50 protein-coding genes and 2 pseudogenes (2 of these 52 cut by a window edge) are annotated in these 56,526 nt (G+C 72.7%); 23 read left to right on the plus strand and 29 right to left on the minus strand.

Annotation, left to right across the window (positions count from 1 at the left end; genetic code table 11):
- Positions 1-165, minus strand: partial view of a phosphotransferase gene (locus tag OHB41_RS34735; protein WP_266702598.1) — the start only. It extends 699 nt beyond the left edge of the window; the window shows 165 of its 864 coding nt (coding positions 1-165); the start codon lies at positions 163-165; the stop codon falls past the left edge of the window.
- A 232-nt stretch (positions 166-397) separates the two neighbouring features.
- On the opposite strand from OHB41_RS34735, the gene OHB41_RS34740 reads away from it, so the two are divergent.
- From OHB41_RS34740 to mgt, 4 genes are all read left to right on the plus strand, one after another.
- On the plus strand, positions 398-1,333 hold the full coding sequence (locus OHB41_RS34740) for a carbohydrate ABC transporter permease (protein WP_266702600.1): 936 nt from the start codon (positions 398-400) through the stop codon (positions 1,331-1,333).
- The gene (locus tag OHB41_RS34745; RefSeq protein WP_266702602.1) at positions 1,330-2,163 is read left to right on the plus strand and encodes a carbohydrate ABC transporter permease; all 834 of its coding nucleotides are present in this window, start codon (positions 1,330-1,332) and stop codon (positions 2,161-2,163) included. Before OHB41_RS34740 ends, OHB41_RS34745 begins: the two co-directional genes overlap by 4 nt.
- Positions 2,163-3,443 (plus strand): ABC transporter substrate-binding protein, encoded by a 1,281-nt coding sequence (locus OHB41_RS34750; protein ID WP_266702604.1) that lies wholly within the window; start codon positions 2,163-2,165, stop codon positions 3,441-3,443. Before OHB41_RS34745 ends, OHB41_RS34750 begins: the two co-directional genes overlap by 1 nt.
- 117 nt (positions 3,444-3,560) lie before the next feature.
- Positions 3,561-4,817, plus strand: a complete 1,257-nt coding sequence (mgt, locus tag OHB41_RS34755) for a macrolide-inactivating glycosyltransferase (RefSeq protein WP_266702606.1) — start codon at positions 3,561-3,563, stop codon at positions 4,815-4,817.
- On the opposite strand, the gene OHB41_RS34760 is transcribed toward mgt, so the two are convergent.
- A complete protein-coding gene (locus OHB41_RS34760; RefSeq protein WP_266702608.1) occupies positions 4,814-5,185 on the minus strand; it encodes a VOC family protein in 372 nt (123 codons plus the stop codon). The genes mgt and OHB41_RS34760 overlap by 4 nt on opposite strands.
- A 167-nt stretch (positions 5,186-5,352) precedes the next feature.
- Positions 5,353-7,623 carry an MMPL family transporter gene (locus OHB41_RS34765; RefSeq protein ID WP_266702610.1) on the minus strand — a complete coding sequence of 757 codons (2,271 nt, stop codon included), beginning with the start codon at positions 7,621-7,623 and terminating at the stop codon, positions 5,353-5,355.
- Positions 7,624-7,875: 252 nt separating this feature from the next.
- On the opposite strand from OHB41_RS34765, the gene OHB41_RS34770 reads away from it, so the two are divergent.
- Together OHB41_RS34770 and OHB41_RS34775 are read left to right on the plus strand one after the other, a co-directional pair.
- Complete coding sequence (locus OHB41_RS34770; protein WP_266702612.1) at positions 7,876-8,424, plus strand: DUF1697 domain-containing protein; 549 nt, start codon at positions 7,876-7,878, stop codon at positions 8,422-8,424.
- The gene (locus OHB41_RS34775) at positions 8,417-8,824 is read left to right on the plus strand and encodes a nuclear transport factor 2 family protein (RefSeq protein ID WP_266702614.1); all 408 of its coding nucleotides are present in this window, start codon (positions 8,417-8,419) and stop codon (positions 8,822-8,824) included. The genes OHB41_RS34770 and OHB41_RS34775 overlap by 8 nt, the downstream gene beginning before the upstream one ends.
- Here the strand turns inward: OHB41_RS34775 and OHB41_RS34780 are convergent.
- Complete coding sequence (locus OHB41_RS34780; protein ID WP_266702616.1) at positions 8,775-9,659, minus strand: transglutaminase-like domain-containing protein; 885 nt, start codon at positions 9,657-9,659, stop codon at positions 8,775-8,777. The genes OHB41_RS34775 and OHB41_RS34780 overlap by 50 nt on opposite strands.
- A gap of 33 nt (positions 9,660-9,692) precedes the next feature.
- Positions 9,693-10,523: an aldo/keto reductase gene (locus OHB41_RS34785; RefSeq protein WP_266702618.1), complete on the minus strand. Its 831-nt coding sequence runs from the start codon at positions 10,521-10,523 to the stop codon at positions 9,693-9,695.
- A gap of 52 nt (positions 10,524-10,575) precedes the next feature.
- Between OHB41_RS34785 and OHB41_RS34790 the strand changes: the two genes are divergently transcribed.
- Both OHB41_RS34790 and OHB41_RS34795 read left to right on the plus strand, forming a co-directional pair.
- Complete coding sequence (locus tag OHB41_RS34790) at positions 10,576-11,613, plus strand: ketopantoate reductase family protein (RefSeq protein ID WP_266702620.1); 1,038 nt, start codon at positions 10,576-10,578, stop codon at positions 11,611-11,613.
- 307 nt (positions 11,614-11,920) lie between these two features.
- Complete coding sequence (locus OHB41_RS34795) at positions 11,921-12,550, plus strand: mycothiol-dependent nitroreductase Rv2466c family protein (RefSeq protein WP_266702622.1); 630 nt, start codon at positions 11,921-11,923, stop codon at positions 12,548-12,550.
- Between the two features lie 99 nt (positions 12,551-12,649).
- Here the strand turns inward: OHB41_RS34795 and OHB41_RS34800 are convergent, their stop codons facing one another.
- The 15 genes from OHB41_RS34800 to OHB41_RS34865 all read right to left on the minus strand — a co-directional run bounded on the left by OHB41_RS34800 (position 12,650) and on the right by OHB41_RS34865 (position 27,715).
- Positions 12,650-13,387 carry a sirohydrochlorin chelatase gene (locus OHB41_RS34800; protein ID WP_266702624.1) on the minus strand — a complete coding sequence of 246 codons (738 nt, stop codon included), beginning with the start codon at positions 13,385-13,387 and terminating at the stop codon, positions 12,650-12,652.
- A 7-nt stretch (positions 13,388-13,394) separates the two neighbouring features.
- Positions 13,395-14,288 carry an ABC transporter permease gene (locus OHB41_RS34805; protein WP_266702626.1) on the minus strand — a complete coding sequence of 298 codons (894 nt, stop codon included), beginning with the start codon at positions 14,286-14,288 and terminating at the stop codon, positions 13,395-13,397.
- On the minus strand, positions 14,275-15,063 hold the full coding sequence (locus tag OHB41_RS34810) for an ABC transporter ATP-binding protein (RefSeq protein WP_266702628.1): 789 nt from the start codon (positions 15,061-15,063) through the stop codon (positions 14,275-14,277). Before OHB41_RS34810 ends, OHB41_RS34805 begins: the two co-directional genes overlap by 14 nt.
- 36 nt (positions 15,064-15,099) lie before the next feature.
- A complete protein-coding gene (locus OHB41_RS34815; RefSeq protein ID WP_266702630.1) occupies positions 15,100-16,212 on the minus strand; it encodes an aliphatic sulfonate ABC transporter substrate-binding protein in 1,113 nt (370 codons plus the stop codon).
- A 223-nt stretch (positions 16,213-16,435) separates the two neighbouring features.
- Positions 16,436-17,791, minus strand: a complete 1,356-nt coding sequence (gene cysN / locus OHB41_RS34820) for a sulfate adenylyltransferase subunit CysN (protein ID WP_266702632.1) — start codon at positions 17,789-17,791, stop codon at positions 16,436-16,438.
- Positions 17,792-17,793: 2 nt separating this feature from the next.
- Positions 17,794-18,744 carry a sulfate adenylyltransferase subunit CysD gene (gene cysD / locus OHB41_RS34825; RefSeq protein ID WP_266702635.1) on the minus strand — a complete coding sequence of 317 codons (951 nt, stop codon included), beginning with the start codon at positions 18,742-18,744 and terminating at the stop codon, positions 17,794-17,796.
- Positions 18,741-19,307, minus strand: coding sequence for an adenylyl-sulfate kinase (cysC, locus tag OHB41_RS34830; RefSeq protein ID WP_266702637.1), 567 nt, complete (start codon positions 19,305-19,307; stop codon positions 18,741-18,743). Before cysC ends, cysD begins: the two co-directional genes overlap by 4 nt.
- Positions 19,308-19,309: 2 nt before the next feature.
- Complete coding sequence (locus OHB41_RS34835) at positions 19,310-20,029, minus strand: phosphoadenylyl-sulfate reductase (RefSeq protein ID WP_266702639.1); 720 nt, start codon at positions 20,027-20,029, stop codon at positions 19,310-19,312.
- The gene (locus tag OHB41_RS34840) at positions 20,026-20,232 is read right to left on the minus strand and encodes a hypothetical protein (protein ID WP_266702641.1); all 207 of its coding nucleotides are present in this window, start codon (positions 20,230-20,232) and stop codon (positions 20,026-20,028) included. Before OHB41_RS34840 ends, OHB41_RS34835 begins: the two co-directional genes overlap by 4 nt.
- Positions 20,229-21,923 carry a nitrite/sulfite reductase gene (locus tag OHB41_RS34845; protein WP_266702643.1) on the minus strand — a complete coding sequence of 565 codons (1,695 nt, stop codon included), beginning with the start codon at positions 21,921-21,923 and terminating at the stop codon, positions 20,229-20,231. The genes OHB41_RS34840 and OHB41_RS34845 overlap by 4 nt, the downstream gene beginning before the upstream one ends.
- A 133-nt stretch (positions 21,924-22,056) precedes the next feature.
- Complete coding sequence (locus OHB41_RS52065; protein ID WP_309474722.1) at positions 22,057-22,140, minus strand: putative leader peptide; 84 nt, start codon at positions 22,138-22,140, stop codon at positions 22,057-22,059.
- Between the two features lie 130 nt (positions 22,141-22,270).
- A complete protein-coding gene (locus OHB41_RS34850) occupies positions 22,271-22,843 on the minus strand; it encodes a GNAT family N-acetyltransferase (protein ID WP_266702645.1) in 573 nt (190 codons plus the stop codon).
- A 95-nt stretch (positions 22,844-22,938) separates the two neighbouring features.
- Entirely contained in the window at positions 22,939-24,315 is a 1,377-nt protein-coding gene (locus OHB41_RS34855) for a hypothetical protein (protein WP_266702647.1), read from the minus strand.
- Positions 24,316-24,396: 81 nt separating this feature from the next.
- The gene (locus OHB41_RS34860; RefSeq protein WP_266702649.1) at positions 24,397-25,782 is read right to left on the minus strand and encodes a helix-turn-helix domain-containing protein; all 1,386 of its coding nucleotides are present in this window, start codon (positions 25,780-25,782) and stop codon (positions 24,397-24,399) included.
- A 298-nt stretch (positions 25,783-26,080) separates the two neighbouring features.
- A complete protein-coding gene (locus OHB41_RS34865; protein ID WP_266702651.1) occupies positions 26,081-27,715 on the minus strand; it encodes an acyl-CoA dehydrogenase family protein in 1,635 nt (544 codons plus the stop codon).
- Positions 27,716-27,732: 17 nt separating this feature from the next.
- Between OHB41_RS34865 and OHB41_RS34870 the strand changes: the two genes are divergently transcribed.
- Positions 27,733-28,899: a YihY/virulence factor BrkB family protein gene (locus OHB41_RS34870; RefSeq protein ID WP_266702654.1), complete on the plus strand. Its 1,167-nt coding sequence runs from the start codon at positions 27,733-27,735 to the stop codon at positions 28,897-28,899.
- A 276-nt stretch (positions 28,900-29,175) separates the two neighbouring features.
- Here the strand turns inward: OHB41_RS34870 and OHB41_RS34875 are convergent.
- A pseudogene (locus OHB41_RS34875) lies at positions 29,176-30,033 on the minus strand (NAD(P)H-binding protein); the annotation flags it as partial.
- Positions 30,034-30,136: 103 nt separating this feature from the next.
- Between OHB41_RS34875 and OHB41_RS34880 the strand changes: the two are divergent.
- Together OHB41_RS34880 and OHB41_RS34885 are read left to right on the plus strand one after the other, a co-directional pair.
- Positions 30,137-31,071 (plus strand): annotated as a pseudogene (locus OHB41_RS34880) (AraC family transcriptional regulator).
- Between the two features lie 10 nt (positions 31,072-31,081).
- Entirely contained in the window at positions 31,082-31,774 is a 693-nt protein-coding gene (locus OHB41_RS34885) for a helix-turn-helix domain-containing protein (protein ID WP_266702656.1), read from the plus strand.
- A gap of 40 nt (positions 31,775-31,814) precedes the next feature.
- Here OHB41_RS34885 and OHB41_RS34890 read toward each other — a convergent pair whose 3' ends face one another.
- Entirely contained in the window at positions 31,815-32,216 is a 402-nt protein-coding gene (locus OHB41_RS34890; protein WP_266702658.1) for a VOC family protein, read from the minus strand.
- 89 nt (positions 32,217-32,305) lie between these two features.
- Here OHB41_RS34890 and OHB41_RS34895 point away from each other — a divergent pair, with 89 nt between their 5' ends.
- Both OHB41_RS34895 and OHB41_RS34900 read left to right on the plus strand, forming a co-directional pair.
- Complete coding sequence (locus tag OHB41_RS34895) at positions 32,306-33,010, plus strand: ThuA domain-containing protein (protein ID WP_266702660.1); 705 nt, start codon at positions 32,306-32,308, stop codon at positions 33,008-33,010.
- A gap of 141 nt (positions 33,011-33,151) precedes the next feature.
- Positions 33,152-34,774: a carboxylesterase/lipase family protein gene (locus OHB41_RS34900; RefSeq protein ID WP_266702667.1), complete on the plus strand. Its 1,623-nt coding sequence runs from the start codon at positions 33,152-33,154 to the stop codon at positions 34,772-34,774.
- Positions 34,775-34,901: 127 nt separating this feature from the next.
- Here the strand turns inward: OHB41_RS34900 and mmuM are convergent, their stop codons facing one another.
- Positions 34,902-35,846, minus strand: a complete 945-nt coding sequence (gene mmuM / locus OHB41_RS34905) for a homocysteine S-methyltransferase (protein WP_266702669.1) — start codon at positions 35,844-35,846, stop codon at positions 34,902-34,904.
- 123 nt (positions 35,847-35,969) lie between these two features.
- On the opposite strand from mmuM, the gene OHB41_RS34910 reads away from it, so the two are divergent.
- A complete protein-coding gene (locus tag OHB41_RS34910) occupies positions 35,970-37,805 on the plus strand; it encodes a DUF2264 domain-containing protein (RefSeq protein ID WP_266702671.1) in 1,836 nt (611 codons plus the stop codon).
- Positions 37,806-37,968: 163 nt separating this feature from the next.
- The gene (locus OHB41_RS34915) at positions 37,969-38,754 is read left to right on the plus strand and encodes an isocitrate lyase/PEP mutase family protein (protein ID WP_266706364.1); all 786 of its coding nucleotides are present in this window, start codon (positions 37,969-37,971) and stop codon (positions 38,752-38,754) included.
- Here the strand turns inward: OHB41_RS34915 and OHB41_RS34920 are convergent.
- Together OHB41_RS34920 and OHB41_RS34925 are read right to left on the minus strand one after the other, a co-directional pair.
- On the minus strand, positions 38,751-39,548 hold the full coding sequence (locus OHB41_RS34920; RefSeq protein WP_266702673.1) for an alpha/beta fold hydrolase: 798 nt from the start codon (positions 39,546-39,548) through the stop codon (positions 38,751-38,753). The two genes, OHB41_RS34915 and OHB41_RS34920, sit on opposite strands and share 4 nt — an antisense overlap.
- Positions 39,549-39,771: 223 nt before the next feature.
- On the minus strand, positions 39,772-40,482 hold the full coding sequence (locus tag OHB41_RS34925; RefSeq protein ID WP_266702675.1) for a TetR/AcrR family transcriptional regulator: 711 nt from the start codon (positions 40,480-40,482) through the stop codon (positions 39,772-39,774).
- Between the two features lie 90 nt (positions 40,483-40,572).
- Between OHB41_RS34925 and OHB41_RS34930 the strand changes: the two genes are divergently transcribed.
- Complete coding sequence (locus tag OHB41_RS34930) at positions 40,573-41,436, plus strand: NmrA family NAD(P)-binding protein (RefSeq protein ID WP_266702677.1); 864 nt, start codon at positions 40,573-40,575, stop codon at positions 41,434-41,436.
- 67 nt (positions 41,437-41,503) lie between these two features.
- Here the strand turns inward: OHB41_RS34930 and OHB41_RS34935 are convergent, their stop codons facing one another.
- The 3 genes from OHB41_RS34935 to OHB41_RS34945 form a co-directional block, all read right to left on the minus strand.
- Positions 41,504-44,416, minus strand: coding sequence for a glycoside hydrolase family 2 TIM barrel-domain containing protein (locus tag OHB41_RS34935; RefSeq protein ID WP_266702679.1), 2,913 nt, complete (start codon positions 44,414-44,416; stop codon positions 41,504-41,506).
- Positions 44,417-44,615: 199 nt separating this feature from the next.
- Positions 44,616-45,854, minus strand: a complete 1,239-nt coding sequence (locus OHB41_RS34940; RefSeq protein WP_266702681.1) for an ROK family transcriptional regulator — start codon at positions 45,852-45,854, stop codon at positions 44,616-44,618.
- A gap of 153 nt (positions 45,855-46,007) precedes the next feature.
- On the minus strand, positions 46,008-47,258 hold the full coding sequence (locus tag OHB41_RS34945) for an FAD-binding protein (protein ID WP_266702683.1): 1,251 nt from the start codon (positions 47,256-47,258) through the stop codon (positions 46,008-46,010).
- A 179-nt stretch (positions 47,259-47,437) separates the two neighbouring features.
- Here OHB41_RS34945 and OHB41_RS34950 point away from each other — a divergent pair, with 179 nt between their 5' ends.
- The 6 genes from OHB41_RS34950 to OHB41_RS34975 all read left to right on the plus strand — a co-directional run bounded on the left by OHB41_RS34950 (position 47,438) and on the right by OHB41_RS34975 (position 55,588).
- The gene (locus OHB41_RS34950) at positions 47,438-48,445 is read left to right on the plus strand and encodes a hydroxyacid dehydrogenase (protein WP_266702685.1); all 1,008 of its coding nucleotides are present in this window, start codon (positions 47,438-47,440) and stop codon (positions 48,443-48,445) included.
- 144 nt (positions 48,446-48,589) lie between these two features.
- Complete coding sequence (locus OHB41_RS34955; RefSeq protein ID WP_266702687.1) at positions 48,590-49,252, plus strand: pyridoxamine 5'-phosphate oxidase family protein; 663 nt, start codon at positions 48,590-48,592, stop codon at positions 49,250-49,252.
- 72 nt (positions 49,253-49,324) lie between these two features.
- Entirely contained in the window at positions 49,325-50,680 is a 1,356-nt protein-coding gene (locus OHB41_RS34960) for a radical SAM protein (RefSeq protein WP_266702689.1), read from the plus strand.
- Between the two features lie 283 nt (positions 50,681-50,963).
- Positions 50,964-52,463 (plus strand): cellulose-binding domain-containing protein, encoded by a 1,500-nt coding sequence (locus OHB41_RS34965; protein ID WP_266702691.1) that lies wholly within the window; start codon positions 50,964-50,966, stop codon positions 52,461-52,463.
- Positions 52,464-52,751: 288 nt separating this feature from the next.
- The gene (gene rsgA / locus OHB41_RS34970; RefSeq protein WP_266702693.1) at positions 52,752-53,843 is read left to right on the plus strand and encodes a ribosome small subunit-dependent GTPase A; all 1,092 of its coding nucleotides are present in this window, start codon (positions 52,752-52,754) and stop codon (positions 53,841-53,843) included.
- A gap of 338 nt (positions 53,844-54,181) precedes the next feature.
- Positions 54,182-55,588 (plus strand): DNA-3-methyladenine glycosylase 2 family protein, encoded by a 1,407-nt coding sequence (locus OHB41_RS34975; RefSeq protein WP_266706366.1) that lies wholly within the window; start codon positions 54,182-54,184, stop codon positions 55,586-55,588.
- Positions 55,589-55,592: 4 nt separating this feature from the next.
- Here the strand turns inward: OHB41_RS34975 and OHB41_RS34980 are convergent, their stop codons facing one another.
- Positions 55,593-55,961 (minus strand): PPOX class F420-dependent oxidoreductase, encoded by a 369-nt coding sequence (locus tag OHB41_RS34980; RefSeq protein ID WP_266702695.1) that lies wholly within the window; start codon positions 55,959-55,961, stop codon positions 55,593-55,595.
- Between the two features lie 162 nt (positions 55,962-56,123).
- On the opposite strand from OHB41_RS34980, the gene OHB41_RS34985 reads away from it, so the two are divergent.
- Positions 56,124-56,526, plus strand: the beginning of a protein-coding gene (locus OHB41_RS34985; protein WP_266702697.1) for an SGNH/GDSL hydrolase family protein. The gene runs 842 nt beyond the window's last position; only the first 403 of its 1,245 coding nucleotides appear in the window; the start codon lies at positions 56,124-56,126; its stop codon lies beyond the right edge, outside the window.

Raw genomic sequence — 56,526 nt, forward strand, 5'->3', positions numbered from 1 at the left:
CCGCCGGGCACGGTCGAGGAGTTCGGCGTCCCGCCCCACCTTGACCACCAGGTCACCGGCGGCGAACACCGCGTTCTCGCCCAGAGCGAGGAGGGCGGCCTCCCCGGCCGGCCCCGGCAGTACGTCCGCCGCGGCCAGTACGTCCCGCGCCCGTGCCTCGTCCATCCGTCGTCTCCGTCTCCTCGCGCGGTGCCCGCGCGGTCCTCGCGTCCGCGTGGCGCGGTCCGCATCCGGCCCTCGCGCACGGCGTCGCGTTCACGCCATCCGTCGCCAGTCTCGCATTCGCACAGGTCGGGCCGCGTGCACGGTGTCTTGACGGTGCCCGCCGCCTTCACGACCATGACGGGGGCCGCCGGGACGGCCGGATCCGCACGACCCGCCCGAAGGAGCCGTGTCCATGACCTTGGCGAGCGCGACGAGTCGGCCGGCCGGGCACGCGCCCCGCCGCGGCGGGGACGGCCGCCCCCTCGACCACGGGGCCTGGTTCCTGGTACTGCCCGCGCTGATCCCGATCCTGGTGCTCAGCGTCGGACCGCTGCTGTACGGGATCGCGCTGGCGTTCACCGACTCCCAGTCGGGCCGCACCGCCCCCACCCGGTGGATCGGGGGCCTCAACTTCCAGGACCTGCTGCACGACACCCTGTTCTGGGACTCGTTCCGGATCGGTCTGCTGTGGGCGGTCGGGGTGACCGTGCCGCAGTTCCTCCTCGCGCTCGGACTCGCCCTCCTGCTCCACCAGGAACTCCGCTTCCGGTGGCTCGCCCGCGCCCTGGCGATCGTCCCGTGGGCGATGCCCGAGGTGGTCGTCGGCATCATCTGGCGGCTCGTCTACAACCCGGACGCGGGCGTCCTCAACGAGACGCTGCGCGACGTCGGCCTCGGCGACGGCCGGGACTGGCTCAGCGGCCTCGGCACCGCGCTGCCCGCGGTGATCGTCGTCGGTGTCTGGGCCGGTATGCCGCAGACCACGGTCGCGCTGCTCGCCGGACTGCAGAACACCCCGCGCGAACTCCACGAGGCGGCCGCGATGGACGGCGCGAGTGCCTGGCGCCGCTTCCTGACCGTCACCTGGCCCGCCCTCAGACCGGTCGCGCTCGCCATCACGGCCCTCAACCTGATCTGGAACTTCAACTCCTTCGCCCTGGTCTATGTGCTGACCAACGGCGGCCCCGGCGGCCGTACCCGGCTGCCGATGCTCTTCGCGTACGAAGAGGCCTTCCGCTACGGGCAGTTCGGCTACGCGGCGGCGATGGGCTGTGTGATGGTCGCGGCGATCTCGGTGATCCTCGCGATCCGGCTGGCGGTCCGGCTGGGCGGAGGTGAGGAGGCGTGAGGACCGGCAAGGGGGCCCGCGCGGGCCAGTACCTCGCCCTGCTGGGCTACCTCGTCTTCCTGGGCTTCCCCTTCCTGTGGCTGATCTCCACCGCGTTCAAACCGGCCCGCGAGCTGGCCGACCTGCACCCCACCTGGATCCCCCGGCACCCCACCCTCGCCAACTTCCGGCAGGCCTTCGACGAGCAGCCCCTGCTGCACGCCGCGCTCAACTCCCTGCTCGCCGCGCTCGGCGCGGCGGTGATCGCCGTCCTGATCGCGACCCCGATGGCCTACGTCATGGCCCGCGGACGCACCGCGCTCGCGAGGGCCGCCACGGGCTGGGTCGTGGTCAGCCAGGCGTTCCCGTTCGTCCTAGTGATCATTCCACTGTTCCTGATCCTCAAGGACCTCCACCTGATCGACTCCCGCGCCGGGCTGGTCATGGTGTACGTCGTGTGGGCGCTGCCGTTCGCGCTGTGGATGCTGGTGGGCCACGTACGGGCGGTGCCCGCCGAGCTGGAGGAGGCCGCGGCGGTCGACGGGGCGGGACGGCTGCGCACGCTGGTCTCCGTCACCGCGCCCCTGCTCGCCCCCGGCATCGTGGCGACGGCGCTGTTCGCCTTCGTCAGCGCGTGGAACGAGTTCTTCTTCGCGCTCGTCCTGCTCAAGACACCGCAGAAGCAGACGCTGCCGGTCGTCCTGACGCACTTCATCGGGGCGGAAGGGGTCGCGGACCTCGGGCCCCTCGCCGCGGCGTCCTTCCTCGCGACCCTGCCGTCGCTGGTCGTCTTCGCGGTCATACAGAAGCGGATCACGGGCGGCATGTTCGCCGGGGCGGTGAAGAGCTGATGCGGACGAGAACGCTCGTGGTCCTGGCCGTCCTCGGCCTGCTGCTCACCTCGTGCACGGACGGCGGGGGCGGACCGAGAGGAGTGATCACCCTCCGTTTCCAGTCCCTCGCCTGGCAGCAGGAGTCCGTCGCCGCCAACAAGGAACTGGTGAAGGAGTGGAACGCCGCCCATCCGGACGTCAAGGTCGAGTACGTGCAGGGGAGTTGGGACAGCGTCCACGATCAGCTGCTCACCTCCTTCGAGGGCGGCGAGGCGCCGGACATCATCCACGACGCCTCGGACGACCTCGCGGACTTCGCCTACGGCGGTTATCTCGCCGACCTGCGCGGTCTGCTGTCCGAGCGGCTCACGTCCGACATCCCGCGGCGGAGCTGGGAGGCGGCGACCTTCGGGGGAGGCGTCTACGGCGTGCCGTTCCTCCAGGAGCCGCGCGTCCTGATCGCCGACGCCGAGCGGCTGAAGAAGTCGGGCGTCCGCATCCCGACCCCCGAAAGGCCGTGGAGCTGGGGCGAGTTCCGCACGATCGCGAAGCGGCTGAGCGGCAAGGGCACCTACGGTGTCGCATGGCCGCTCAAGGAGCCGGTCTCCGCGACGCTCAACCTCTCCCTCTCCGCGGGCGGCCGGCTGTTCCACCGGGGCCCGGACGGCAAGGTGACCGTGCGCTTCGGCGCGGCCGACGCCGTGGTGCCGAAGACCGTGCACGACGAGGTGAACACGGACGGGAGCGCGTCGGGCGCGACGCTCGGCATGGGCGGCTCGGACACGCTGCCCGGGTTCTTCGGCGGCAGGTACGCGATGGTGCCGCTCGGGTTCTCCTACCGCCAGCAGATCGCGCAGCAGGCCCCCAAGGGCTTCCGCTGGCAGGTGCTGCCCGCCCCGGCCGGCGCGGACGGCCTCACCCAGGGGGTGAGTCCGCAGACCCTGTCCGTCGCGGCGGACAGCCCGCACAAGAAGGAGGCCGCCGCGTTCATCGACTTCCTGCTGCGCCCGAAGAACATGGTCCGGCTCGCGCTCGGGGACTGGATGCTGCCCACGGGGACGCAGGCTCTGCGGGACCCCGCCCTGCACACCGCCAAGGACGGCTGGGCGACGGGCACCGCACTCGCCTCGCACCTCCGCCCGGCGCCCGCCCAGTCCGTGCGCGGCTACCCCGAGTGGAAGGACAAGGTCGCGACCCCCGCCTTCCAGGAGTACTACAGCGGGGCGATCGGCCTGGCCGAACTCCGCAGACGACTGGTCAGGGACGGCAACCTGGTGCTGGCCCGCTACCAGCGCTGAGCTGCGTACCGAGCTGCGTACCCGATCGACGTACCGATCGACGTACCGACGCGGGGCGTCCGGCGCCGCGGGTGATTGAGCTTGCACGAGACGTCTCGTCTCGTCTACGGTCGGGGCATGACCGCTCGACGCGCCCACATCGCCATGTTCTCCATCGCTGCCCACGGACATGTGAACCCGAGCATCGAAGTGATCCGGGAGCTCGTCGCGCGCGGGCACCGGGTCACGTACGCCGTACCGCCCGCCTTCGCCGAGAAGGTCGCCGCGACGGGGGCGGAGCCGAGGACATGGCACTCGACGCTGCCGACCGACGACGACCCGGACGCGTGGGGGACCGAGACGATCGACCACGTCGAACCGTTCCTGACAGATGCTCTGCAGGCCGAGCCGCAGCTCGCGGCGGCCTACGAGGGTGACGAGCCGGACCTCGTGCTGTACGACATCACGGCCTACCCGGCCCGGGTCCTCGCCCACCGCTGGGGTGTCCCGATCGTGCAGCTCTCCCCGAACATGGTCGCCTGGGAGGGGTACGAGGAGGAGGTCGGCAAGGCCGTCTTCGAACCGCTCAAACGGACACCGCGCGGCCGGGCCTTCTACGAGACCTTCGCCCGCTGGATCGCCGGGAACGGCATGGACCTGAGCGTCGAGGACTTCATGGGCCGCCCCGACCGCTGTCTGGTCCTCATCCCCCGGGCCCTGCAGCCGAACGCCGACCGTGTCGACGAGGGGCGCTACACCTTCGTCGGCGGCTGCCAGGGCGACCGTGCCTCGCAGGGCGACTGGCAGCGGCCCGCGGGCGCCGGGAAGGTGCTGCTTGTCTCGCTGGGCTCCAGCTTCACCAAGCAACCCGGGTTCTACCGCGAGTGCGTGAAGGCCTTCGGTGATCTGCCGGGCTGGCACGTCGTGCTGCAGATCGGCAGGTTCGTCGACCCCGCGGAGCTGGGGGAGGTGCCGGGCAACGTGGAAGTGCACCAGTGGGTACCGCAGTTGGCGATCCTGCGCCAGGCCGACGCCTTCGTCACGCACGCCGGTGCGGGCGGCAGCCAGGAAGGGCTGGCCACCGGCACACCGATGGTCGCCGTACCGCAGGCCGTCGACCAGTTCGGCACCGCCGACATGCTCCAGGCGCTCGGAGTCGCCCGGCATGTACCGATGGCGGAGGCGACGGCCGGCGTACTGCGCGAGGCGGTCCTCTCCCTCACCGGCGACCCCGAGGTGGCGCGCCGGCTGCGGGACATCCGCGCACGGATGGCGAAGGAGGGCGGAACACACCGGGCGGCCGACCTCATCGAGGCCGAACTGCCCACGCCCGCGCAGGACGAAGGGATCCCGCACCGGACGGTCGGCAGGAGGACCGGATCGCCTCGGCCCTAGTCGACGAGGGTCTTCTTCGGGCGGACCACGCAGAACTCGTTGCCCTCCGGATCGCAGAGCACGGTCCACGACTCGCTGCCGCTCTGTCCGACGTCCGCCCTGCGTGCGCCGAGGGCGAGGATGCGCTCGATCTCGGCCTCCCGGTCCTCCGCGGCGGTCGTCAGATCAAGATGCAGGCGGTTCTTGACGACCTTGCGGTCCGTCACCGGCATGAAGCAGATGCCCACCGGCGCGGTCTCGTCCGGCCCGATCACGACCTCCCGCTCCCGCTCGGAGAGGATCCGCCAGCCCAGCACCCCGGCCCAGAACCGGGCCAGGGCGGGCAGGTCATGGGCGTCGACGACGAGGTGATGCAGCGAGAGAGGCATGTCGGCCAGTGTGCCCGTCGTCGGCGGGGTCCTGCACGGCGTGGACCGCGTGCCGCACGACGATCCGCCCGGATCACCCGGGCCGCCCGTCCGTTCGGGGCCGCCGCACGCGAAGGGCCCGTCGGTCCCTCCCCGGTGGGGACCGACGGGCCCTGTTCGTGCGGGAGTTACACCCCGGCCCGCTCGTCCTGCCTGGCGGGCGGCAGCGTGGCCTCCGGTGATTCGTCGTGGGTGAGGTCCGGCAGGCGGTTCAGCCACTTGGGCAGGTACCAGTTGCGCTCGCCGAGCAGTGCCATCACGGCCGGCAGCAGCACCCCGCGGATGATCGTCGCGTCGATGAGCACCGCGGCCGCCAGGCCCACGCCCATCTGCTTCATGGACTGCATGGACAGCGTCCCGAAGATCGCGAAGACCGCGACCATGATGACGGCGGCGCTGGTGACGACACCGGCCGTGGTGACCACCCCGTGCCGGATCGCGTCCTTGGTGTCACGCCCCCGCAGCCGCGCCTCACGGATCCGCGAGACGACGAACACGTGGTAGTCCATCGACAGTCCGAAGAGGATCACGAAGAGGAACAGCGGCAGCCAGGTGACGATGGCACCCACACCCTCCGCGCCCACCAGCGAGGCGCCCCAGCCGTGCTGGAAGACGGCGACCAGGATGCCGTAGGCGGCCGCGACCGACAGGAGGTTGAGCACGATCGAGGTGATCGCGATCGTCAGCGAGCGGAACGAGAGGAGCATCAGCAGGAAGGCGAAGACGACCACGAACGCGAAGACCGGGGTCACCGAGCCCACCAACTGGTCGTTGAAGTCGCGTGATCCGGCGACCTGTCCGGTGATCGGCGCCTGCACTCCGTCCACCTTGCCGAGCGTGGCGGGCCGCACCGTCTCGCGCAGCAGCTCCAGGCTCTTCTCCGCCCTGTCCTGGTCGGAGCCGCCCACGAGCGGGACATACACGAAGGCGACGTTCTGCGCCGCGTGCACCTTGATGTCGACGGGGCCGCGGGAGGCACCCGAGGCGATCGCCCGGGTACGGAAGTCGGCGAGCGCGGACCGTACGTCGGCGGCGTCGATGTCGTGCGCCCTGACGACCACCTCGGCCGGCTCGGAACCGCCCGGGAAGGCGTCGTTGACCCGGTTGTACGTTCCGACGATGGGCAACGAGTCGCCGAACTCCTTGTCCAGCGTGAGCTGCTGGGTCTTCATGCCGAGCGCGGGGGAGGCGATGGCGAGCAGCACCCCGGCCGCCACGACCAGGGAGAGCCCGGGCCTGGCGAGCACGACCCGCAGCACGGCGCCCCAGAAACGGCTGCCCTCCTGCCCTGGCCGGCGGTTGCCACCGCGACCGCCCGTGCCCCGCTTGTCCGGGTGCAGGAACGGGATGCGGCCCTTCTCCACCCGCTCCCCGAGCAGCGACAGCAGCGCGGGCAGCACGGTGACCGAACCGACCATGGCGACCGCCACGACCATCAGCGAGGCCAGCCCCATCGCCTCGAACTCGGCGAGTCCGGTGAAGAGCATGCCGGCCATCGCCACGCAGACCGTGACACCGGAGACGACGATGGCCCGGCCGCTGGTCGCGGCGGCGATCCGCAGCGCGGTCTGCGCGTCCCGGCCGGCCTCGCGCTCCTCACGCTCACGGCGCAGATAGAACAGGCAGTAGTCGACCCCGACGGCCAGACCCACCAGCAGCATCACGGAGTTGGCGGTGTCGCTCATCGGCTGCAGATGGCTGACGATGCCCATCAGGCCCATCGTCGCCATGATCGCGGTGACCGCGAGCGCCACCGGGAGCAGCGCGGCCACCAGCGCGCCGAAGGCGATCAGCAGGATGCCGAGAGCGACGGGCACGGCGGAGAGCTCGGCCTTCTGGAAGTCGTCGCCGAACGCGTCGTCGAAGGTCTTCTGCATGCTGGCGCCGCCGATCTCCTCGATCCGCAGCCCCGTGTGCTCCTTCTGCACCCCCTTGACGGCGTCCAGCACCGGCGCGACGCGGTCGCCCGCGGTCTCCGGGTCGCCCCGCATGGCGAACTGCACGAGGGCGCTGTGGCCGCCCTTCGAGATCGTCTTCGTGTCGTACGGCGAGGTCACGTCCGTGACCTCGCCGGTCGCGCCGACGGCCTCGACGACGGCGGAGACGGCGCCGCGGAACTCGGCGTCCGTGGAGGTGACGCTCGCGTCCTTCGCCTGGATCAGGACGCTCTCACTGGAGGGTTCCTTGATCCCGGAGTCCTCGACGATCTTCGCGGCGGTGTGCGTCTCGCCCTTGAGCTGATCGCTCTCGTTGACGTCCACCCGGCCCGCCGCCGAGCCGAGCCCCATCGCCAGTACGACGAACAGCACCCAGATTCCGACGGCGGCCCATCGGTGCCGGGCGCTCCAGCCGCCTGCCCGCGCGGCGATGCCCCGCACCCGTATGTCTCCGTTCGCCATGACGGGCCATCCCCCTCGTGCGCGGTGACAGCCCCCTGCCGTCACCTTTCGTTATGAAGGTATGGCCCGGACAGGACCGTCTCCTCGTACTGCCCGGTGAACCGTCCGGTCCCCGGCTCCTCCCCGCGGACCCCGCGGTCTCCGCACTGGGGAGGATAGAAGCCCCTTACATACAAGGACGGTTCTCGGGGATCCGGGTCAGGGTGCGGGTGTTGGTGCGGATGCGCCGGACGGCCGTCCTATGGTGAACGGATGACGACGACGTACGCGGCGTTGCTGCGCGGGATCAATGTGGGCGGCAACAAGAAGGTGCCGATGGCCGAGCTCCGTACCCTCCTGCAGGGGCTCGGCCACGACGGTGTGGGCACCTATCTCCAGAGCGGGAACGCCGTCTTCTCCACCGACCGGGGCGACGAGGACTCGCTCGCCGCGGAGTTGGCCGACGCCGTCGAGAAGCACTTCGGCTTCACCGTCGACGTGCTGGTCCGCGACCACGCCTACCTGAGGGCCGTCCGGGAGGCGTGCCCGTTCCCGGCCGCCGAACTGGAGGCCAAGCAGGTGCACGTCACCTACTTCTCCGCCCCCGTCGATCCCGGGCGTTTCGCGCCGGTCGACCCGGCGGCCTTCCTGCCGGAGGAGTTCCGGCTCGGCGACCGCGCCCTGTACCTGTACGCCCCCGACGGCCTCGGACGCTCCAAGCTGGGCGAGATCCTGGCCAGGCCCAGGTTCCTCAAGGGCGTCGTCGCCACCACCCGCAACTGGAACACCGTCGTCAAACTTGAGGAGCTGACAGGTGCCTGACCACAATCCCGCCGTGGAGGCGGCCATCGAGGGCGAGCTGAGCCTGCTCGACGCGGAGGTCCGCCGCTCGCCGGAGCGGCTGGGCGCACTGCTGCACCCCGCCTTCCGCGAGTTCGGCTCCTCGGGCCGGCTGTGGGACCGCGCCTCGATGCTCGCGCATCTGACCTCGACGACACGGCCGGGGTCACGGCCCATCACCGCCTCCCGGATGAAGGGCGTCCAGCTGGCACCGGACCTGGTCCACATCACCTTCGACACGGAGGGGGACAACGGGCGTCTGGTGCACCGGAGTTCGCTGTGGCGGCGGACGGCCGACGGCTGGCGGCTGTACTTCCACCAGGGCACCCCGTTCAGCGGCGAGCCCTCGGAGTTCGGCGCGGAGCCCTCGGACGCAGAGTGACCTTCCGTACCCCCTGGTAGGTGGTGTACGAGACGATCTCGTCCGGGACGGTGAGGCGCGGGTCGCGGTACAGGCGTTGCGACTCCCCCTCGGAGCCGGCCGCAGTGACCGTGTCGATCAGGGCGATGTCGTCCTCCGTGAGCGCCGCGTCGTCGAGGATCCCGGGGCCCCAGCCGTCCCAGGGCAGCACCTCGACCCCGTTGCGGGCGGCGAGGTCGCGCAGCACGGCCGAGCGCACGAACCACAGGCCGGTGAGCCCGTCGAGATGACCCACCCCGAAACGCCCCGGTGTCGCCTGCCCGGCCCGGCAGGCCCGCCAGGCGTCGCCCGCCACCAGGAACCGGTCCCTCGGTACGTCCAGCGGGTCGAACGGCACGTCGTACGACGGGTCGAGGATCTGCGCGTCGACGAGCCGGGCGCCACCGTCCGGGAGGCGGTACTCGGTGACCCAGTGGTCGTCGTGGAAGCCCTCCTCGAAGTACGTGGCGAAGCCGCAGCGCACCCGGGCCGGCGTCCCGGTGGCCCGCAGCAGCGAACAGAGCAGCAGGGCGAAGTCCCTGCAGGTCCCGACGAACCGTTCCGCGGGCGTCCGCCGAACGGTCAGCGGGGCGTCCCGGCGTGCCCGCAGCACCCGCAGCAGCTCCGTCACGTACCGTGCCTCGGCGTCCTCGTGCAGCCGCTCCTCGGGGATCACGTAGGCGAAGCGCTCACCCTCCAGACGGTGAATGATCACGTCGCGTACCAGCGAGGCCAGCCGGCCGGGGTCCCGTGGAAGCCCACCGACGTCCAGGTCACCGGGGTCGCTGTACGCGCTCTGCGTCAGGTCGAAGTCCATGTCCACAGGATTCGCCCTGCTCCAGGGGCAAGGTCAACCCAGCGCGCGCATGTCCTCGTCGGTCAGCCGCACCGCGGCCGCGTCGAGGTTCTCCTCCAGGTGGACGAGCGACCCCGTGCCCGGCGTCGGGCAGAGCACCGGGGAACGGTGCAGCAGCCAGGCGAGCGCGATCTGACCCGGCGTCGCCCCGTGCGCGGCGGCGATCTCCGCGTGGACGTGTCCGACGGTGAGTGAGCCGTTGCCGAGGGGGAACCACGGCAGAAAGGCGATTCCGTGCGCCTCGCACAGCTCCAGCAGCGGATCCGAGGCGCGGTCGAGCAGGTTGTAGCGGTTCTGGACCGCGGCGATGCCGGTCAACTCCAGTGCCGCTTCCAACTGTTCGGCGGTCACTGTGTCGAGCCCGATGTGCCGGATCTTGCCCTCGGCGCGCAACTCGTCGAGCGCGCCCAGCTGTTCGGCCATCGGCACCTGCGGGTCCAGACGGTGCAGCTGGTACAGGCCGATCGTGTCGAGCCGCAGCCGCCGCAGACTCTCCTCGCACATCGCCCGCAGCGTCTCCGGTCGCCCGGACACGTGCCACGCGCTGGCACCGGTGCGGACGACGCCGCCCTTGGTGGCGATCAGCAGATCCGCGGGGTAGGGACGGAGGGCCTCGGCGACCAGCTCCTCCGCCACCGACGGGCCGTAGTTGTCGGCGGTGTCGACCAGCGTGACCCCGCGCTCGACGGCCCGCCGCAGTACCGCCACCGCGTCCCGGGCGTCCCCGCGCGGGCCCCAGTAGCCCGGTCCCGTCAGCTGCGCGGTGCCGTAACCGAGCCTTCGTACCGGCAGCTCCCCGCCGAGCGTGAATCGTTGCGAGACCATCCGACGCAGGGTACCTGCGCCGACGCGGGGCGACTGTGCGAGGCTCGTCCCCATGCGTTACGTCATCATCGGAGCGGGAGCCGTCGGCGGGGCCATCGGCGGCCGGCTCGCCGAGGCGGGACACGACGTGGTCCTGGTCGCGCGGGGCGCGCACTACGAGGCGCTCCGCGCAGGCGGACTGCGGCTCATGACCTCGGAGGGCGTCCGCACGCACCGGCTGCCCACGGTCGACGGGCCCGCGGCACTCGGCGCACTGCGTGCCGACGACGTCCTGCTGCTCGCCGTCAAGACGCAGGACAGCGAGGCGGCGCTGGCGTCCTGGGGCCCGGCCCCCGTGGCGGGCGGTGGCACGGCCGCCGAGCGACTGCCCCTGGTCTGCGCGCAGAACGGTGTGGAGAGCCAGCGCCTGGCGCTGCGCAGGTTCCGGCGGGTGTACGGGGTCTGTGTCTGGCTGCCCGCCACCTTCGTCGAGCCCGGCGCCGTGGCGGCGGCCGGCACCCCCCTCACCGGCATCCTGCACCTCGGCCGGTATCCGCACGGCACGGACGAGACGGCCCGCCGGATCGCCGCCGACCTGGAGAGGTCCCGATTCGAGGCGCCGGTCGTGCCGGACGTGGCGCGCTGGCAGTACGCCAAGCTGCTCGGCAACCTCGCGAACGCGATCGAGGCGGTCAGCGGCCCGCTGACCGGCGAGGAGGGCCTGGAGCTCGTCGCACGGGTGCGGGCGGAGGGCGAGGCGGCGCTCGCCGCCGCCGGGATCGCGTACGCGAGCGAGGAGGAACAGCAGCGGGTCCGCGGCGACAGGATCAGCCTCCGGCCCTTCGACGGCGCCCCACGGCGCGGGGGTTCCTCCTGGCAGTCCCTCGACCGCGCCACCGGCACCATCGAGGCCGACTACCTCAACGGCGAGATCGCCCTCCTGGGCCGGCTGCACGGCGTGGCGACCCCGCTCAACGACCTGCTCCAGCGACTCGCGAACGCCTTCGCGCGCGAGCGCAGGGCGGCGGGTTCGATGCCGGTCGCCGAGCTGGCGCGACGGGCCGCGGAGGCTGTCGCGTCCGTACCGCAGGAGCGGCCGCCGCGTCCCTAGCGTGGACGGCCGGACACGCGTACCGGCCGGACGCCGTCGAGCGTCGTCGAGACGCACGGCGACCTCTACGGCAGCACGGTGACGGCTACGGCCGTACGGCGACCTCTGCCGGCCGTACGACGACCTCTACCGGCGGTACGGCGGGTTCCCCGACCCCGTGGCCGTCCCGCCGACGCGCCCGTCGTCACCCGCGCGCCGGCGGCGAGCGGCCGGGATCCGCGACAGCGGGACACCGGCGCGGTGGACCACGGAAAGAGCGTCGAATTGGGCCGGGACCGCGCGCCACCGGACGGCTAGCGTTCCCGGCATGACCCACGAACAGCCCGTCGGACCACCGGTCCGCGTCGACTTCTACTTCGACCCCGCCTGCCCCTTCGCCTGGATCACCTCCCGCTGGCTGCTGGAGGTCGAGCGTGCCCGCCCGCTCGACCTCCGCTTCCATGTCATGAGTCTTCACCTGCACAACCTGGGCAACGAACTTCCCGACTGGTATCGGACGTTGGTCGACCGGTCCGTCGGACCCGTACGGGTCGCGGTGGCCGCCGCCGAGCGGCACGGCGAGAAGGTGCTGCGCGAGCTCTACACGGCTCTCGGCACCCGCATCCACGAGCGCGGCGCGGACGACTTCGACGCCGTGGTGACCGAGTCCCTCGCCGAGACCGGGCTCCCGGCCGAGCTGGCCGACGCGGCCCACGACCCCTCGTACGACGAGGCGGTGCGCCGCAGTCACGACTCGGGCAAGGAACCGGAGTCCGACGGATACGTGGGCACACCCACCCTGCACGTCGACGGGACGGTGTGGTTCGGCCCGGTGCTGCGCGCCGTTCCGCGAGGACAGCGGGCGGCCGAACTCTTCGACAGCTTCCGCGTCCTGGCCGCCGACCCGGACCTCTTCGAACTCAAGCGGACGAGGACGGGAGGACTGTCGTTCGCCTGAACTCGGGCACCGCGCAAGGCCGTTGTTCGTCCGATGTCACCACTCCGCGCCATCCACGTGTCGCCCACGGGGAGCGTCCGCGCGCACGGCGGTCAGGGACTACGCGCCGACCGCGGCCAGCGCAGGCATCCGGGCCTGGTCGTAGCGCTCCAGCAGTACTCGTGCCACCTCCGGCGCCGGGCCCAGCACGTCCGCCAGTACGTCGGCACCGGCCGCGCCCCGGGCGATCCGGTCCGGCAGGAAGCCCGGAGCCAGGACATAGGGCGCGACGGCCACCCGGGCACAGCCGAGAGCGCGCAGCTCGCGCACCGCGTCCTCCGTGCGGGGGAGGGAGGCGGAGGCGAACGCGGGCCGCACGGCGCACCAGCCGGTGCGCCGCCACTCCCGCGCGATGTCCGCGATCACCGCGATCGCCTCCGGGTCCGTGGACCCCGCCGAGGCCAGTACGACCCCGGTCGAGGACTTGTCGGCGGCGGTCAGCCCCGCCTCGTACAGACGCCGCTCGAGCGCGTCCGTCAGCAGCGGTGACGGGCCGAGCACCGCCGCCTGGCGGATGCGCAGCCGCGCCGGGGCCTGCCGCAGCACCGCCGGGATGTCCGACTTCGCGTGGAAGGCGCGGGTGAGCAGGAGTGGCAGCGCCACCACGTCCCGTACGCCCTCCGCCGCCAGCGACTCCAGCGCCCCGTTCACCGACGGGACGTTGAAGTCCAGGAAGCCGGTCTCCACGCGCAGGCCGGGCCGCCGCGCCCGGACCCGCCGGACGAGGGCGTGGACCGTCGCGGCATGCCGCGGGTCGCGGCTGCCGTGGGCGATGACGAGGAGGACCGGGCGGTGCATGAGGGCCTCAGCTCTTCACGAGGAGACCGCGACCGCGCAGCACCCGCCGTTCCAGGGGGCTGAAGACGAGCAGGTCGATCGCGATACCGACGAACAGGATGAGGAAGATGGCGAGGAACACCATCGACATGGAACTGGCGTTGCGGCCGTTCTCCAGCAACTGGCCGAGTCCGACGCCCAGATCGGGCGAGGACGCGATGATCTCGGCGGCCATCAGCGAGCGCCAGGAGAACGCCCAGCCCTGCTTCAGACCGGCCAGATAGCCCGGCAGCGCCGCGGGCATGACGATGTGCCAGGTGCCGCGCAGCCCGGTGGCACCGAGCGTCCGCCCCGCCCGCAGGAACAACGGGGACACCTGGTCGACGCCCGAGACCAGGCCGTTGGCGATCGAGGGGACGGCGCCGAGCAGGATCACGGCGTACATCATCGAGTTGTTCAGGCCCAGCCAGATCACGGCCGGCGGCACCCAGGCCACCGAGGGCAGGGACTGCAGGCCGGACAGGACCGGACCGATCGCGGCGCGTACGAACCTCACCCGGGCCACCAGCAGACCCAGCGGCGTGCCGATCACCAGCGCCAGGAGGAAGCCGAGCAGGCCCCGGGACACGCTGGTCCAGATGTAGTCGAGCAGTGTTCCCTGCAGCCAGGCGTTCTTCGCCTCGTCCCAGACGGCCGAGGGCGGGGGCAGCTTGCTGGGGTCGGTGACGATGTCGAACGAGACCAGCGACTGCCAGACCACCAGCACCAGCGCGACGGCGACGAGGGGCGGCAGGACCTTCGCGACGAAGGTCTGCCGCACGGAGGCCCGGTCCGTGTGGACCGCGGTCTCCAGGGCGTCGAGGCCCGCCAGGTCGTTGTCCTCCCTGACGGCCGCGTCGTCCTTGGTCTCAGTGCTGGCCATGACGGCGGATCTCCCCACGCAGTTGTTCGGTGATCTCGACGGACAGCTCCGCCACGGCCGTGTCCTCGATCCGGCGCGGCTGCGGAATGTCCACGGTCCACTCGTGCGCGACCCGTCCGGGGCGCGAGGAGAGGAGGACGACACGCTGCGCGAGCCGTACCGCCTCGCGCACGTTGTGCGTGACGAAGAGGACCGACAGCCGTGTCTCCCGCCAGATCCGGGTCAGCTCGTCGTGCAGGACGTCCCGCGTGATGGCGTCGAGCGCCGCGAACGGCTCGTCCATCAGCAGGAGCTGGCTGTCCTGGGCGAGCGCGCGGGCCATCGCGACGCGCTGGCGCATCCCGCCGGACAACTCGTGCACCCGCTTGCCGTACGCGCCCTTCAGCCGTACGAGTTCGAGCAGCTCCTCCGCCCTCTCGCGGCGCTCGGACTTCGCGACGCCCCGCAGACGCAGGGCGAGTTCGATGTTCTTGCCCGCGGTCAGCCACGGGAAGAGGGCGTGCTCCTGGAACATCAGGGCCGGGCGCCCGTCGGTCGTGATGCTGCCCGCGGTCGGGGCGTCGAGCCCCGCCACCAGATTGAGCAGCGTCGACTTCCCGCACCCCGAGGCCCCCAGGAGGGTGACGAACTCGCCCGGTGCGACGTCGAGGGTGATGTCGTCGAGAACGAGCTGGGGCCCCGCCGGTCCGGCGAAGGACTTCGAGACGTGCTCGATCCTGGCGGCGTGGTCGACTGCTACGGCGCTGTCCGTTTCCTTGGCGAAGGTCGTGGCCATGGTCGTCACCTCCTGGGAACTCATCGGGATCCGGGCCTACTTGACGCCGAGACCGGCGTCGTCGACGGTGCTCTGCCCCTCGGCCTTGAGGACCTTGTTCAGCAGGGTGAGGTCGTAGATGCCCGTGAGGGTGGGCTTCTCCAGCAGACCGGCCTTCACCGCGTGGTCCGCCTCGGTGTTGAGGGTGGACGCCAGCGGGTCGTCGGTGACCTGGATGGACTTCCAGGCCGGGTCGAGCACATCGGCCGGCAGCGCCTTGCCGGAGTCGGCCTCCAGCTGCTTGTTCGCCGCCGCCTTCGCCTCGTCCGGGTTGGCGTTGATCCACTTGTTGGTGTCGACCGAGGCCTTCAGCACGGCCTCGACGGCCTTCGGGTGCTCCTTGAGGAACTTCTGCGACACGATGATGTTCGTGATCACGAACTTCTTGTCGGGCCACAGGTCCCGCTCGTCGAGCAGCACCTTGCCGCCCTCGGCGACCAGCTTTGACGCGGTCGGCTCCGGCACCCAGGCGCCGTCGATGGAGCCGGACTTGTAGGCGTCCGGGGTGATCTTGTTGTCCGTGCGGACCACCGAGACGTCGCCCTTGCCGCTCTGCGGGTCGACCTTCCAGCCCTGCTCCGCGGCCCAGTTGAGGAACGCGACGTCCTGCGTGTTGCCGAGCTGCGGGGTCGCGATCTTCTTGCCCTTGACGTCCTTCAGGGACTTGATCTTCTTCGGGTCGACCACGAGCTTCACGCCACCGGACGCCGAACCGCCGATGATGCGCAGGTTCTTCCCGGCGGACTTGGTGTAGCCGTTGATGGCCGGCGAGGGACCGATCCAGCCGATGTCGATCGAGCCCGAGTTCAGCGCCTCGATCTCGCTGGGACCGGCATTGAAGATCTGGTACTTGGCCTGCGTGGCGCCGAGCTCCTTCTGGAAGTAGCCCTTCTGGTTGGCCACGAGCGCGGTCGCGTGCGTCAGGTTGCCGAAGTAGCCGATCTTCACGGAGTCGAGGCCGTCGATCTTCTTGGACCCGGCGGCGACCTTCGCCTTCGAGCTGTCGTCCTTGGACTCGGAGCCGTAGCTGCACGCGGCGAGGGCGAGCAGCGGGAGTGCGACGGCGGCGGCTGTGCCACGGCGTGCGAGGGTGGAGCGGATGGCAGGCACGGGAGGCTTTCCTCTCGTTGGCCCGGCGGTCACGGTTTCAGTTCGTGGCCGGGAGGTCGGCAGGTCTTCGGACGCTCAGGCTGTGGGGGGACGGGGCGCGCAGGCAGTGCGCGTACGTCACTTCGCACATCGCGCCACCCCGCCCTGCCCGCTGCCGAGGGCGCCGCTGCCGACGCGGCCGCCCTCCTTGGCGAACGTCGAGTAGAAGTCGGTGGATGTCATGTCAGAAGTCCCACCCGTCGTCGTCGCCCTCGTCCTTGACCGGCTGCGGCGCGGCGAAGGACTCGCCGACCATGCCCGCGGTGAGCGTGGTGCCGTCCGCGGGGTCGATCAGGATGAACGCGCCGGTGCGCCGGGAGTCCGCGTACGAGTCGAGCGGAAGCGGCTCGGCGGTACGGATCTTGACGCGGCCGATGTCGTTGGCGACGAGCCGGCCCGGGTGCGGATGCAGCGAGAGGTCGTCCAGCGTCAGCCGGGACGGGATGTCCTTGACGATCGCCTTGACCGTGCGGGTGCCGTGCTTGAGCAGGACCCGGTGGCCGACCGTGAGCGGCTGGTCCGCCACGTGGCACACCGTCGCCTCGACGTCCTGGGTGGTCGGGGGCGCGTCCTTGCTCGGTACGAGCAGGTCACCGCGCGAGATGTCGATGTCGTCCGCCAGCAGCAGGGTCACCGACTGCGGGGTCCACGCGATGTCGACCGGTGTGCCCAGCAGATCGATTCCGGCGACCTTCGAGGTGCGCCCGGAGGGCAGCACGGTCACGCTCTCCCCGACGCGGAAGGTACCGGCCGCGATCTGACCGGCGTACCCCCGGTAGTCGGGGTGCTCGGCGCTCTGCGGGCGGATCACGTACTGCACGGGCAGCCGTGCGTGGCAGTGCGCCAGGTCGTGGCTCACCGGGACCGTCTCCAGGTGCTCCAGGACCGTCGGGCCGCCGTACCAGTCCATGTTCGCGGACGGTTCCACCACGTTGTCGCCGGCGAGCGCCGAGATCGGGATCGCGGTGATCTCCGGAACGCCCAGCTCGGAGGCGTACGCCGTGAACTCCTCGGCGATCGCCGCGAAGACGGACTCCTGGTAGGCGACGAGGTCCATCTTGTTGACGGCGAGGACGACGTGCGGGACGCGCAGGAGCGCGGCGACGGCGGCATGGCGCCGGGTCTGCTCGATGACGCCGTTGCGGGCGTCGACCAGGACGACGGCCAGGTCGGCGGTCGAGGCGCCGGTGACCATGTTCCGGGTGTACTGCACATGGCCCGGGGTGTCGGCCAGGATGAACCGGCGGCGCGCGGTGGCGAAGTACCGGTAGGCGACGTCGATCGTGATGCCCTGCTCCCGCTCGGCGCGCAGGCCGTCGGTGAGCAGCGCGAGGTCGGGGGCGTCCTGGCCGCGGTCGGCCGATACCCGCTCCACGGCCTCCAGTTGGTCCGTCAGAATCGACTTGGAGTCGTGCAGCAGACGGCCCACGAGGGTGGACTTGCCGTCGTCGACGGAGCCCGCGGTGGCGAAGCGCAGCAGCGTGGTCGCCGACAACTGCTCGACCGACAACGGCTCGGTGGGTTCGGTGGCGCTCGTCATGACTAGAAGTACCCCTCGCGCTTGCGGTCTTCCATCGCCGCTTCGGACATCTTGTCGTCGGCGCGGGTGGCGCCCCGCTCGGTGAGCCGGGAGGCGGCGATCTCGGCGATCACGGCGTCCAGCGTGGTCGCGTCGGAGTCGACGGCGCCCGTGCAGGACATGTCGCCGACGGTGCGGTAGCGGACCTGCCGCTTCTCGACCGTCTCGCTCTCCTTCGGGCCGCCCCACTCGCCGGCGGTCAGCCACATGCCGGCGCGCTGGAAGACCTCGCGCTCGTGCGCGAAGTAGATCTCGGGGAGTTCGATGTGCTCGCGGGCTATGTACTGCCAGACGTCCAGCTCGGTCCAGTTGGAGAGGGGGAAGACGCGGACGTGTTCGCCGGGTGCGTGGCGGCCGTTGTAGAGCTGCCACAGCTCGGGACGCTGACGGCGCGGGTCCCACTGGGAGAACTCGTCGCGCAGGGAGAAGACGCGTTCCTTGGCGCGGGCCTTCTCCTCGTCGCGGCGTCCGCCGCCGAACACGGCGTCGAAGCGCTCCGTCTGGATCTTCTCGGTCAGCGGCACGGTCTGCAGGGGGTTGCGGGTGCCGTCCGGACGCTCCTTGAGGACGCCGCGGTCGATGTAGTCCTGTACGGAGGCGACGTGCAGGCGCAGGCCGTGGGCGGCCACCGTGCGGTCGCGGTACTCCAGGACCTCCGGGAAGTTGTGTCCGGTGTCGACGTGCAGCAGGGAGAAGGGGACGGGCGCGGGGGCGAAGGCCTTCAGCGCCAGGTGCAGCATGACGATGGAGTCCTTGCCGCCGGAGAAGAGGACCACCGGCCGCTCGAACTCGCCCGCGACCTCGCGGAAGATGTGCACCGCCTCGGACTCCAGCGCGTCCAGGTGGGACAGCGCGTACGGGCCGGCGTCCTCCGAGTCGCCGGCCGCCTCGGACACAGTGGCTGCGGTCGTCATGCGAGACCCCTTTCGGTGAGCAGCGCATGCAGCGCGGCCGCGGACTCCTGCACGGACTGGGTGTGCGACTCGATGCGCAGATCGGGCGACTCGGGCTCCTCGTAGGGATCGTCGACGCCGGTCAGCCCCGAGATCTCGCCCGCGGCCTGCTTGGCGTACAGCCCCTTCACATCACGTACCGAACAGACCTCGACCGGGGTCGCCACATGGACCTCCAGATACGTGGTGCCACCGGCCCGGTGCCGCCCCCGCACCGCCTCACGGCTGTCCGCGTACGGCGCGATCACCGGCACCAGCGCCTTGACGCCGTTGCGCGAGAGGAGTTCGGCGAGGAAACCGATGCGCCGTACGTTGGTGTCGCGGTCGGCGCGCGAGAAGCCGAGGCCCGACGAGAGGAACTCGCGGATCTCGTCCCCGTCGAGCACCTCGACGCGGTGGCCCTCCTCGCGCAGCCGGCCGGCCAGCTCGTACGCGATGGTGGTCTTGCCGGCACTCGGCAGACCCGTGAGCCAGATCGTGGCTCCGGTCACTTGGTTCTCCTGGTTCTCCGCGATCTCGGTCATGGTCAGCCGTGCAACCCGCATTCGGTCTTGGAACGTCCCGCCCAGCGGCCGGCGCGCGCGTCCTCGCCCTCCAGAACACGGCGGGTGCAGGGCGCGCAGCCGACGGAGGCGTAACCGTCGGTCAGCAGCGGGTTCGTGAGCACGCCGTGCTCGGCGACGTAGGCGTCCACGTCGTCCTGCGTCCAGCGGGCGATCGGTGAGATCTTGACCTTCTGCCGCTTCTCGTCCCAGCCCACGACCGGGGTGTTCGCCCGGGTGGGGGACTCGTCCCGGCGCAGCCCCGTGGCCCAGGCGTCGTACGACGTCAGGCCCTCTTCGAGGGGCTTGACCTTGCGCAGGGCGCAGCACAGGTCCGGGTCGCGGTCGTGCAGCGCGGGCCCGTACTCGGCGTCCTGTTCGGCGACCGTCCGCCGGGGGGTGAGGGTGATGACGTTGACGTCCATCACCGCCTCGACCGCGTCCCGGGTGCCGATGGTCTCGGGGAAGTGGTAACCGGTGTCGAGGAAGACCACGTCGACCGGACCGCCGTCGGGCCTGGCGCGGGAGGCGAGATGGGCGACGACCGCGTCCTCCATGGAGGAGGTCACGCAGAACTTCCCGCCGAAGGTGTCCACCGCCCACTGGAGGATCTCCAGGGCCGACGCGTCCTCGAGGTCGCGCCCGGCCTGTTCGGCGATGCTCCTCAAGTCCTCGGTGCCGCGGTCTTCCTGAACGGTCGTCATATCTCGTCCCCTCCGCCTTCGTCGCGCCGGGCGTTCCCCGTCCGGGAGGCGCGGTTCACGCCTTGGGCCAGCAGCCCGAGGAACTTCAGCTGGAAGGCTCGGTTGCACGCCGCGCATTCCCACGCGCCGTGGCCCTGTTCGCTGGGGCGCAGGTCCTCGTCCCCGCAGTACGGGCAGTAGAACGGCGCGGCGCGCTCGCTCATGACAGGTCCTCCTCGGAGGCCCGGGAAGCCCAGGTGGCGAAGCGCTCGCCGTCCGCGCGCTGCGCCTGGAAGCGCTTGAGGACCCGCTCGACGTAGTCGGGTAGCTCGTCCGAGGTGACCTTGAGGCCGCGGACCTTGCGGCCGAAGCCGGCCTCCAGGCCGAGCGCGCCGCCCAGGTGCACCTGGAAGCCCTCGACCTGCTCGCCCCGGTCGTCGAGGACCAGCTGGCCCTTGAGACCGATGTCCGCGACCTGGATGCGCGCGCAGGCGTTCGGGCAGCCGTTGACGTTGATGGTGATCGGCTCTTCGAACTCGGGGAGACGGCGTTCGAGCTCGTCGATCAGGGAGGCACCGCGCGCCTTGGTCTCGACGATCGCGAGCTTGCAGTACTCGATACCGGTGCAGGCCATCGTGCCGCGCCGGAAGGGGGAGGGCCGGGCGGTCAGGCCGAGGGCTTCGAGACCCTCCACCAGCGACTCGACCCGGCTCTCCTCGACGTCGAGCACGATCATCTTCTGCTCGACGGTGGTGCGCAGCCGGCCGGAGCCGTGGGCCCCCGCCAGCTCGGCGATCTTGGTGAGGGTGGTGCCGTCCACCCGGCCGACGCGCGGGGCGAAGCCGACGTAGAAGTTGCCGTCCTGCTGCCGGTGCACGCCGACGTGGTCGCGCCAGCGGGCGACGGGCTGCTCGGGCGCGGGGCCGTCGACCAGCTTGCGCTCCAGGTACTCGTCCTCCAGGATCTGCCGGAACTTCTCCACGCCCCAGTCGGCGACCAGGAACTTCAGGCGGGCGCGGGTGCGCAGCCGGCGGTAGCCGTAGTCGCGGAAGATCGAGATGACGCCCTCGTAGACGTCCGGGACCTCGTCCAGCGGGACCCAGGCGCCGAGGCGCTGTCCGATCTTCGGGTTGGTCGAGAGACCGCCGCCGACCCAGAGGTCGAAGCCGGGGCCGTGCTCGGGGTGGTTCACGCCGACGAACGCGATGTCGTTGATCTCGTGTGCCACGTCCAGCAGCGGCGAGCCGGAGATCGCGGACTTGAACTTGCGGGGCAGGTTCGAGAAGTCCTTGTTGCCGATGATCCGGCGGTGGATCTCGTCGATCGCGGGGGTGCCGTCGATGATCTCGTCCTCGGCGATCCCGGCGACGGGCGAGCCGAGGATGACGCGCGGGGTGTCACCGCAGGCCTCGGTCGTGGACAGGCCCACGGCCTCCAGACGGTTCCAGATCTCCGGGACGTCCTCGATGCGGATCCAGTGGTACTGCACGTTCTGCCGGTCGGTGAGGTCGGCGGTGCCGCGCGCGAACTCCTGCGAGATCTCGCCGATGACGCGCAGTTGGTCGGTGGTGAGCCGGCCGCCGTCGATACGGACGCGCAGCATGAAGTACTTGTCGTCCAGCTCCTCCGGTTCGAGGATCGCGGTCTTGCCGCCGTCGATCCCGGGCTTGCGCTGGGTGTACAGCCCCCACCAGCGCATCCGACCGCGGAGGTCGTTGGGGTCGATCGAGTCGAAGCCCCGCTTGGAGTAGATCGTCTCAATGCGTGTCCGCACGTTGAGACCGTCGTCGTCCTTCTTGAACTGTTCGTTCCCGTTGAGCGGGGTGAAGTGACCCACGGCCCACTGCCCCTCACCGCGGTGACGGCTCACCTTGCGGCGGGGCGCGGCGTCGGGATTCTGCGGGGTGGCGGCCATGGTTGATACGTCCTTCGGGACTGCGGGACAGGAAGGAGGGCGCTCTGGGGCACGCGCATGGGCACGTACGGAAGTACGCGCGCACCATTGCGTGGAGAGAGGCGAAGGGGGAATGCCGGCTCGGCCGGGGCTGTCAGCTCACCGGACAGATGGCGCTGGACATGCGGCCGAGGTCGACGTGCCGCCGACTCACCAAGGCAATTCCAGTTCCAGACATGACGGAAGCGTGTCACGGGCATCTCGGGGGAGTCCACCGTCATCCATCATGTGGACAACCTTGTCCCGAGCGATGAGACATGGGTGGTATCGGTCACTCGGTCGGCCCTTCCGGACCCCGCCGCGGCGGGTCAGACCGTCCGCGCTCCGGGCCAGGGGCCGGGGGCGGCCACGTCCGGCTTCTCCTCGACCTCGGTCTCGAAGAGCTTGAACCCGCGCCGCAGGTAGTTGTCCATGGCGTGCTCCCCGTCCTGGCTGCAGGTGTGCAGCCAGACCCGCTTGGTCTCGGCCCGGCCCGGCACCCGCTCCGCCAGGTCCCAGGCCCGCGCGACCCCGTGCGAGAGGAGGTGACCGCCGATGCGCCGGCCGCGGAAGGCGGGGATCAGGCCGAAGTAGACGATCTCCACGACGCCGTCGTCCTGCGGTTCCAGCTCGACATAGCCCGCCGGCGTCCCCCGGTCGTAGGCGACCCAGGTCTCCACGCCCGGCCGGTCCAGGAACCGCTCCCACTCCGCGTACGTCCAGCCCAGCCGGTCGGTCCAGCGGACGTCGGCGCCGACCGAGGCGTACAGGAAGCGGCTGAACTCGGGCGAGGAGACCTCGGCGCGCACGATCCGGACGTCTCCGTCGGGCGCGGCCGCGGGGAGCAGGTCGGTCGGGGCCGTCTGCTCCAGGGACCAGGTGGTCACAGTGACGTTGCTCATGAGGTCAGGGAACCATGGCCGCTCGGCCCCCTCCAAAAGGCGGACCCCGCCGCCCCCGCTGGGGACACCCGGGACGGACGTCGCCCGGTGCGGCCCTAGCCCAGCGAGCCGTCCACCGACCTCAGCGGCACCGCGTAGAGCGTCCGCTCCGGCGTCGTGTCCGTGCCCGCGCCGCTCAGGGTCCACAGCTCGCCGGTCTCCTGCCAGTACGACAGGGAGGCGGTGTGCTGCCCCCAGCAGGCGTACGACTGGTCGCCGCTGCACCGCACCGCCTCGGCGCCGCTTCCGCTCTGCCGCCACAGGGTGCCGTGCCGGCCGCCGCTGTCGGGGGTGTGGCCGACGTACCAGTCGGCTCTGCGCGCCCCGGCGGGCGTGTGCGACAGGACGCCGGACAGGCCGGCGGCCTTGGTCGTGTAGGCCTCGGCCGCGTCGACCCGGCCCCGGGAGTCGCTGCGGAGCAGGCCCTCGCGGCCCGCGACGGCGCTGTACGGGTACCGCCAGATCCGGGTGCGCTCGCCGCCGCCCGCCCCGGACGCCTCCGTGGCGATCAGACTGTCCGGCGTCGACGTGCGGTCCAGCGAGAGCGAACCGAAGCAGGGCACCGTGCCGCCCGCGGACCCGCAGGTCCCGCCCGCCGGGCTGTACGAGCCGACGGCCGGCAGCACGTACTGGTAGCCGTGCGCGGAGTAGCCGCCCCGCACCCTGCCGACCGCGCCGCTGTTCACGCCGGCCTTGAGGATGTGGTGCAGGTCGAAGACGAGCAGCGCGTCGTCCCGGCCCGCGCCGCCTCGCCCGGTGACGATCAGCTTGCCCTGGTACCAGACCATGCCGCCCATCCGGGAGCGGACCGCGTCGAAGTCCCTGCCGCCGTCGCGCGGGGCGACGAGCAGCACCCAGCGGTAGGTGAGAGACCGTGGGTCGCTCGCGTCGATGAGGGCGATCCGGGCCAGACCCCGGTCGCCGGCCGTCGTGCCCGCCGCCCGGTCGTCGTGCGTCCAGCCCGCCATGATGACACGCTGCCCGCCCCACCGGCCGTCGTCGTCGGCGTCGCCGGAGGTGGTGACGGAGCCGGGCCGCCACTGCCGGGTGCGGGCGTCGTCCCCGGCCCAGCAGTACGCCCGCGTGGCGACGGGTTCGAGGGGCAGCGCGCCCCGCTCGGCGCCGGAGCACTCCGCCCGGTCACGCATCACGTGGTCGGTGTCCGCGAGGACGCCCGAGACACCGACGTTCCCGCCCATGCTCCTGGTGAGCGTGGCGAGGGTGTCGCCGGGGACCAGGTTCTCGTACAGCCGGAAGCCGCCGGTCGCCGCCGCGGTGCTGAGCGGGGTCAGTGACCCGGGGCTGTTGCTGCCGGTGGCCTGGGAGGTGCTGATCAGCGTGGCGGCCGCGGTGAGCGCCAGGGCGGTTCCGGCCAGGGTGGCGCGCAGCGCCTGTCCCCTCCGTTGTCGGCGGTGCCTGCCGCGCTGCTTCATGCGTCCTCCCGAGGAAGGCCAACTGCCCCTCATGATCAGTACGTTGACGGAGGGACGGGTGGGGTGGCCTGTGAGGGGATGCTACGGCAGGGAGCGGCGTACCTGGTCGAGGACCCCGGAAGACGGTCCCGAAATACGCTCCTTGTGGTTCACGGCGGACACGGCGGCCCCCGGTGCGGTACAAGGGGGTCCCGCGACGCGCGCCCTGCGTACCGCCGGTGCCGTCGAGTGGGCGAGCAGGTCCCGGGGATCCTCCGGGAGGGCCAACTCCACCTCGGTGTCGTCGCAGAAACGATACGGCCGGTGTTCCAGGAAGGCCCCGAGGTACCGCCGTACCCGCGACATCTCGGCCCGTACGGTCACCGTGCGGCCGGAGTCGCCGAACAGGTCGTCGGCGAGGCCCGCGGCGCTGCGGCCGGCCGGACGGGCCGCCAGCAGATAGAGCAGTTCGGCGTGCCGGGGGGTCAGCTCCTGGCACCAGGTTCCCGCGTCCGAGGTGACCGTCACCGACCAGCGGCGCGGATGCGCCAGGTCCAGCAGGATCCGCGCGGGCCGCCGGGGCGCCGGGTCGTCGGCGGCCCGGACCAGCCAGCCGCCGGGCAGCGGTTCCACCACGCACGCCCCGAGCGTCGGCAGCCAACCGCGCCCGGCGCTCGGCTCCTTGGGCAGCGCGAGCCGGTTCGTGTACGGCATCCCGGTGACCGCGGCGGTCCAGCCGTCCCGGTCGACGGCCACCGCACGCCCCCCGAGCCGGGCCAGCACCGGCGCCGCCACCGCGCGCAGTCGCTCCAGAGAGGCCAGGTGCAGCTCGCGCAGGCGCGCCTCGGCGAGCTTGGCCACCGAGCCGACCAGCGCCAGCGTGGCCGGGTGCAGTGTGTCCAGCGGTCCGCTCACGTCCACCACGCCGAGCAGACTGCCGTCGCGCGGGTCGGTGACCGGAGCGCCGGCGCACGTCCACGAGTGATGGGTGCGCACGAAGTGCTCGGCGGAGAACACCTGTACGGGTTGGCGGGTGACCAGCGGGGTGCCCACGCCGTTGGTGCCGACGACGCTCTCGCGCCAGTCCGCGCCGAGCTCGAAACCGAACCCGTCGGCCTTGCGCAGCACCGACGCGCAGCCCTCGCGCCACAGCACCCGGCCCTCCTGGTCCGCGACCACCGCGATGTGGTGGGCCGCGTCCGCGACCGAGAGCAGCGCCTCGCGCAGCACCGGCAGCACATGCCGCAGCTCCGAGGTCTGTCGCCGCCGCTCCACCTCGTCGCGGACGAGCAGCCCCGCCCGGACGTCGTGGTCGGGGTCGACGCCGCCGCGCAGCATGCGCTCCCAGGACTGCCCGATCACCGGGCGCGGCGTGATGCGGGCCGGATGTCCGGCCAGCGTGGCCTCGCGCACCTCGCCCAGCACACGGGCCGCCTGCGCGGCGTCCAGGGCGGCGAGCCGTGTCACGTCGATCGGCGGGTGCGCCACTGTTCCTCCCGGGCGGACTGCGCACGGTGGCGGACAAGCGGACGCTCGGCCCTTTCCGGCCGAGGGAACTCCGCCCCGTACTTGACTGCGGTTCTCATAGTGCCGTCCGGCGGCGACGGAGGGGCCCGGTCCGGACATACTCCGCGGGAAAGTTGCAACCCTCTGCAACCCTGGCGAACAGCCGTACGGGGTCCGAAACTTGAGCAACGCCGCCCGTGCGGCGTTCGTGCTCCTCGCGACGGGGCCAGAGAGCGGGGGTGGTGCCGTGTCGGCGCAGCACCACCCCCGCGCCGGCGGTTCAGGACACCGGGCGGGCCCGCTCCACCACCGTGGCCAGATCCAGACTGTGCGGCAGGGTGCCGAAGGCCGAGCCCCAGTCGCCGCCCAGGCGTGAGGCGCAGAACGCGTCGGCGACCTCCGGGGGCGCGTACCGGACGAGCAGCGACCCCTGGAGCACCAGGGCGATGCGCTCCACCAGTCGGCGGGCACGCGCCTCGATGCCGTCCAGATCGGCGAGTTCGGCCAGCAGGTTCTTGATCGCGCCGTCCAGCCGGTGGTCGGCGCCACGGGCCAGGCCCACCTCGCGCAGGAACGCGTTCAGCGCCTGCGGTTCGCGCTGGAGCGCGCGCAGCAGGTCGAGGGCCTGTACGTTGCCCGCGCCCTCCCAGATGGAGTTGAGCGGCGACTCGCGCAGCAGCCTGGGCATGCCGGACTCCTCGACGTACCCGTTGCCGCCCAGGCACTCCAGCGCCTCCACCGCCACCGGCGTGCACCGCTTGGTCACCCAGTACTTGGCGGCCGGCACCGCGAGCCGCAGGAACGCCCGCTCCTCCTCGCCGCCGTCGTCGTACGCGGCCGCCAGACGCATCGCCAGCGTCGTGGCCGCCTCCGACTCCAGCGCCAGGTCGGCCAGCACGTTGCGCATCAGCGGCTTGTCGATCAGCTTCCCGCCGAAGGCCTCCCGGTGGGCGCTGTGGTGCACGGCCTGCGCGACGGCCTGCCGCATCAGGGAGGCGGCGCCGAGCACACAGTCGAGCCGGGTCGCCGAGACCATCTCGATGATGGTGCGCACCCCGCGGCCCTCTTCGCCGACCCGGCGCGCCCAGGTCCCGTCGAACTCGACCTCGCTGGACGCGTTCGACCTGTTGCCGAGCTTGTCCTTGAGCCGCTGGATGCGGAACACGTTGCGGGTCCCGTCCGCCAGGACCCGCGGCACCAGGAAGCACGTCAGGCCGCCCGGGGCCTGCGCCAGCACCAGGAAGCCGTCCGACATGGGCGCCGAGCAGAACCACTTGTGCCCGGTCAGTTCATAGGTCCCGTCCTCGGCCAGCGGCCGCGCCTCCGTGGTGTTGGCACGTACGTCGCTGCCGCCCTGCTTCTCCGTCATGCCCATCCCGAAGAGCACTCCGGCCTTCTGGGCGGCGGGCCGCAGCCCCTGGTCGTAGACGGTGGAGGTGAGGCGCGGTTCCCACTCGGCGGCGAGCGCGGGGTCGGTGCGCAGCGCCGGCACCGCCGCGTGGGTCATCGACAGCGGGCAGCCGTGACCGGCCTCCGCCTGCGTCCAGACGATGAACCCGGCGGCCCGCCTCAGGTGCCCGCCGGGGCGCGACCAGGCGGCCGTCAGTCCGGCCGAGACACCCTTGCCGAGGAGCCGGTGCCAGGAGGGATGGAACTCGACCTCGTCGACGCGGTTGCCGTAGCGGTCGTGGGTGCGCAGTCTCGGCGGGTTCTCGTTGGCGAGGGCCCCCCACTCCTGCACCTGCGCGGAGCCGGTCGTGCGGCCGAGCGTCGTGAGCTCGTCCCGCGCCTCGTCGAGAAGCTGTGGATCCAGGTGCCGCTCGACCGCCTCCACGAGGGCCCGGTCGGCGGCAAAGACGTCATATCCGACCAGGGGCGGAGCCTGGTTGGTCACGGTGTGGGTGCTGGCTGCCATACGGATACGGTAAGGATGTGCACCAGGCAAAAGAAACACCTGAACGGCCTCCCTCGGGCCGCTTCCACCGCGCTCGCGCGCTGTACAGGAACGTGTCGAAGCGCAGGACCGCCTGGCTGCTGCTCAAGGACACCGTCAACTCCTGCATGGAGTACCGGATCCTCGGGCTGGCGGCCGAGTCCGCCTTCTTCACGCTCCTGTCCGTGCCGCCCCTGCTGCTCAGCCTGATCGGGCTGCTCGGTTACGTGGACGACTGGACCGGCGCGCACTCGATCGCGAGCCTGGAGTCCAACATCCTGGAGGCGTCCCGCACGGTCCTGACCGACAAGGGCGTGCACCAGATCGCCGAACCGATCCTCCACGACGTGATGAAGGGCGGCCGCCCCGACGTCATCTCGATCGGCTTCCTGTTCGCCCTGTGGTCGGGCTCGCGAGCGGTGAACGTCTTCGTCGACACCATCACCGTGATGTACGGCCTCGACGGCACCCGCGGGATCGTGAAGACCAGGATGATGTCGTTCCTGCTCTTCGTCGTGGCTCTGCTGATCGGCTCGATCGCCCTGCCGCTGATGGTCGCGGGCCCGGACGCGGTGGTGCAGATCGTGCCGTGGTCGGCGACGCTCGTGCAGGTGCTGTACTGGCCCGTCGTCATCGTGCTCTCGGTCGTCTTCCTCACCACGCTGTACCACGTCTCCGTGCCGGTGCGCTCGCCCTGGGTCGAGGACGTGCCGGGTGCCCTGGTCGCCCTGGCCATGTGGGTCCTCGGCAGCTTCCTGCTCCGGATCTATCTGACCAGCACGGTCGAGGGCCCGACGATCTACGGTTCGCTGGCCGCGCCCGTCGCCGTCCTTCTCTGGATCGGCGTGTCCGCGTTCGCGGTGCTGGTGGGCGCCGCGGTCAACGCGGCGATCGACCGGGTCTGGCCGGCCGCCGCCACGGCCGCGGCCCGTGCCGCCAACGAACGGCTGCGCCACGAGCAGGCCGCCGAGTACGTGGCCCGCGCGGCCGCCTCCCTCGCCGCCGACCCTGACCCCGACGACCCGGACATGCCCTCCGAGTTCCCCGAGCGCTGGTCGCGTTTCCTGCCTCCGGAGGACCTGACGTCCCGGCTCCGGGGCCATGTGAAGAGCACGCACCAACCCCACAAGAACCACGACGGCGAGGACGGGCCGCCGGCCGAGTGACCTCACCCCCTTGAGCGACCCGGCCACCACGAGTGACCTCACCGCCGGCCGATCGACCCCGCCCCGACCGACCCCGTCGCCGGCCGCATGCCCTCGGCTCCGACCGGCCCCGCCCCCCGGCTCCGACCGGCCCCGCCCCCCGGCTCCGACCGGCCTCCCCCCGCCCGACCGGCCTCCCCCCGCCCGACCGGCCTCCCCCCGCCCGACTGGCCTCGCCCCCGACCGAACGACCTCGGCCCCCGCTCCCGCCGTCGGCGCGGGCTCCCGGCGCCCTCGGGCCTTCCACACCCCGGCCGCCGCGGCCTCCCGGGCGAAGTCCGTGAAGTCGCGCGGCGCACGGCCCAGGACCCGCCGCACACCGTCGGACAGACGGGCGTTGCGGCCGTCGAGGAGGCTCGCGAAGAGTCCGACGAGGAACTCGGCCTCCTCGGGCGGCACCCCGAAACCGGCCAGGCTGTCCCCGTACTCCCGCGCCGTCACCGGGACGTAGACCAGTTCACCGCCGGTCGCCCCGGCGATCTCCGCGACCGCCTCGCGGAAGGTCAGCAGCCTGGGCCCCGAAACCTCGAGATCCCGGCCCACGTACCGGTCGCCCCTCGTCAGCACCGACACCACGACGTCCGCGATGTCCCGCACGTCGACGAACGGCTCGCGCACCTCGCCGGCCGGGAACACCAGCTCGCCGTGACGGAGCCCGTCCACCAGCGGGCCCTCGCTGAAGTTCTGCGCGAACCAGGCGGCCCGGACGACCGTCCACTCCGCGCCCGACGCCCTGAGCGCCTCCTCGGCCGGGCGGGCCTGCTCCTCGCCCCGCGACGACAGCAGCACCAGCCGCCGCACACCGAGCCCGACCGCCTCCCGCGCCAGGGCGCCGACCGCCCCGGCCGCGTCGGGCGAGCCGATGTCGGTGGGGAACGCGAGATACGCCGCGTCGGCGCCCCGCAGGACGTCCGCCCACGTCGACCGGTCCGTCCAGTCGAAACCCCGGGCGCGGGAGACCGCCCGCACCGTGAGCCCGGCCGCCCGCGCGGCCCCCGCCACCCGGCGGCCGGTACGCCCCGAGGCCCCCGTCACCACCACCGTCATGTCCCGCGTGCTCCGGATGCCCTGATCGTGTGCCCTGTGATCCGTCATGCCGCCAGTCAAGCGCCGCGCCTGCCGGGGTCCCATCGCTGAAGGGCTCATTCCCATAAGCGGGCGTCCACGAGGGCGCGCCGGGGCGGTCTACGCTGACGCCATGGACGCACTCGCCGGCCTGTTGGAGGGCCCCCGGGCGCGCGGGGCCTTCATGATCCGGGCGGCCTTCGACCCGCCCTGGTGCGTGCGCGTCGAGGACCGCGCCCCCCTGACGATCATGCTCGTGGTCCGCGGCCTGGCCTGGATCACGCCGGCCGAGGGGGAGCGGCTCCTGCTGCGCGCGGGCGACCTCGCCATCGCCCGCGGCCCGGACCCGTACACCTGCGCCGACGACCCCGGAACGGACCCGCAGGCGGTGATCCTGCCGGGCGGGGAGTGCACCTACCCCGACGGACGCTCGCACCAGGGCCACTGGGACCTCGGTGTACGCAGCTGGGGCGAGCGCCCCGACGGCTCCACGGTGCTGCTGATCGGGACGCCTAGATGCGGGGCGAGATCAGCGGCAGGCTGCTCGACGCCCTGCCGCCCCTGCTCTCCCTCACCCAGGACATGTGGGATTGCCCGCTCACGCCGGTCCTCGCCGAGGAGATGGCGCGCGACGAGCCGGGCCAGGAGGTCGTCCTCGACCGGCTGCTCGACCTGCTGATGAGCGCCGCGCTGCGCGCCTGGTTCTCCCGTCCGCAGGCGGCGGCCCCGGCCTGGTACCGGGCGCTCGCGGACCCCGTCGTCGGACGGGTGCTGCGGCTCCTCCAGGACGACCCGGCGCACCCCTGGACGGTGGCCGCGCTCGCCGCGAGGGCCGGGGTCTCGCGGGCCGCGCTGGCCCGCCGCTTCGGCGAACTCGTGGGCGAGCCCCCGATGACGTACCTCACCGGCCGGCGCCTCGCCCTGGCCGCCGACCGGCTGCGCGAGACGGACGACACCCTCGAATCGATCGCCCGCCGGGTCGGGTACGGCAGCGCGTTCGCCCTGTCCAGCGCCTTCAAGAGGGTGTACGGGATCAGCCCGCAGGAGCACCGGACCCGGGCGGCGTAGCGTGGCAACCGTGTACGTGGAGCGTGCGTCCCGGTTGCCCGGCGCGGTCGTGTGGAGCCGCGCCGTGTCCACGCCCGCCGAGGCCGTACGGCCCGTGCTCCCGGACGGCTGCATGGACCTGCTGTGGACCGAGGGCCGGCTGCTCGTCGCCGGTCCCGACACCCGCGCGTACGTTCCCGGTGGCGCGCCCGCCGACTGGGCGGGGGTCCGGTTCTTCCCCGGTACGGCGCCCTCCCTCCTCGGAGCCCCCGCGGACGAACTCCGCGACCTGCGGGTGGACCTGGCCGATCTGTGGCCCGCAGCGGAGGTACGGCGCCTGACCGCGCGGATCGACGCGGCGGCCGACCCCGTCGCCGCGCTCGAAGAGGTGGCGCTGGACCGGGCGGCGGGCACCGGACCCCCCGATCCGCTGCTGCGGGAGATCGTGGCCGCCCTGGGCGCCGGGCGGTCGGCGGCGGCCACGGCCGTCCGGCTGGGCCTGAGCACACGCCAGTTGCACCGCCGCTCCCTGACGGCCTTCGGCTACGGACCCAGGACGCTGACCCGGGTCCTGAGACTGCAGCGGGCCCTCGCCCTCGCGTGGGACGGTGTCCCGTTCGCGGAGGTCGCCGCCCGGTCCGGCTTCGCCGACCAGCCGCATCTGGCCCGGGACGTCAAGGAGTTGGCGGGCATGCCGCTGGGCGAACTGCTCGCGCGCTCCTGAGAGCCCCTGAACGGGCGAACGCCGCCCGCCGCGACACGCCCTAGTTCTCCGGGAGCCGTGCGAACAGGTCCACGCCGTTGCCGTCCGGGTCGTGCACGACCGCGTACCGCATGCCCCAGACGGCGTCCCAGGGCTTGAGCTCGCCGTGGTGGCCGGCGCCCACCAGATCCTCGTACACGGCGTCGACCTCCGCCGGGCTGTCGCAGAGGAATGCGAGCGACGTCCGGCCGCCCCCGGAGGCCGCCGGACGCCACCCCGGGTGGAACGACCGGATCGTCTCCTCGGTGTCGATCGCCAGCCGCAGACCGCCGGGCAGTCCGGCCTCGGCATGCGGCTGGTCCTCGGCCCCCTCGGGGAAGACGAGACCGAGGCGGCGGTAGAAGGCGAGCGTGGCGGCCATGTCGGAGGCGACCAGGCCGATCAGATCGAATCGTGGAGTCATGGGGTCACGGTAGGCGGCCGGCGGGGGGCGGGTCTTGAAGGAATCGGACGGTCCGGGACGCCGGGTCGGGGCACAATAGGCTCACCGCCATGACCCACCGCGTGCTCGTCCACACCCGCACCACCGCCTACCGGCACGACTCCATCCCGGCCGCCGTGGCCGCCGTACGCTCCCTCGGCGACGCACACGGGTTCGACGTCGTCGCCACCGAGGACCCCGGCCTCTTCGAACGACCGCTCGACGCGTACGCAGCCGTGGTCTTCCTCTCCACCAGCGGCGACGTGCTGACACCGGCGGGCCGGATCCGGCTCGCGGCGTACGTCGAGGGCGGCGGCGGGTTCGTCGGTGTGCACGCGGCCGCCTGCACCGAGTACGACTGGCCGTACTACGGCGAACTGCTCGGCGCGCGCTTCGACCGGCACCCCGACCTCCAGCCGGGCCGGGCCCTCGTCGGGGACCGCGCGCATCCGGCGACGCGACACCTCCCGCCGGTCTGGGAGTTCACCGACGAGTGGTACGACTTCCGCCCCGGGCCGGACGGTTCGGCGCGCGTGCTCGTCCACGCCGACGAGTCCTCGTACGAGGGCGGCGGCATGGGCGACGACCACCCGCTGGTGTGGTGCCGCGAGCAGGGCGCGGGCCGGGTCTTCTACACCGCGCTCGGCCACACCGCGCAGGCCTACGACGACCCCGACTTCCGTACGCACCTGCTCGGCGGCATCACCTGGGCGGCCCGCGGCCCGGCCGATCCGGTCCCGTCGGGGTCCGGCCGGTCGGACGCCGGCGCGTGCTGACGCGTGCCGGGGATGCCGCGCCGTGTGCGCCGTTCGGGGACCTGGGGACGTACGCCGGACGGCGGCCTCCACGGGATCGGCCGGAAGTGAGGTGATGCTCTGCCGGGAAGGGTGTGCGAGCGGCGAGGAGCTGGTGGTCGGATGGCGGCGGACGCGGTACGGCGGACGGATCCGGTGGTCACCACCCCGTACGGAGCGGTGCGCGGCAGGTACGAGAACGAGATCGCCGTCTTCCGCGGCATCCCGTACGCGGCCCCGCCGTTCGGCCCGCGCCGCTTCCGGCCCCCCGTGCCCCCCGAGCCCTGGGACGGGGTGCGCGACGCTGGCGCCTTCGGCCCCACACCGCCCAAACCGCCGTACTCGGAGGCGTTCGCACGGCTGCTCTCCGATCCCGTCGTGCCCGGCGACGACTGCCTCAACCTGAACGTGTGGACACCGGAACCGGGCCCGGGCGCCCGGCTCCCCGTGCTGGTGTGGATCCACGGTGGGGCGCTGACCCGTGGTTCGTCGGCCGTGCCCGTCTACGACGGCCGCGCCTTCGCCCGGGACGGAGTCGTCCTGGTCTCCCTCAACTACCGCCTCGGAGTGGAGGGTTACGGCCTCTTCCCGGACCGGCCGGCCAACCCCGGCCTGCGCGACCAGCTCGCCGCACTGGAGTGGGTGCGCGCGTCGATCGCGGGCTTCGGCGGCGACCCCGACCGGGTGACCGTCTTCGGGGAGTCGGCGGGCGCCATCAGCATCGGGGCGCTGCTGGCCGCGCCGCGTGCCCGGGGACTCTTCCAGCGGGCCGTGCTGCAGAGCGGGCCGCCGGAGACGGCCGACCGGGACAAGGTGCGCCGGATGGTCCGCAGGATGGCCGCCCGGCTGAAGGTCCCGGCGACGGCCGACGCGCTGGCCGCCGTCGACCGCGGCCTGCTGCTGCGTACGCAGGCCGAGGTGAGCCGGCTCAGCAGCCCTGTGCTCGGCGGGCCCTCGTTCGGCATCGTCGTCGACGGCGACCTGGTCCCGCGCGACCCGCTGGAGGCGCTCCTGGAGGGCGCCGCCCCCGGCGTCGACCTGCTGCTCGGCTGGACGAGTGAGGAGTACCGGCTCTGGCTGGTCCCCGGCGGCCTGCTGGAACGCGTCGACCGGCTCGGTGCTGTCGCCGTCGCCGGTGCCATGGCCCGCTGCCGCTGCGGCCACGAGGTGCCGCGCGGCTACCGCGCGACCCACCCGGCGGCGAGCACCGCAGAGCTCGTCGGCCAGATGGTCACCGACCACCTCCTGAGGGTCCCGCTGCACCGGCTCGCGGACGCCCGCTGCGGGCACTCCCGCTCGTACGTCTTCGAGTTCGCCTGGCCCTCGAACGTGCCCCGTCTCGGCGCCTGCCACGCCCTGGAGCTCGGCTTCGTCTTCGACACCGCCGAGGTGCCCGAGGCGGCGATGCTCGCCGGCGAGGGTGCCCCGCAGGAACTCGCCGACGCGATGCACGCGGCCTGGGTGCGGTTCGCGGTCGAGGGCGACCCCGGCTGGCAGGCCTGGGACACCACCCATCCGGTGCGGATGTTCGGCGCGGGGGAACCGCACACCGTCCAAGGCCCACGCGACCGTGAAATCGCCCTGTGGAAAGCAGAGTTGAGCAAGCCCGCGAGCGCCCGTGGTCCGTTCGGCGGTCCGGAGGCCACACCCGCGTCGCTCCCTCGCGCCGGTTCGCCCGTACGTGCTGTCGCTCCGCTGTCCGCCGTACGCCGTTTCCGTCGCTCCGGCGGCACCCCTCGGCCCTGACGCCGGCCACCCCCGGGTCCGGGGAAGAGATCCGGCCGCCTGCCGGCGGGGTCGCCCGCGCGGGCCTTCACGCGCGGCGGCGGACACGGGGGACTCCCTCGTCCGCCCGGGGCCCGCGGTGCGGACGTCACCGTCCGGACGCGAGTGACTCCCTGATCGTGGTGATCGCACCGGGGCCGACCCGGCAGCAACCGCCGATCAGGCGGGCCCCGCCCCGCCGCCAGCCGGTCACCTGCTCGGCGGTGAACGTCGAGTGTCCGCTCCACGCACGGGCCCCCGCGTCCCACACCTCACCGCTGTTCGGATAGACCACGACGGGCTTGCCGGTCACCCGCGCCGCCGTCGCGACCGCGTCGTCCACGTCCTCGGGCGCGCAGCAGTTCACGCCGACCGCGATGATCTCGTGCGCGTCGGCGGCCACGGCGAAGGCCTCCTCCAGCGGCTGCCCGGCCCGGGTCCGGCCACCGGCGACGCTGTACGACAGCCACGCCGGTACCCCGAGCCCGCGCACCGCCCGCAGCAGCGCCCGGGCCTCGTCGGTGTCCGGCACGGTCTCCAGAGCCAGCACGTCGGGCGCGGCGGCCGCCAGCACCTCCAGGCGCGGGCGGTGGAAGCGCTCCAGCTCGGCCACGCTCAGCCCGTACCGGCCCCGGTACTCCGAGCCGTCCGCGAGCATCGCCCCGTACGGCCCGGCCGACGCGGCCACCCACAGGGGCCTCGTGACGCCCTTCGCCCGCGCGCGCCGGGCCGCCTCGCGCGCCGATCCGACGCTGAGCCGCAGCAGCCCGGCCGCCCGGTCGTGCGGGATGCCGCGCCGCGCGAAGCCCTCGAAGGTGGCCTGGTAGCTGGAGGTGATCGCCACGTCCGCGCCCGCCTCGAAGTAGGCGAGATGGGCCTCGGTGATCGCCTCCGGCCGCTCGGCGAGCAGCCGCGCCGACCACAGCTCGTCGCTCAGTTCGTGTCCGGCGGACTCGAGCTGGTTGGACATCCCGCCGTCCAGGACGACCGTTCCCGACGCGAGCGCGCCGGCGAGGGTGGGGGGTCGGTCGCTGCGGGAGGCGTCACTGGTCATGTCACGACGCTAGTCGATGCGCGGGGCGGCCCCCGCGGGCCCCGTTGACCTCCCCGTACCCCGCCTCTACCTTTTCGGGGTTCCCGCGGAACAGCTCACACGGCACAGAAAGGAAGTCCGCCGATGCCGCCCCTTTCACCGCCGTCGTTCCTCGCACTCCCCGAGGACCGCGCCCTCAGCCCCTACACCGGCTGCACGCGAGCCCACTGGGAGGCGGCCGCCGACTCCCTGCTCGCGGCGGTCGCCCCGTACGCCACCGCCGACGGCGCGCTCTACCATCTGCCCGCGGACCGCACGAGCTGGTCCGGCAGGCTCTCCGACGGTCTGGAGGGCTACGCCCGCACCCTGCTCCTGGCCGCCTTCCGCCGCGACGAGAAGGTCCTGGAACGCTACGCGGACGGCCTCGCCGCCGGAACGGCCGGCGTCTGGCCGCGGGTCCGGGACCGCAGTCAGCCGCTCGTCGAGGCCGCGTCCGTCGCCCTGGCCCTGCGGCTGACCCGGCCGCTGCTGTGGGACCGTCTGGACGACGCCGTGCGGCAGCGCGCCGCGGGATGGCTCGGCGACGCGCTGACCGCCGAACCCTGGCCCTGCAACTGGGAGTTGTTCCCGGTGACGGTGGGCGGGTTCCTGGCGGAGATCGATCACGAGCCGGAGGCCGCGCGCGCCGCCGTCGACCGCGGCCTGGACCGCATCGAGCAGTGGTACCTCGGCGACGGCTGGTACAGCGACGGCCCCGGCCGCGCCTTCGACTACTACAACGGCTGGGCGATGCACCTGTATCCGGTGCTGCACGCCCGGCTGGCCGGCGACGAGCGGCTGCTCGACCTGTACGGCGGCCGGCTGGCGCGTCATCTCCAGGACTACGCCCGGCTGTTCGGTGCCGACGGTGCCCCGGTGCACCAGGGCCGCTCCCTGACCTACCGGTTCGCGACCGCCGCGCCGCTGTGGCTGGGCGCCCTGACGGGACGTACGCCCCTCGCGCCGGGAGAGACCCGGCGCCTGGCGTCCGGCGCCCTGCGCCACTTCCTCGACCGGGGCGCGGTCGACGGCCGGGGGCTGCTCACCCTCGGCTGGCACGGCCCCGACGAGTCGGTCCTGCAGGGCTATTCGGGCCCCGCGTCCCCGTACTGGGCGAGCAAGGGGTTCGTGGGCCTGCTCCTGCCGCCCGACCACGAGGTGTGGACGGCCCGCGAGGAGCCAGGCCCGACGGACCGCACCGACGCGGTCACCTCCGTCGGCCCGCCCAACTGGCTGCTCCAGACGACCGCTTCGGACGGTCTGGTCCGCCTCCACAACCACGGCAGCGAGGACGTCCGCTACGACCCGTACTACACGCGGCTCGCCTACTCGACGGTGACGCGGCCCTCGGCGCCGACCGACTCCGGCGACCCGAACGTCTCCGGCCACCCGGCCGACTCCGGCGTCGGCGGCGACGAGGGTGCCCGGGCCGGCGACAGCGCCCGCTGCGACAACAGCGTGATCGTCGGCGGTGACCCGAGCCGTACGCACATCGAGCCGCTGGGTACCGGGAGCGGCTGGGCGGCGTCCCGGCACACGGCCGCGGACGGCGCCCGGGTCACCAGCCTCGTCCTCGCGCACGGCGCGGTCGAGGTGCGGGCGCACCTGGTGGCGGGAGCGGCTCCCGGGACACCGGTACGCGTGACGGGCTGGCCGCAGGGATCCGCAGCGCGGTCCGAACTCCTCTCCCTGCACGGCCTTCTGGACGGGGCCGGTGCGGTGGGATCCGGTGCAGTGGGGGACGGAGCGACTCTCTTCGTCGCTCTCGCCCGCCTCACCGCCGAACCGGATCCCCGGCCCCTCGCCGAGCTGGTGTCCGTGACGGTGGAAGGGACGTACGACCTGAGCGTGAGCTGGACCTCCGGTCCGTCGGCACGGTTCCGCTTCAGCGCCGCGGACGGGCGTGCCACGGCGTCGTCGTGGTCGGTGGCGCCCCGGTGACCGCTCCTTCGCGCCGGCGCACACGGTTCGGCCGGCGCCGAAGGGCCGTGCCGTTAGCGTGGGGGACATGAACGCCGACCAGGAGCGCCCGTCCCGTCCCTCGGCCCCGCGCACCGAGGGACCGGCACATCCCACGGCAGGCGCCCGGCGCCCCACCTCCCGCGTGAGCCGCTTCGCCGCGCTCCACCACGCCGGCGCCCCGCTGCTGCTGCCCAACGCCTGGGACCACGCCTCCGCCGCCCTCCTCGCCGCAGAAGGCTTCGAGGCGATCGGCACGACGAGCCTCGGTGTGGCGGCCTCCGCCGGGCTGCCGGACGGCGCCGCGGCGACCCGGGACCTGACGGTGCGCCTGGCCCGGCAGCTCGGCACGGGCCCGTATCTGCTGTCCGTGGACGCCGAGGACGGCTTCGGACAGGACCCCGACGAGGTGGCCGGGCTGGCACGTGAACTGGCCGCCGCGGGGGCCGTCGGTGTCAACCTGGAGGACGGGCTCGGTCCCGCCGAGCCGCACGCGGCGAAGATCGCGGCGGTACGGGCCGCCGTCCCCGGCCTCTTCGTCAACGCCCGCACCGACACCCACTGGCTGGGCGACGGCACGGACGAACGCGAGACGCTCCGTCGGCTCGACCTCTACCAACAGGCCCGCGCCGACTGCGTGTTCGTCCCCGGCCTGACCGACCCCACCCGGATCGCCGCCCTCGTGAAGAGCCTCGACGTGCCGCTCAACATCCTCTACTCGCCCTCCGGGCCGTCCGTCGCGCACCTCGCCGACCTCGGCGTACGCAGGGTCAGTCTCGGCTCGTTCCTCTACCGGCGGGCGCTGGGCGCGGTCCTCGACGCCGTGGGGGACGTCCGGGCGGGCCGGCCCGCCCAGGGCACGGCGCCGACGTACGACGAGGTGCAGGCGTTCGGCCGGAGAGGTCCCGACCGGCCCGGTGGGAACGGCTAGTCGTCCCCGGCCGCCCCGGTGAGCAGGGCCGTGAGCCGGTCCGCGAACGGGACGGGGTGCTCGATGACGCCGATGTGACCGCCGGGGAACTCGGCGAAGCCGCCGCCGCTGAGTTCGGCGAGCAAGGCGGCCGTCCGGTACGGGAGCTGGCCCCGTGAGTCGTGTCCGGCGCCGAGGGTGAGCCGGTCGGACCGGGTCCTCAGCGCGGCCAGGTCGGGGGTGTGGGAGGTGAACGGCCCCAGCACACGGGTGAGGAAGACGCCCATCGGGGTGTTCGGGTCCACCTCGGGCACCGACGCGGGCGGGCCGTCCCACCCCCGGCCCACAAGTCCGGCCTGGAGACGGGACATCGCGGCGCCGAGGCCCTGTGCGCGGCCGACCTCGTCCACCTCGACGATCATCGCCCGCTGTTCCACGGCGTCGGGCAGCACGGCCAGGCTGGGCGGCTCGTGGGCGACCACGTGCCGCAGCCGCCGCGGATGCCGGGCCAGCAGATCCAGGGCGACGATGCCGCCGGAGCTGCTGCCGAACACGTACGCGCTCTCGCCGTCGGGAAGCAGCGAGTCGAGGAGGCGGTGGGCGTGGTCGCTCCACACCTCCACGCGCTGCTCGCCGACCGGGTCGTCGAGCGGGCCGAGGGACAGCCCGAGCGGGTCGAACGTCACCACGGTGAACCGTTCGGCGAGGCGCTCGGTGGCGCCCTCCAGTCCCATGGGGTGACCGGCCCCGCCCGGAACGACCAGCAGTACGGGCCCGCTGCCTCGCACGTCGTGATGAGATCGGCGATCAGGCATGGAAGTCATCCTCCGTGGTGTCGCAGGGACCGGGCTCGGACAGCCCGTACGCGCCGAGCATGCCGTAGGTGGTGCCGACCGTGCGGCGGGGGGTGGCCGAGGCCGCGACGAGGGCGGGCTCGAGGGGGCTGCGGGCGGCCCCGTACCGGCCGGCGGCCGTTTCGTGCTGGACGCGGGCAGCAAGGTCCCCGGCGCCGAACTCCGGCCGCTCCTGGGACCGGGGTCAGTCGGCCGCGTCGGCGATGCGGTCGAGCCAGGCCTCCATGAGGCCGCGTTCCGGGGCGGTCAGGGCGTCGGTCCGGGGGAGTACGGCACGCAGGGTGACGGCGGCCGTGACGGGGCCCCGGGCCGCCGTGGCGGGAGCGTCCGTGGTGATCGCGGCGATGACCGCCTCGCGGGCGGTGCGGGACAGTGCCGGGTCGCGGCGGTCCTCTGGGGTGGCGATGAGCGTCAGTGTCGTGCCGGAGCCGGCCGCGTGGACGAGGGCGGCGGCGCGGTCCTCGGGGATGGCCAGCCGGCCCGCCTCGGCGACGCGCCGGATGTGCCGGGCCAGCACCGCGAAGGCGGCGACGGCAGCGGGCGAGGACGTGCCGGGACGGTAGCGGCCGTACATCAGCGTGTACAGGGCCGGGTTGGACAGGCCGAGGCCCACGTGCAGGTCCCAGCCGGCGCGCAGGTCCTCGACCGGATCGTCGGTGGGTTCCCGTGCGGTCTTGCTGGTCAGGTAGGCCGTGAAGCCGTGCGCCACGACCGCGTCGAGCAGGCCCTCCTTGTCGCCGAAGAGCCGGTAGATGGTCGGCGGCTGCACCCCGGCCGCCGCACTCACCGCCCTGGTCGAGACCGCCTCGGGCCCGCCCTCGGCCAGCAGCCGGGCGGCGGCCGTGACGATGCGTTCGCGGTGCCCGTCCGGGGTCGTGACGTCGACGTTCTCCATGTTTCCGACGATAACAGAATCGCGTTAGCACTCCTCTGGTTCCGGTGATACGGTCATGTTGTTATCAATGGAAACAATGGAGGGGTCATCATGATCATCGTCACCGGAGCCGGCGGCGCACTCGGCCGGGCGGTCGTCGAACAGCTGCTGGAGCGCGTACCCGCCCGGCGGATCGGCGTCAGCGTGCGCGACCCGGAGCGGGCGCGCGGTTTCCTGGACCGGGGTGTACGCGTCCGCCGCGGCGACTTCGCCGACCCCGCGAGCCTGGCCCACGCCTTCGAGGGCGCCGCCAAGGTCCTCGTCGTGTCGACGGACGCCACCGGCGAGACGGCCGTCCACCACCACCGCACGGCCGTCGAGGCCGCGGTGGCGGCCGGCGCCGGGCACGTCCTCTACACGAGCCACATGGGCGCGAACCCGTCCTCACCCTTCCCGCCGATGCCCGACCACGCCGCCACCGAGGCTGCCCTGCGGGACTGCGGAGTCGCCTTCACCGCGCTGCGCAACGGCTTCTACGCCACGTCGGCCGTGATGCTGCTCGGCGCGGCGGCGCGGACGGGAGAACTGGTCGCGCCGGAGGACGGACCGGTCGCCTGGACCGCCCACGCCGACCTCGCCGAGGCGGCGGCGCTCGCGCTCACCGGGGAGGACCTCGAGGGGGTGACGCCCGCGCTCACCGGCCCCGAGGCGCTCGACATGGCCGGTGTCGCGGAGATCGCCTCACGGCTGACGGGCCGCCCGGTCCGCCGGATCGTCGTCTCCGACGCCGACTACCGCGCGGGCCTGATCGCCCACGGGCTCCCCGAGCCGACGGCCGACCTGCTCGTGGGCCTGTTCGCCGCGAGCCGCCAGGGCGGGTTCGCGCCCGCCGACCCCACGCTCGGCCGTCTTCTCGGGCGGCCCACGACCTCCCTGGCCGACGTCCTGAAGCCGGCGCTCGCAGGGACCCGCTGACGTCGGCCCGGTCCGCGGGCGTGCCGAGGCCCGCCCCGACCGTCCTGCCGCGGCCCCCGTGCGGGGGTCAGCCATGTGTCTCCGAGAAGATGAAGGTGAATTCCGCCGGGGCGGCCCGCAGTTGGTACCGGGGCAGTACACCGGGGCCGCACGACTGGGAGCCGATGCCCTGCTGGCCGTGGTCGAGGTTGAGCCACACCGTGTCGCCCGCCGACAGATCCGTGAGGTGCCCGGCGGCGTCGAGCTGCTCCGACGTCCAGCGGCGCGCCGTGAACCAGAACTCCGGCTCGCCGTCGACCCGCAGTCCGCCGATCTCCGCCCAGCGGACGTCGGCGCGGGCGCCGTTCTCCTGCGGACGGACGTACGGCGTCTGGAGCTCGTCGACCGTGGACTCCCAACGAGCCACGAGTGAAGCCGACTTGGTATCCGGGTAGCCCTCGCCGGGGCCGCCGCCGAACCACCTCACCAGGTCGGCCGTGCCCGCGAGCCCCAGCCGGATCCCGAGCCGGGGCAGCGGAAGCGTCCAGTCGCCCTCCGGAGCCACGGACACGGTCAGCCGCAGCCGGGTCCCGTCGGACGTCCACCGGTACGCCGTACGCAGGGCCACCTCCGCCGCCGCGGGAGCCACCCGGGTCCGTACGGTCAGCGCGTCGTCGGCCGGCTCCACCGCCTCCAGACGGTGCCGCATCCGGTGCAGGCCCAGCTTCCGCCAGAGCGGGCCGAGGCGCGGATCCGCCTGCCAGGCGGCACCGTCGTCGTTGTCGGTCGGCGCACGCCACACGTCCAGACGCAGCCCGCTGACCCCGACCCTGCCGATCGAACGCAGCGCACCCGTACGGGAGTCGAAGGCGGCCGGGCCCAGGGTGATCAGGCCGTCGCCGCGAACCGGACCCGCACCGGCGGTCAGGGCGAGCGGTGCGCGCGCGGCGACCGGGACCTGGGTCCAGGCCACCTCGTGGTCCTTCGGCCCCCACGCGGTGTCCGCCGCCAGCAGCGCCCGTACGGTCCATCCCGTCTCGGCGCCCCCGGCCCCGCCGCCGTCGGGCCGTTCCGGCAGCTTCACCACGGCCGACTCACCCGGGGCCAGGGCGGGCACCGCGAGCGGGCCCGCCCCGACGGTCTCGCCGTCGACCTGGAACGACCACACGAAGGCCAGCGCGGAGAGGTCCGCGAAGTCCTGGGCGTTGGTGATCCGTACGGTCCCGTCCGCGCCGCGGCCGTCGATCCGGACCGGCTCGATCACCTTCTTGTACTCGACCAGTCCGGGCGACGGCGTCCGGTCCGGGAAGAGCAGCCCGTCGCAGACGAAGTTCCCGTCGTGCAGTTCCTCGCCGAAGTCGCCGCCGTACGCGAACCCGTACCGCTCGTCCTTGACGCCGTGGTCGATCCACTCCCAGACGAAGCCGCCCTGGAGGCGTTCGTGGGAGGTGAACAGGCGCTGGTAGTCGGCCATCCCGCCGGGTCCGTTGCCCATGGCGTGGCCGTACTCGCAGAGAACGAAGGGAAGTCCACGCCGCTTGTGCGGGCCGCCGTCCTCACCCCGGCCGATCCGCTCGACCTCGTCGTGGACGGTGTACATCCGTGAGTACACGTCCGTGTCATGGCAGTCGTGGTCGCCCTCGTAGTGGATGAGCCGCGAACGGTCCCGGCCACGGATCCACTCGGCCATCGCGGTGAGCCCACGCCCGGTGCCCGCCTCGTTGCCGAGCGACCAGACGACGACGGAGGGGTGGTTCTTGTCCCGCTCGACCATGCGGGCCGCGCGGTCCAGCAGGGCCGGGGTCCAGCGGTCGTCGTCCACCGGGTTGCCGCGCCAGGCCTGTGCGGCGAAACCGTGGGTCTCCAGGTCGCACTCGTCGATCACCCACAGGCCCAACTCGTCGCACAGGTCGAGGAAGGCGGGGTGGGGCGGGTAGTGCGAGGTGCGGACGGCGTTGATGTTGTGCCGCTTCATGAGCAGCACGTCCGCGCGCATGGTCTCCAGGTCCAGGGCCCGGCCCCGCTCCGGATGCCATTCGTGCCGGTTGACGCCCTTGAAGAGGACCGCCCTGCCGTTGACCCTGATCAGGCCGTCCTCCAGGGCCACCGTGCGGAAGCCGATCCGCAGCGGGACGCGCTCGCCCGGGGTCGCCAGGACCCCGTCGTACAACCGCGGTGTCTCGGCGGTCCACGGCTGGACCGGCACGGTCGCGGACTCGCCCGTCGCGACATCGATGCCGAGGGCGGCCACGGTGACCCGCCCGTCCACGTCGGAGTCGACGCGCAGGGTCCCGGCGCCGGTGGCGTGGTCGTACGAGGCGTGCACGAAGAAGTCGAGCACCCCGCCCGCCGGACGGTGCAGCAGCGTGACGTCACGGAAGATGCCGGGCAGCCACCACTGGTCCTGGTCCTCCAGGTACGAGCCCGCCGACCACTGGTGGACCCGGACGGCCAGCACATTGCCCGTGGGTTTCAGCAGTTGGCCCACCGCGAACTCGTGCGGCAGCCGTGAGCCCTTGAACTCCCCGACGTAGGTGCCGTTCAGCCAGACCCGGGCGCAGGACTCGACTCCGTCGAAGCGCAGCGCCGCCCCGCCGTCGGAGGGCCAGTCGGACGGCAGGTCGAAGGTGTGCAGATGGTCACCGGTCGGGTTCTCGGTCGGCACGTGCGGCGGGTCGACCGGGAACGGGTAGCGGTGGTTGGTGTAGATCGGCGCGCCGTGCCCCTGCAGCACCCAGTGGCCGGGCACGGACACCCGGTCCCAGTCTCCGGCGTCGTGGCCCACCGCCGCGAAGGAGTCGTCCTGCGCGTCGGCGGTGGGGGACAGGCGGAAGCGCCAACTGCCGTTCAGGGAAAGAGACATGGCGTCCGAGGACGCGTACCGGGCACGCGGCGGGAGTGCTTCGCCGCCGGGTGAGACGTCCTCGACGTAGTCGATGGCGGACGGAGGTTCCTCCGGGCCGGGGGCGGCCGGGAGCCTGGGCGAGGTGGGGAAGGACATGAGTCTCCTGGTTCAGCCCTGGATGCCGGTCCGCGCGGGCCCCGCGCCGGCCGGTGCCGAGAGCGCAGGCACACCCGGATGACCCGGATGGCATCGATGACACGGATGTCGCGGATATCGCGGACACCAGGGGCCGGACGGGTGGGGCGGTGCGGCGGGAGCCTCCCTTCCGGCGTCATGAGGGTGATGCGGAACGGCTTTACGCGGGGGCGGAGCGGCGTACGGCGGTTCTGCCGTGCACGGGTCTGTGTCCCACCGCGTCGAGGGCTCCTTCCAGGGCGAAGGCGGCGGCGCCCAGACAGACCGGGTCGCCGGGAACGGGGGAGAGGACGATTCCGGTGGCGGCCAGCGGCCGCTTCAGGGCGTGCCGGGCGACGGCCGCACGCACCTCGTGCAGCAGCGGCTCACCGAGTGCGGCGGCGACCCAGCTGCTGAGTACCACGACTTCCGGGTTCAGCAGGTTGACGAGGACCGCGATGCCCGCGCCGAGGTAACGGGCCGTCTCCCGGACGACCTTGACGGCCACCGGATCGCCGGCGGCGACGGCGCGCGCGAGCGCGTCGATCGTGGCGGTCTGGTCCCCGGGACGCAGCAGCGGACTGTCCGGGCTCGCCTCCCGCAGGTTGAGCATGATGCCGGGCGCCCCGACATACGTCTCCACGCAGCCGTGATTGCCGCAGTGACAGGGCCGTCCGTCCAGGACCAGCGTCGTATGACCCCACTCGCCCGCGCTGTTGCTGACCCCGCGGTGCAGCCCGCCGCCGAGCGCGAGTCCGGCACCGACCCCGGTCCCGAGATTGACCACGACCGCGTCCCCGCGCCCCCGGGCCGCGCCGAACCACAACTCGGCGACCGTGCAGGCGCGGAGGGGATTGTCGAGGTGGAGCGGGTACGCGAGGTGCTCGGAGAGCAGGTCGAGCAGCGGTACGTCGTGCCAGTCCCAGTTCGGGGCGTACTCGGAGACCCCGGTGTCACGGTCCACCTGACCCGGCACGCTCACTCCGACGCCGAGGACGCGCACGCCCCCGGGACCGGCCTGGGCGACCACCGCGTCCACGGCCGTGACGACATGCCCGACGATCCGCTCCGGGCGGCTCTCGCCGGGGCGCATGTCCTCGGCGGCGCGGGCGAGCACGTTCAGCGCGAGGTCGAACAGCTCCACGCGGACGTAGGTCTCCGCGATGTCGACGCCGATCAGCGCGCCCCCCGACGCGTCGACCGCCACCAGGCCCCGGGGGCGGCCCCCCGCGGAGTCCTCGAACCCGACCTCGGTCAGCATCCCGAGGTCGAGCAGCTCGCCGACGAGCGTGGCGACCGTGGCCAGGCTGAGCCCGGTGGCCGCTGCCAACTCCTGGCGGGAGGTGGGGGACTCGGCGATGATCTGCCGCAGCACCTCGTAGCGGTTCGCGGTGCGGATGTCGCGTGACGTGCGCTTCACGGGCCTTGCCACCTCGGTCCTCCGAACCACGAGCGGGGTCCCGGGCGGTCGTCGCCGACGCGTGACGTGCGGTGCGGACCGGGGCCCGGGACGGGACCCGCGGGCCCCGGCGCGGGGCAAGGCTACGGCCGGGGAAGGACGTTCGACAAGGGGTTAGGAAAGGGGGTGGAGAAAGTCCGAGACGAAGGCGTTGGCGAACTTGCGCGCCGGGTCCGTCGCGCGGGCCAGCTCCCGGAAGTCGTCCAGTCGCGGATAGCGCCCGCGCAGCACGTCCGACGGCACGGTGAACACCTTGCCCCAGTGCGGCCGCGGATCGAACGGCTCCAGCGCCGCCTCGACCCGCCGTACCACCGGCAGTACGGCCGCGGTGTCCTCGACCCAGGTGAAGTGCAGGGCCACGGTGTCCCGTCCGTAGGCGGGGCTCAGCCACTGCCGGTCGGCGGCGACCGTGCGCACCTCGCAGATCTGCAGCAGCGGAGCGATGTTCCCGCGGATCAGGTCGAGCGCGCGCAGCGCGTCCGCCGCGTCCGGGCGCGGCAGCAGGTACTCGGACTGCAGCTCGGATCCGCTGCTCGGGGTGAACTCCGCCCGGAAATGCGGGAGTCGCTCGTGCCACGGGCCGGGGACGCCGAACTGCGCGGTGCAGTTCCCGGCGGGCATGCCCGGCACCGGGTGCATCGCCTCGGTGGCCGGCGTCCCCCACGGGAAGTCCGGGAGCGGCTGGTCGGTGCGCCGCTTGAGCCACGCCTGCCGGAAGCCCGGCCGTCCCCAGTCGGTGAACAGACTCACGCTGTACGCAGTCGCCGCCACCGTCTCGAAGTCCAGCCCGTCCTCGGGGAGTTCGGTGAACACGTGCTGGCTCACCTCGAAGTCCGGCTCCAGGTCGAGGGTGAGCGCGGTGACGACGCCGAGCGCGCCGAGCGAGGTCACCGCCCCGTCGAAGCCCGCGTCCCCGCGGCCGATCGTCAGGGCCGAACCGTCGGCCGTGATCAGCTCCACCTCGCGGACGGCCGAGGCGAGCGAACCGTTGCCGGTGCCCGAGCCGTGCGTGCCGGTCGCCACGGACCCCGCCACCGAGATGTGCGGCAGCGAGGCCATGTTGTGCAGGGCGAGCCCGTGCTCGTGGACCCGGCGCGCCAGCTCCGCGTACCGGACGCCGCCCGCGACCCGGACCGTACGGGCCGTCGTGTCGACGTCCACGACCGGGGGCAGCGCGGACAGCGAGAGCAGGACGCCGTCCTGGCCCGGGTCGGCGATCTCGTTGAAGGAGTGCCCGCTGCCCAGCACCCGCACCCGGGCGCTCTTCGCGACCAGGGCGGCCAGCGCGTCGAGCGACTGCGGCCGGTGCAGCTCCTCGGTCGTGTACGTGATGTTGCCGGCCCAGTTGGTCAGGGGCTTGGTCATCCCTGTCGTCCTTCCCCGGGAAGTCGCCGTTCGTGGCCGTGCGGTGCGCGGTGGCCACTGCTGGAAACTACCTCGTCGCCCCGGGCGTCCCACCGGCCCGTCCATTGACCCTCTCATGGGGCGCCGCCTAACGTAGAGAACGCTTTCCCCCGAGGCCGCCGAGCCGGAAGGCCGACTCCTTGTCCGAGCGCCCCGTCGCGATGTTCGCCATGACCGCGGAGAACGTGCCGCGGATCTTCCCGCCCGGCGTACTGGCCCGGCTGCGGGACCTCGTCGACATCGATCCCGCCCTGGTCGCCGAGGACTTCACCCGGCCCGCCGTCCGCGAGGCGCTGGCCGGGACCGAGATCCTGATCAGCGGCTGGGGATGCCCGCCGCTGGACGCGGCCGCGCTGGAAGCGGCGCCGAAACTGCGTGCGGTGCTGCATGCCGCGGGCTCCGTGAAGGGTTTCGTCACGCCCGCGGTGTGGGAGCGCGGGCTCGTCGTGTCGTCGGCGGCCGGGGCCAACGCGCTGCCCGTCGCCGAGTACACGCTCGCCATGATCCTGCTCGCGGGCAAGGACGTCTTCACCCACCGGGACCGCCTGCGCGCCGAACGGGTCTTTCCTCATCAGGGGGTCCTCCCCGGCATCGGCAACCTCGGCCGCCGCGTCGGCGTCATCGGGGCCTCGCGCACCGGGCGCCGCCTCATCGAACTGCTGCGGCCCTTCGATCTGCGGGTGAGCCTGGCCGACCCGTACGTCGACGAGGCCGGGGCCGCCGCGCTCGGGGTCGCGCTGCTGCCGCTCGACGCTCTGCTCGGCGGCAGCGACATCGTCAGCGTGCACGCGCCGCAGACCGCCGAGACCCGGCATCTGATCGGACGCCGCGAACTCGCCCTGATGCCCGACGGATCGGTGCTCATCAACACCGCGCGTGGCTCCCTCGTCGACCACGACGCGCTGGCCGAAGAGCTGCGGGCGGGACGGATCGCGGCGATTCTCGACGTGACCGAGCCCGAGCCGCTCCCGGCGGACTCCCCGCTCTACGACCTTCCGAACGCCTTCGTCACCCCGCACCTCGCGGGCTCCCAGGGCAACGAACTCGCCCGGCTCGGCCTGGTGGTGGTCGGGGAGGCCGAGCGGCTGGTCTCCGGCCGGGCGCCGGAGTTCCGGGTGGACGAACGGGAACTCGGGAGGATGGCGTGACGGGGGCGTGGCGTCGGTGAGGTGTTCCCCGCGGGCGCCGGGAGCGCTCGTAGGTCGCGACGGATTCCGTCGACAGTGACGTTCAGGATTACTGATTTCGTCGATCGTTAGCCGAAGCTCTGCGCTATCGGTAGCATTCTCCTCATGGTCCACCATCCGCTCCCCGAGACCGACCTCACCCGCCACCGCCGCCTGCGCGAGCAGGGCTCCCTGGACAGGGGCGAGCTCCACGCCATCCTGGACGCGGGATTCGTCTGCCATCTGGGAGTGGTCGTCGAGGGCAGGCCGGTGGTCGTACCGACGGTCTACGGGCGGGACGAGGAGTCGTTGTACGTGCACGGGTCGGTCGCCAGCCGCAGCCTGGCGGCGGGGGCGCCGGTCTGCGTGACCGTCACGCACGTCGACGGGCTCGTCCTGGCGCGGTCCGTCTTCGAGCACGGGGTGAACTACCGGAGCGCCATGATCCACGGCGTACCGCGGAAGGTGACCGACCCGGCGGAGAAGACGGAAGGACTGCGCCGGCTCACCGAGCACGCCACGCCGGGCCAGTGGGCCTACGCCCGTCGCCCCAGCCGCAGGGAACTGGCCGCGACCACCCTCCTCGCCCTCTCCCTGGAAGAGGCCTCCGTGAAGATCCGTACGGGCGCCCCGGACGACGGGGACGGCCCGGACTCGGCGCTCGGGCTCTGGGCCGGGACGCTGCCGCTCACGGCGGTCTGGGGCGCACCCGAGGCCGACCCCCTGCTGCCGCCCGGGCTGGTCCCGCCCGCGCACATCGCGCGACGCGAGGGGACCCGGCACGGCTGACGCGCGGGCAGGGGCATACCGTGAGGAGTCGAGCCACAGGGCTCGGCACGAGCCGGGAGCGAGGAGAACGGGATGGGCGGCAGCCGCACCGCGCTGGTCGAGGATCTGATGGAGCGGTTCCCGCACGTACCGCGGGAAGCCGTCTTCAAGGAGGACCTGCTCCGCGGGGGTGTGGCCTTCGACGCCTCGGCGCTGAGCGACACCACCAACGAGGCGGCCGGTGACGTCAAGCCGAAGTCGTACTTCATCTTCTCCTTCGACCACGGCACCCTGCCCGAGCTCGGCGAGGCGGCCCTGCGGCGTCCGCCCGAGGAGATCATCCTCACCGGCGGCCCGTACGACCTGCGGCGGACGGTCGTGTCCGTGCGCGTCAACCCCTCCTCGCCGTACCGGGTGGCGGCCGACGAGGACGGGATGCTCGGGCTGTACCTCAACGGAAAGCGGGTCTCCGACGTCGGCGTGCCGCCGATGCCCGAGTACTACCGGCACACCCTCTCCAACGGGAAGTCCGTGATGGAGGTGGCACCCACCATCCAGTGGGGCTACCTGATCTACCTCACCGTCTTCCGCGTCTGCCAGTACTTCGGCGCCAAGGAGGAGTGCCAGTACTGCGACATCAACCACAACTGGCGCCAGCACAAGGCTGCCGGACGCCCCTACACCGGCGTGAAGGACGTGGAGGAGGTCCTGGAGGCGCTGGAGATCATCGACCGGTACGACACCGCCAAGGCGTCCACCGCGTACACCCTCACCGGCGGCGCCATCACCTCGCAGGTCGCCGGCCGCGACGAGGCCGACTTCTACGGGCACTACGCCAAGGCCATCGAGGAGCGCTTCCCGGGGCGGTGGATCGGCAAGGTCGTCGCGCAGGCGCTGCCGCGCGACGACGTACAGCGGTTCAAGGACTACGGGGTGCAGATCTACCACCCCAACTACGAGGTGTGGGACCGCCGTCTCTTCGAGCTCTACTGCCCCGGCAAGGAGCGCTACGTCGGCCGCGACGAGTGGCACCGGCGGATCCTCGACTCGGCGGAGATCTTCGGCGCGCGCAACGTCATCCCCAACTTCGTGGCGGGTGTGGAGATGGCCGAGCCGTTCGGGTTCACCACGGTCGACGAGGCCATCGCCTCGACCACCGAGGGCCTGCGCTTCTTCATGTCGCACGGCATCACCCCGCGCTTCACCACCTGGTGCCCGGAGCCGACCACCCCCCTGGGCAAGGCCAACCCGCAGGGTGCGCCGCTGGAGTACCACATCCGCCTCCTGGAGGCGTACCGCTCCACGATGGACGACTTCGGGCTGTCCTCGCCGCCCGGATACGGCCCGCCCGGCCCGGGCAACGCGGTCTTCTCGGTCAGCTCCTTCATGGACAGCCTTCCGGCGCTGGAACCCGCGGTCGCGGACGCGAGCGGGCCCGCCGTTTCGTGAAAGCCGCCTGAGACCGAGACTTACCGGCCTCCCTCCCGTACTACGGGAGGGAGGCCTTCCTCGGTGCCACGAACGGGCCACAAAGGGGGCCGCGAGCGGTGCCTCGAGCGGTGCCGCGACCACGTGCCGCACGAATTGAATGCCTCGCTTGTCAGTTGTGTGGGAACCGTGAAAGGCTCGGGCGCTGTCGTTGAGATGGCTACCAACTCTCCTGTACGGAAGACGAGTTGGCATTTGCGTTCTTTGACGTAGCACATGGAAGCAGTTGATGCAGGAGTCCCCCATGCCCGACCTGCCGACCCCCCAGGACGCCGCCGAGGCCGCGCTGCTCTCGGAGTGCTGGGACGCGGTCCTGTCGTACGCCGATCTGTGCACGTCCGGTTCGGCCGCGGCCACGCAACTGGCGACCGAGGCCTTCACGCACGGCATCACCGAACTGCGCGCCGCCACCGCGGCATCGAAGAACACCGGCACCGGGCGCAGGGTGCTCAGGCTGCCCCGCATTCCGCTGCTGCTGACCTCGGTCCGGGCCGCGGCCGCCGCCTGGGAGGCGGCCGGCCTGGGCCACCGGCTCGACCCCGACCTGCGGCTGTGGCTCAACTCCGAGAAGGCCGCGCGCTACACCGGGCCGCCGCTGCACCGCCCCGTCGCGCTGCGCGGCCTGCAGGACCTGCAGGAGCCGGACGCCGCCCTGCTCTGGCTGGCCGAGGTCGAATCGCTGCCGCTGCCCGCCGTGGCCCGGCGCCTCGGCCTGGACCCGTCGGCCGCGGCCACCGAACTCGCCCAGGTGCGGGCGCTGTTCCGGGACCGTTGCCATCGCAACCACCTCGACACCCCGATGGACGCGGGCTGCCGCAGCTACGCACGGCTGCTGGACGCGGTCACCCGCTCTCCCGGCGCCGAGACCCCCGGCGACCTCTCACGGCACCTCGCGCGCTGCGTGCGGTGTGCGGAGGCGGCCGCCTGCCTGCGGCTGCACGGCGGCGGGCTGCCCGCGGCGATCTCGGGCGGCGTGATCGGCTGGGGCGGCCTCGCGTATCTGGAACGGCGGCGCCGCGCCGCGGAGGCGGGGCTGACCGGCGGCCGTACCGACGCGGCCGTGGACACGGGCCTGGCCGAGGGCCGCCCGGTCCGGCCCCGGATCGGCCGGACCGGGATCCTGGTGGCGGCCGTCGCCGTGTCGGCGCTGGCGCTCACGGTCTCCCTGATGCCCTTCGGCGGTTCCCACGACGGGGCTGCGCCCGCGAGCGGCGCGTCGGGCGAGCGGCAGCCGGTGGCGGAGCCCCTGCCTTCCGTCCCGGCGGACGCGTCGGGTTCGCCCGTCACCGACATCACCGCTACCGCTACCGCCACCGCGGCCTCGACGACACGGCCGGAGGTCAGCTCCGACCCGGAGGCCCAGGGGGAGTCCTCCGAGCCCGCGAACAAGTCGGAGCGCCCGGCGGACGTCACCAAGAACGCGTCGGCGGACTGCGAGGTGAAGTACGAGATCGTCAACGAGTGGCCGGACGGCTTCCAGGCCACCGTCACCGTCACCTCCGCCGAGGCCCTCAGCACCTGGCGGCTCGGCTGGACCTTCGACGACGGCCAGCGCGTCGGCCAGATGTGGGACGGCACCTTCACCCAGGACGACGCCAGGGTCACGGCCACCGCCGCCGACTACAACAAGTCCGTCGCCCCGAACGGCACCTTCGCCTTCGGCTTCCTCGGCTCGTGGAGCGGAGCCAACTCGGCCCCGCACGACTTCACTCTCAACAACGACCGCTGCGACGGGGGCAGTTGAGACGAAGGGTCGCTCCCGGCGGGGCGCGCCGGCCCGCTCCCGGGCGGGAGCGGAAAACCGGTGGCGCCGAGTACCGGCTCTCTATAGGCTGAAGATCGCTTCACGCGGTGGCCGTCGGCCACCGCTGCCGGCTGAGCGATGAAGGAGGTGTGACCGATGGCTGTCACTGAGATGGGCACTGCCCGCATCCAGAAGTTCATCAAGTCCACTTCCGTGGCCGCCGGCTGACCTTCCACCTTCTTCGCGCCCGAGTGCGCGCGCCGGGGCCGCCCTTGTGAAGGGTTTCCCTTGACTTCCTCCGTTTTTCCCGCGGTACACCCCCTCCAGTCGTACGGCTGGGACGACGCCTGGGCGGACGCGTTCGCTCCCTACGACGCCGAAGGGCTGCTGGCCGGCCGGGTCGTCCGCGTCGACCGCGGGCAGTGCGACGTGGTCACCGCCGACGGTGTCCTCCGCGCGGACACCGCGTTCGTGACCCCGCACGATCCGTTGCGGGTCGTGTGCACCGGCGACTGGGTCGCCGTCGAACCCGCGGGCAACCCGCGCTACGTACGCACGTATCTGCCGCGCCGCACCGCCTTCGTGCGCTCCACCTCCTCCAAGCGCTCCGAGGGACAGATCCTGGCGGCCAACGTCGACTACGCCGTCATCGCCGTGTCGCTCGCCGTGGAACTCGAACTCGGCCGCGTCGAACGCTTCCTCGCGCTCGCCTGGGAATCCGGCGCGCAACCGGTCGTCGTCCTCACCAAGGCCGACCTGGTGCCGGACCCCGTCACCCTCGGTCACCTCGTACAGGACGTGGAGACCACCGCGCCGGGGGTCGCCGTACTCCCGGTGAGCGCCGGCACCGGCGAAGGGCTCGACGTGCTGGCGGCCGTCCTGTCCGGAGGCACGACCGTGCTCCTCGGACAGTCCGGCGCGGGCAAGTCGACCCTCGCCAACGCCCTGATCGGCGAGGACGTGATGCATGTGCAGGCCGCGCGTGTGGCGGACGGCAAGGGCCGCCACACCACGACGACCCGCAATCTCCTCGCCCTCCCCGGCGGCGGCGTCCTCATCGACACACCCGGTCTGCGCGGCGTCGGCCTCTGGGACGCCGAGTCCGGGGTCGGGCAGGTCTTCGCGGAGATCGAGGAGCTCGCCGCGGACTGCCGCTTCCACGACTGCGCGCACATCGCGGAGCCCGGCTGCGCCGTACTCACCGCCCTCGAGTCCGGCGCCCTGTCCGAACGACGCCTGGACAGCTACCGCAAGCTCCTGCGTGAGAACCAGCGCATCGTCGCGAAGACCGACGCGCGGTTGCGGGCGGAGATCCGGCGGGACTGGAAGCGGAAGGGGGCGGAGGGGAAGGCGGCCATGGAGGCCAAACGGGGGCGTTGACACTTGGTCTGGGCAGGGGGCGTGGGGTTCGGGTGCCGCCGTGACCGGTGGCTCCGCCCCCGGGCCCCCGCCAGGGGCGCTGCGCCCCCTGGACCCCCGCTTCGCCCGAAGGGCTCGTCCTCAAACGGCGGTCGGGCTGACATGCATGACCTGGGCGTCAGCTTCCGGGGGCGCCCCATCAGCGCGGGCTCGCATCTCCAGCCCGTCCGGCGATTGAGGACGAGGCCCGCCAGGCCGAAGCGGGGGCCTGGGGGCGGCAGCCCCCGGCAACGGGCCCGAGCGTCACGTCCGATTCCCGCCAGCCCCGGCGGCAGCCGCCCCGCACACTGGGACACGTGATCGATGAAGAGACCAGGTACGAGGCCGTGCGGAGCAGGGACGCCCGGTTCGACGGGGAGTTCTTCTTCGCGGTGGAGACGACGGGGATCTACTGCCGGCCGAGCTGCCCCGCGGTGACACCGAAGCGGCGGAACGTGCGGTACTACACGACCGCGGCGGCCGCCCAGGGCTCGGGCTTCCGGGCCTGTCGCCGATGCCGCCCGGACGCCGTGCCGGGCTCCGCGGAGTGGAACGTGCGGGCCGATGTCGTGGGTCGCGCCATGCGGTTGATCGGTGACGGTGTGGTGGACCGTGAAGGCGTCGGCGGCCTCGCCGCACGGCTCGGGTACAGCACCCGCCAGGTGCAGCGGCAGCTCACCGCCGAGGTCGGCGCGGGCCCCGTCGCACTGGCCCGGGCCCAGCGCGCCCACACCGCGCGGGTCCTGTTGCAGACCACCGGACTGCCGGTCACGGAGATCGCGTTCGCGGCCGGGTTCGCCAGTGTGCGGCAGTTCAACGACACGGTCCGCGCGGTGTACGCCTCGACGCCCAGCGCACTGCGCGCCGCGGCCTCGCGCGGGGGGCCCGGCGCCCGGCGCGCGGACACCCCGGCCGCCGGGATCCCGCTGCGCCTCGCCCACCGGGGTCCGTACCGGGCGACGGCCGTCTTCGACCTCCTCGCCCGCGAGACGGTCGCGGGGGTGGAGGACATGAGCGGCACCCGCGGTCGCCGTACCTACCGGCGCACCCTCCGCCTCCCGTACGGCCCCGGGGTCGTCGCGGTGAACGAGTGTCCGGACGGGCGGGCGTCCCAGCCGGGTGGCTGGCTCGACACCCGTCTTCACCTCACCGACCTGCGTGATCTGACCACCGCCGTCCAGCGGTTGCGGCGGCTGTTCGATCTCGACGCCGACCCGTACGCGGTGGACGAGCGGCTGGCCGCCGATCCACGGCTGGCGGCGTCGGTCGCCGCGCGGCCCGGCCTGCGGTCGCCGGGTGCCGCGGATCCGGACGAGCTGGCCGTGCGCGCGCTGGTCGGCCGGCCGGCCGCGGAACGGCTGGTGCGCCGATACGGCAAGGCGCTGGACGCCCCGCACGGGACGCTCACCCATGTGTTCCCCGAGCCGGCCGTCCTCGCGGAGGCCGAGCCGGACGGCCCCCTCGGTTCGCTCACCGCCGCCCTCGCCGACGGCACACTGCGGCTCGACGCGGGTGCCGATCGCGACGCGGCGGAGGCGGCCATGTTCGCGCTCCCGGGTCTGGACGCGCACACGGTCGCGGCTGTCCGGACCCGCGCCCTCGGTGACCCCGACGTGGCACCACCCGATGGGGAGGTCCCGGAGGCGTGGCGCCCGTGGCGTTCGTACGGGGTGCGACACCTCAGGGCCGAGGAAGAGGAGGAGGCGGCGCTGGGCGAGGGGCGGTGAGCGGTCAGTCCTCCAGGCCCCAGCTGTGGATTCGCCGCGGGTGGACGCGGATCAGCTCCTCGCTGAAGTGGGGACCCAAGTCGTGGGGGCCGCTGAGCAGTTCGGCCTCGCCGCGGATGTCGATGCCGCGTACCTTCCACGGCCGGAGACTGACGACGTCGTCGACGACCAGGGCGACCTTCGGGTTCTTCTGCAGGTTGCGCCACTTCTTGGTGGTGCCCATCGCATGGCCGCCGATCAGGATCGTCCCGTCGTCCCGGGGGAAGAACCCGACGGGGTTCGCCTGCGGCTGGCCGTGGGCGTCGACGGTGGCCAGCCGCCCCAGCCGCTGCGACCTCAGATACGCGCGCTCGGCCTCGCTGAATTCGGTCATGGCAGCAGCCAAACACGTCGGCGCCGGGCACGCATCGGGCCGAGGACCCCGGTCCCGGGGAGGAGCGCGGGTGACGGACGCGGGTCAATGCCCTTGCATCGGAGTGCGGCTGACGGTGTGACATTCCGTTGGGCGCGCCGGTGACCGGGGAAGCCATGCCGCATGACCCGCGTGATCATGGTCCGGCACCTCGTCGCCGCCCTGGCAACCGTCCTGACGCTCGCTACACCGTGCGCGAGAGCCGACACGGGGCCCGGCCCCGCCCCGGGAGGTGCCCCCGCCCTCGACCGGAACTGGACCGGCACCTGGGAGGCCGCCCCCTCCGGCACCGCCCCGGCCCGGCCCGGCGCCTCGATCCGCAACGTCGTGCACACGAGTGTCGGCGGCGAGGCGGTCCGCGTCCGGATCTCCAACCGGTTGGGCACCGCACCCCTGCGACTCGGGGCCGTCACCGTCGCGTTGCAGGAACCGGGGGAGCCCGCAGGACCCGACGCCGTCCCGGGATCGATGCGGACGGTGACCTTCGCCGGGGCCGGGTCGGTGGTCGTCCCGCCGGGCACGGACC

Origin of the sequence: Streptomyces sp. NBC_01571 (assembly GCF_026339875.1) — a bacterium.
Lineage (GTDB): Bacteria > Actinomycetota > Actinomycetes > Streptomycetales > Streptomycetaceae > Streptomyces.

Coding starts and splice junctions, on each gene's coding strand:
- OHB41_RS34895 (WP_266702660.1), top strand. CDS start 32,306: ATGACCCACCGCGTGCTCGTCCACACCCGCACCACCGCCTACCGGCAC.
- cysN (WP_266702632.1), bottom strand. CDS start 17,791: ATGACGAGCGCCACCGAACCCACCGAGCCGTTGTCGGTCGAGCAGTTG.
- OHB41_RS34780 (WP_266702616.1), bottom strand. CDS start 9,659: ATGGACTTCGACCTGACGCAGAGCGCGTACAGCGACCCCGGTGACCTG.
- OHB41_RS34835 (WP_266702639.1), bottom strand. CDS start 20,029: ATGACGACCGTTCAGGAAGACCGCGGCACCGAGGACTTGAGGAGCATC.
- OHB41_RS34865 (WP_266702651.1), bottom strand. CDS start 27,715: ATGGCAGCCAGCACCCACACCGTGACCAACCAGGCTCCGCCCCTGGTC.
- OHB41_RS34810 (WP_266702628.1), bottom strand. CDS start 15,063: ATGGCCACGACCTTCGCCAAGGAAACGGACAGCGCCGTAGCAGTCGAC.
- OHB41_RS34750 (WP_266702604.1), top strand. CDS start 2,163: ATGCGGACGAGAACGCTCGTGGTCCTGGCCGTCCTCGGCCTGCTGCTC.
- mgt (WP_266702606.1), top strand. CDS start 3,561: ATGACCGCTCGACGCGCCCACATCGCCATGTTCTCCATCGCTGCCCAC.
- OHB41_RS34800 (WP_266702624.1), bottom strand. CDS start 13,387: ATGCACCGCCCGGTCCTCCTCGTCATCGCCCACGGCAGCCGCGACCCG.
- OHB41_RS34920 (WP_266702673.1), bottom strand. CDS start 39,548: ATGCCTGATCGCCGATCTCATCACGACGTGCGAGGCAGCGGGCCCGTA.
- OHB41_RS34890 (WP_266702658.1), bottom strand. CDS start 32,216: ATGACTCCACGATTCGATCTGATCGGCCTGGTCGCCTCCGACATGGCC.
- cysC (WP_266702637.1), bottom strand. CDS start 19,307: ATGACCGAGATCGCGGAGAACCAGGAGAACCAAGTGACCGGAGCCACG.
- OHB41_RS34760 (WP_266702608.1), bottom strand. CDS start 5,185: ATGCCTCTCTCGCTGCATCACCTCGTCGTCGACGCCCATGACCTGCCC.
- OHB41_RS34935 (WP_266702679.1), bottom strand. CDS start 44,416: ATGTCCTTCCCCACCTCGCCCAGGCTCCCGGCCGCCCCCGGCCCGGAG.
- mmuM (WP_266702669.1), bottom strand. CDS start 35,846: ATGACCAGTGACGCCTCCCGCAGCGACCGACCCCCCACCCTCGCCGGC.
- OHB41_RS34740 (WP_266702600.1), top strand. CDS start 398: ATGACCTTGGCGAGCGCGACGAGTCGGCCGGCCGGGCACGCGCCCCGC.
- cysD (WP_266702635.1), bottom strand. CDS start 18,744: ATGACGACCGCAGCCACTGTGTCCGAGGCGGCCGGCGACTCGGAGGAC.
- OHB41_RS34960 (WP_266702689.1), top strand. CDS start 49,325: ATGGGCGGCAGCCGCACCGCGCTGGTCGAGGATCTGATGGAGCGGTTC.
- OHB41_RS34850 (WP_266702645.1), bottom strand. CDS start 22,843: ATGAGCAACGTCACTGTGACCACCTGGTCCCTGGAGCAGACGGCCCCG.
- OHB41_RS34910 (WP_266702671.1), top strand. CDS start 35,970: ATGCCGCCCCTTTCACCGCCGTCGTTCCTCGCACTCCCCGAGGACCGC.
- OHB41_RS34785 (WP_266702618.1), bottom strand. CDS start 10,523: ATGGTCTCGCAACGATTCACGCTCGGCGGGGAGCTGCCGGTACGAAGG.
- OHB41_RS34925 (WP_266702675.1), bottom strand. CDS start 40,482: ATGGAGAACGTCGACGTCACGACCCCGGACGGGCACCGCGAACGCATC.
- OHB41_RS34805 (WP_266702626.1), bottom strand. CDS start 14,288: ATGGCCAGCACTGAGACCAAGGACGACGCGGCCGTCAGGGAGGACAAC.
- OHB41_RS34965 (WP_266702691.1), top strand. CDS start 50,964: ATGCCCGACCTGCCGACCCCCCAGGACGCCGCCGAGGCCGCGCTGCTC.
- OHB41_RS34930 (WP_266702677.1), top strand. CDS start 40,573: ATGATCATCGTCACCGGAGCCGGCGGCGCACTCGGCCGGGCGGTCGTC.
- OHB41_RS34955 (WP_266702687.1), top strand. CDS start 48,590: ATGGTCCACCATCCGCTCCCCGAGACCGACCTCACCCGCCACCGCCGC.
- OHB41_RS34840 (WP_266702641.1), bottom strand. CDS start 20,232: ATGAGCGAGCGCGCCGCGCCGTTCTACTGCCCGTACTGCGGGGACGAG.
- OHB41_RS52065 (WP_309474722.1), bottom strand. CDS start 22,140: ATGTCTGGAACTGGAATTGCCTTGGTGAGTCGGCGGCACGTCGACCTC.
- OHB41_RS34765 (WP_266702610.1), bottom strand. CDS start 7,623: ATGGCGAACGGAGACATACGGGTGCGGGGCATCGCCGCGCGGGCAGGC.
- OHB41_RS34845 (WP_266702643.1), bottom strand. CDS start 21,923: ATGGCCGCCACCCCGCAGAATCCCGACGCCGCGCCCCGCCGCAAGGTG.
- OHB41_RS34980 (WP_266702695.1), bottom strand. CDS start 55,961: ATGACCGAATTCAGCGAGGCCGAGCGCGCGTATCTGAGGTCGCAGCGG.
- OHB41_RS34790 (WP_266702620.1), top strand. CDS start 10,576: ATGCGTTACGTCATCATCGGAGCGGGAGCCGTCGGCGGGGCCATCGGC.
- OHB41_RS34795 (WP_266702622.1), top strand. CDS start 11,921: ATGACCCACGAACAGCCCGTCGGACCACCGGTCCGCGTCGACTTCTAC.
- OHB41_RS34900 (WP_266702667.1), top strand. CDS start 33,152: ATGGCGGCGGACGCGGTACGGCGGACGGATCCGGTGGTCACCACCCCG.
- OHB41_RS34855 (WP_266702647.1), bottom strand. CDS start 24,315: ATGAAGCAGCGCGGCAGGCACCGCCGACAACGGAGGGGACAGGCGCTG.
- OHB41_RS34770 (WP_266702612.1), top strand. CDS start 7,876: ATGACGACGACGTACGCGGCGTTGCTGCGCGGGATCAATGTGGGCGGC.
- OHB41_RS34945 (WP_266702683.1), bottom strand. CDS start 47,258: ATGACCAAGCCCCTGACCAACTGGGCCGGCAACATCACGTACACGACC.